Here is a 42146-nt window from a genome sequence, read left to right on the forward strand (position 1 = left end):
GCGGACGAACTTGTCGCGCGCGTCGTCGCTGGCGTAGACCTCGGCGAGCGCCCGCAGCTGCGAGTTCGAGCCGAAGATCAGGTCGACGGGGGTCGCCGTCCACTTCACCTCGTCGGTGGCCAGGTCGCGGATCTCGTAGACGTTCTCCTCGGACTCCGAGGCCTTCCACCTCGCGCCGGGCGCGAGCAGGTTGGCGAAGAAGTCGTTGGTGAGCACGCCGGGGCGGTCGGTGAGCACGCCGTGCTGCGCCGCGCCGACGTTGGCACCGAGGGAGCGCAGGCCGCCGACGAGGGCGGTCATCTCGGGGGCGGTGAGGTCGAGCATGTAGGCGCGGTCGACCAGCAGCACCTCGGGCTGGAGCTTCTCACCCTCGCGCAGGTAGTTGCGGAAGCCGTCGGCCCGCGGCTCGAGCACCGCGAAGGACTCGACGTCGGTCTGCTCCTGGGTGGCGTCGGTGCGGCCGGCGTGGAAGGGCACGCGGACGTCGACCCCTGCATCCTTCGCAGCCTTCTCGACCGCGGCGGAGCCGCCCAGCACGATCAGGTCGGCCAGCGAGATCTTCGCGTCGCCCGCCTCGTTGAACTCGGCGCGCAGACCCTCGAGCTTCTCGAGGACGGTCGCGAGCTGCTCGGGCTGGTTGACCGCCCAGCTGCGCTGCGGCTCGAGCCGGATGCGCGCGCCGTTCGCACCGCCACGCTTGTCGGTGGAGCGGAAGGTCGCGGCCGACGCCCACGCCGTGGAGACCAGCTCGGACACGGTCAGGCCCGACTCGAGGATCCTCGCCTTCAGCGCGGCGACGTCGCCGTCACCGACGAGCTCGTGATCGACGGCCGGCACCGGGTCCTGCCAGATCTGGGTCTCGGCGACGTACGGGCCGAGGTAGCGGCTGGCCGGCCCGAGGTCACGGTGCAGCAGCTTGTACCAGGCCTTGGCGAAGGCCCGCGCGAACTCCTCGGGGTTCTCGTGGAACCGCCGCGAGATCTTCTCGTACTCCGGGTCGAACCGGAGCGCGAGGTCGGAGGTCAGCATCCGCGGCTCGCGACGCGGGTCGCCGTCGTGCGCACCCGGCACCATGTCGGACCCGGCGCCGTTCTTGGGACGCCACTGGTGCGCGCCGGCCGGGGACTTCATCAGCTCCCAGTCGTAGGCGAACAGGATGTGGAAGAACTCGTTGTCCCAGCGCGTGGGGTGGTAGGTCCAGGTGATCTCGATGCCGGAGGTGATCGTGTCGCCGGCCCGGCCGCTGCCGAACGCGCTGTTCCAGCCCAGGCCCTGCTCCTCGAGGGGAGCGGCCTCCGGCTCCGGACCGACCAGGTCGGCGTCGCCGGCACCGTGGGTCTTGCCGAAGGTGTGGCCGCCGGCGATGAGGGCGACGGTCTCCTCGTCGTTCATCGCCATCCGGGCGAAGGTCTCACGGATGTCCCGGGCCGAGGCCAGCGGGTCGGGGTTGCCGTTGGGGCCCTCGGGGTTGACGTAGATCAGGCCCATCTGGACCGCGCCGAGCGGGTTCGCGAGGTCGCGCTCGCCGCTGTAGCGCTCGTCGCCCAGCCAGGTGTCCTCGGGACCCCAGTAGATCTCCTCGGGCTCCCAGACGTCCTCGCGGCCGAAGCCGAAGCCGAACGTCGTGAACCCCATGTCCTCGAGCGCGACGTTGCCGGCGAAGACCAGCAGGTCGGCCCAGGAGATCTTCTGGCCGTGCTTCTGCTTGACGGGCCACAGCAGGCGGCGGGCCTTGTCGAGGTTGGCGTTGTCGGGCCAGCTGTTCAGGGGCGCGAACCGCTGCGCGCCGTCGCCGGCGCCGCCGCGGCCGTCGTGGATCCGGTAGGTGCCGGCCGCGTGCCAGCTCATCCGGATGATCAGACCGCCGTAGTGACCGAAGTCTGCCGGCCACCAGTCCTGCGAGGTGGTGAGCACCTCGACGATGTCGCGACGCAGCTCGTCGAGGTCGAGCTTCTCGAACTCCTCGGCGTAGCTGAAGCCCTCGTCGAGCGGGTTGCCCTTCGAGGAGTGCGCGTGCAGCACCGAGATGTCGAGGCTGTTGGGCCACCAGTCCTTGTTGCTGTGGGGACGGCCGCCGGTCTTCGGCGTCGGCGAGTCGATGGCCGGGTTCTCGCTCTCGCTGCCGTGGGCGGCAGCCGAGTCGTGCATCACCGGGCACCCGCCCTCGGCCTTGCGGTCCACGCCCTGCGGGTCGCTCTGGTTGTCGGTCATGTTTCTCGCGCTTCCTTCCAACGGGGGTTCGTCACTTCGGGGTAGGTGCGGTGGAGCAGGCGGGGCACAGGCCCCAGTAGATGACCTCGGCCTCGTCGATCCGGAAGCCGGAGTCGTCGGAGGCGGTCAGGCACGGCGCGTGGCCGACGGCGCAGTCGACGTCGGCGATGGCGCCGCAGGAGCGGCAGACCACGTGGTGGTGGTTGTCGTCGACCCGCGACTCGTAGCGGGCCACCGAACCGGAGGGCTGGATGCGGCGTACCAGTCCTGCCGCGGTGAGCGTGTGCAGCGAGTCGTAGACGGCCTGGTGGGAGACATCGGGCAGCCCGCGGCGCACGGCGCCGATGATCGACTCGGTGTCGGCGTGCGGGTGAGCGTGCACCGCGTCGAGGACCGCGAGCCGCGGCCGGGTGACCCGCAGCCCCGCGCCCCGCAGCAGTTGCTCGGCGTCGGTGGTCATGGGTGCAGTCTTGCGCCGTTTCTTGAACGAGTCAAGAATTGTCGGGACGTGTCGGGAGTCGTGCGTGTTCGCTGGACGCGGCGGCCCGCCACACGCCTCCGAGCGTCTCGTTCCGGCATCGAACGGATTACGGTTCGATAACGCGGGTACCCAAGAGTCCTTCCACGAAAGACGCGGCACGCCGACGTGTTCATCGTCCAGCACGCGAGACCGCTGACGGAGAAGGAGCACGCTTGCGGACCGCCGAGACGGCGCCGAGTCGCCCAGCGGACACGGCGCACGACGCGCGAGACGCCCGCCACGGGCGTCCGGCCGTGCTCCGCTGGCTCGGCCGGCTCGCCGCACTGCTCGCCCTCATCCTCGCCTTCGGTCTGCTCGGACTCCTGGCGGGGCTCTGGCACGTGACACACGGTCGACGATCGGCCCATCCGACCTGCCGGGGCTGCCGACGACGGCGGCGCGTCGCGCTGGCCGGCACCTCCGCGCTGGCCGGACTGGTCCTCCTGGGGGCGGGAATGGCCACCGACCAGCTCATGAACGGCCCCGGGCTGCCGTCGTGCGGACCGGAGCTGCCGACCCACACCACGGCCCGACTGGACGGGTCCGGCACGGCGGAGGCCGGCGGCGTCTGGCTCACGGCACGACAGGTCCTCACGGCGCCCGTCTCCGGCCTGGCCCGCCATTACGTCGACGACCGCGGCGGCGGGCTCTGCAAGGGGGACTCGATGACCCTGGCGTTCATGCCGTCGGCGGCCTCGGAGAGCAGCTTCGCCGTGGGCAGCGTCGTCCTCACCCGCGACAAGTCCGAGATGAGGGAGAAGGGTCAGTGGAAGGCGCTGGCCAGCCACGAGTCGCGCCACGTCACCCAGTGGGCGGTGCTCGACCTGATCGGAGGACCGTTGGCGATGCCCGTCCTGTACTCCCTGGACGAGGCGCTCTATCCCGACTCCCGCAACCACTTCGAACGCGCGGCCAGCCTCGTCGACGGCGGCTACCCGCATCCCGAGGACTTCGGGCCGCGCCCCCAGTGGGCCAAGGTCGGCGTGATCGGCATGCTCCTCGTCGCCCTCGGCTGGCGGCGCCTCCGCTGGAGCTCCCGCGTGCTCGCCGGCGGCGCCACGGCGGCAGCGGCGTCTCAACCCGGCCGCTGCCCGCTCCACAGCCGCGGCTGGTTCCGGCTCGACGCTCTCGACGGCACTCGGCCCCACTCCTGAGTGCACCCAGCAGCGACGCCCGACGGATCCTCAGCGCACGCCGAGCACGTCGCGCGCGACGATCTGCTTCATGATCTCGGTCGTGCCGCCGTAGATGGTGGTCACCCGGGTGTCCAGGTAGGCGCGGGCGATCGGGTACTCGACCATGTAGCCGTAGCCGCCGAAGAGCTGGACGCAGCGGTCGACCACGTCCTTGTGCATCTCGGTCGCCCACCACTTCGCCTGCGCGGCGTCGACGGCGGTCAGCTCGCCGCGATCGAGGCGCAGCACCGCCTGGTCGACGTACGCCTGCGCGACGTCGAGCGCCGTCGCCATCTCGGCGATGGCGAACTGGGTGTTCTGGAAGCCCGCGATCGGCCGACCGAACGCGGTCCGCTCGCGCACGTGGTCGATCGTCCACGAGAGCGCGGCGCGCGCCCCGGCGCAGGCGGTCACCGCGATGCCGATCCGCTCGAGCGGGAGATGCACCATCAGCTGGCGGAAGCCGTCGCCGACCTCGCCGAGCACGTGCTCGTCGGTGAGCCGGACCTCGTCGAAGAAGAGCTCGGCGGTGTCCTGCGCCTTGAGCCCCACCTTGTCGAGGTTGCGCCCGCGCTCGAACCCCGCCATCCCGCGCTCGACGACGAAGAGGCTGAAGGCACGGCTGCCGGCCTCCGGCGAGGGGTCGGTGCGGGCGACCACGACGACCACGTCGCTGTTGATGCCGTTGGTGATGAAGGTCTTGGCGCCGTTGAGCACCCAGCCGTCGCCGTCGCGGCGTGCGGAGGTGCGGATGCCCTGGAGGTCCGACCCGGTGCCGGGCTCGGTCATGGCGATCGCGCCGATCAGCTCCCCCGAGGTCAGCCCGGGCACCCAGCGCTCCCGCTGGGCCGGCGTCGCCATGTCGACCACGTAGGGAAGCGCGATGTCGGCGTGCACCGTCAGGCCCGAGGAGTACGACGTCGCGCCGACGCGCGCGCACTCCTCGATGACCACGCAGCGGAAGGCGTAGTCGCCCTCGAGGGCCAGCCCGAGCAGCCCCAGCTCGCCGGCGGCCAGCCACGGCGCGCGCGGGATGATGCCGGCGGAGTCCCACTCCTCGCCGTACGGCACGACCGCTCGGGCGAGCAGCTCGCGGACGCTGGCCCGGAGGTCTTCGTGGTCGTCGCCGAAGAGGGATCGGCGCGCCCAGAGGTCCCTGGCCACCGCTCAGACCCGCTCGATGATCGTGGCGTTTGCGAGCCCGCCGGCCTCGCACATGGTCTGCAGTCCGTAGCGTCCGTCGGTCGCCTCCAGGTGGTTGACCAGCGTGGCGAGCAGCCGGGTGCCGGACGCGCCCAGGGGATGGCCGAGGGCGATGGCACCGCCGCGCGGGTTGAGCCGGTCGGGGTCGGCTCCGACCTCGGCCTGCCAGGCGAGGGGCACGCTCGCGAACGCCTCGTTGACCTCGTAGGCGTCGACGTCGCCGATGCCCAGGCCGGCCTTGGAGAGCGCCTTGTGGGTCGCGGGGATCGGCGCGGTCAGCATCAGCGCGGGGTCGTCACCGGCGACGGCGAAGGAGACGAAGCGGGCCCGCGGGCGCAGCCCGAGCCGCTCGGCGACGTCCTCGCCCATCACCAGCGCGGCGGCGGCGCCGTCGGTGAGCGGCGAGGAGTTGCCCGGCGTGATCCGCCAGTCCATCCCGGGGTGGCGCGCGCGCATCTCGTCGCTGGCGAACGCCGGTCGCAGGCCGGCGAGGGCCTCCGGTGTCGTGGTGGCGCGGATGGTCTCGTCCGCGTCGACGTCGCCCACGGCGACGAGCTCGTCCGCGAACCCGCCCGACGCCGCCGTCTCGGCGGCCAGTCGGTGGGAGCGGGCCGCGAACGCGTCGAGGTCGGCCCGGCCCATCCCCCACTTCTCGGCGACCAGGTCGGCGCAGACGCCCTGGTGCAGCAGGCCCTCGGGGAAGCGGCGCGCGATCCCGGGCCCGTAGGGGTCCTCGCCCCGGACGGCGGAGAACATCGGGACGCGGCTCATCGACTCGACGCCCGCGGCGACCACCACGTCGTACGCGCCGGCGATCACGCCCTGGGCCGCGAAGTGCACGGCCTGCTGGCTGGAGCCGCACTGCCGGTCGACCGTGGTCGCCGGGACGCTGTCGGGCCAGCCCGCGGCCAGGACGCCCTGGCGGCCGATGTTGAGCGCCTGCTGGCCGGCCTGGCCGACGCAGCCGACGATCACGTCGTCGACGAGCGCGGGGTCGAGGCGCTGCCGCTCGACCAGGGCGGCGAGCGTGGTCGCGAGCAGGTCGACCGGGTGGACGTCGGCCAGGGCCCCGCCCAGCTTGCCCTTGCCGGACGGGGTCCGGACCACGTCGACGACGACGGCACTGCGCATGGATGCCTCCTCAGGAACGTATGGCGCACTCTAGTTAGCGTTCGCTAAACTGTCCACGTGACGGTCTCCCCCCTCCTCGACCAGTTCCGCCTCGACGACCGGGTCGTCGTGATCACCGGTGCCAGCTCCGGGCTCGGCGCCGGCTTCGCGCACGCGCTGGCCTCCGTCGGCGCCACGCTCGTGCTGGGCGCCCGGCGCGCGGGCCGGCTCGAGGAGGTCGCCGAGAAGCTGCGGGTCGCCGGCAGCACGGTCCACACGCGGGCGACCGACGTCACCGAGCCGGCGGACTGCGATGCGCTCGCGACGCTGGCCCTCGCCGAGCACGGCCGCATCGACGTGCTGGTCAACAACGCCGGCGTCGGCGCCTCCACCCCGGCCTCGCGCGAGGCGACCGAGTCGTTCCGGTCGGTCGTCGACGTGAACCTCATCGGGTCCTACTCGATGGCGCGCGCCTGCGCGCCGCACATGCCGCGCGGCTCGTCGATCGTCAACGTGGCCAGCGTGCACGGCCTGGTCGCCTCGCGCTTCCCGCAGGCGCCGTACGCCGCCAGCAAGGCGGGCGTCATCGGGCTCACCCGCGACCTTGCCCAGCAGTGGTCGGCACGCAAGGGCATCCGCGTGAATGCACTCTGCCCCGGCTACTTCGCCAGCGAGATGACCGCCGAGGGCGAGGACGCCCTGCGCACGATGGTGGCCGAGCACAGCCTGCTCGGCCGCTTCGGCGAGCAGCGCGAGCTCGACTCGGCCGTGCTCTTCCTCGCCAGCCCGGCGTCGTCGTACGTGACCGGCACGACGCTGGTCGTCGACGGCGGGATGACCGCGATCTGAGTCGCGGTTCCGGCCCGGGGTCAGCCTGCCTGGACGGCGACGCCGGCGGCCTGCAGCCGCTCCCACTGCGCCGCGTCGACCCCGGCCAGCCGCGTCAGCACGTCGCGGGTGTGGCTGCCGAGCTCCGGGCCCGGGACCGGAGCGGCCGGGTGGGTCCGGGAGAACTTCGGCACGATGCCCGCGGCGGGCAGCGCCGCGCCGAACCGGTTGACCAGGGTGACGACCATGTCACGCGCGGCGTACTGCGGGTCGGCGAGCATGTCCGGCGCGGTGTAGATCCGGCCGGCCGGGACACCGCTCTCCTCCATCGACTTCAGCAGCACGTCGGCGGTCATCGTGCGGGTCCAGTCGGCGACCAGCCCGTCGATCTCGGCCATGTGCTCGCCGCGGGCGTGGTGGTCCGCGAAGCGCGGGTCGTCGGCCAGCTCCGGGGCTCCCATCGCGGCGCACAGCCGGCGGAAGACGGTGTCGGCGTTCGCGGCGATCAGCACCTCGGCGCCGTCGGCGGTCGGGTAGACGTTGGACGGCGAGACCCCGGGCAGCACCGAGCCGGTGCGGCCCCGGGTGACGCCGGCGACCGCGTGGTCGGCCATCGTCGACTCCATCAGCGCGGCCACGGCCTCGTAGATGGCGACGTCGACCTCCTGGCCGCGGCCGCTGGCGTGCCGCTCGTGGACCGCCGCGAGCGTGCCGATCACCGCGAACATCGCCGCGAGGGAGTCGCCCAGGCTGATGCCGGACCGGGTCGGCGGCAGCTCGGGGTTGCCGGTGGTGTGCCGGATCCCGCCCATCGCCTCCCCGATGCTCCCGAAGCCGGCCTCGCTGGCCCGCGGGCCGGTCTGCCCGAACCCGGAGACATGGACCATGATCAGCCGCGGGTTGAGCGCCGAGAGGGCCTCGTAGTCCAGGTCCCAGCCGGTCAGCGTTCCCGGCCGGAAGTTCTCGAGCACCACGTCGACCTCGGTGATCAGGCGGCGGACCAGCTCGCGGCCCTCCTGCTGGCGCAGGTCGAGCGCGACCGACCGCTTGTTGCGCGCGATCGAGGGCCACCAGAGGCTCTCGCCGTCGACGTTGATCCCCCAGCGCCGCATCGGGTCGCCGGTCGTGGTCGTCTCGATCTTGACCACGTCCGCGCCGTAGTCACCGAGGAGCTGGCCGGCGAAGGGGCCGGCGATGAAGCTGCCCAGCTCGAGCACGCGGAGACCGGCGAGCGGGCCGGCGGGGGTCGCAGTCATGCCCGAATTGTATACATTTTCGCTCGACGCGTCGACAGTCGCCCGGGGAGCCGGACGCGATGTCCCTAGGATGCACACAATCGAGGGACGACGGGACCGACACCGGACGGAGGCGACCAGAGCCGTGGCGACCCGCAGAGCCACCACGCAGTCGGCGTACCAGCAGATCCGGCGCGCCATCGTCGAGGGGCGCTACCGCCCCGGCCAGCGGCTGGTCGAGCAGCGCATCGGCGAGGAGTTCGACCTCTCCCGCACCCCGGTGCGCGAGGCCCTGCGCCAGCTCGAGGCCGAGGGCCTGGTGCACAGCGAGCCGAACCGCGGCGCCGTGGTCCGCGAGGTCTCCCTGGACGAGATCTCCGACCTCTACGACCTGCGCGCCCGCCTGGAGGGGTACGCCGCCGAGCTGGCCGCCCAGCGGATCGGGCCGGCGGAGCTCGAGCGCCTCGACGCCGGCATCGCCGCCTTCGAGCATGCCCTCGGCGCCGACTGGGACGACGAGCTCGACCAGGTCCGCGCGATCGACGACGCCAACCGCGAGGTCCACGGCGCCGTGCTCGCCGGTGCGCGGCACGACCGACTGGGCCGCCTGCTGGAGCGCACCGTCGACGTCCCGCTCGTCTTCCAGGCGTTCCGCCAGTTCGACCGCGCGCAGACCGAGCGCTCCCACCTCTTCCACCAGCTCATCCGCGACGCGATCCTCGCCGGCGACGGGCAACGGGCGTCGGCGCTGATGTTCGAGCACGTCATGCTCGGCCGCGACGTGCTGCTCGCCCACCTCGAGGCGAGCGAGGCCCAGGTGGACGAGCTCTTCTCGACCTAGTCGGCGAGCGAGCCCGGGAACGCGCCGGCGCGGGCCAGCTGGCCCGGGGTGGGGGCGCCGAGCACGCCGTCGAGCCAGCGCGCGGTGCCGATGACCCGCCCCAGGTCGACCCCGGAGTCGATGCCGCTGCGGTCGAGCAGGTAGACCAGGTCCTCGGTCGCGAGGTTGCCGGTCGCGTCCGGGGCGAACGGGCAGCCGCCGATGCCACCGGTCGAGGCGTCGAGCACCGTGATCCCGGCGTCGAGCGCGGCGACGGCGTTCGCGTAGCCGGTGTTGCGGGTGTTGTGGAGGTGGCAGCGCAGCCGGGCGCCGGGCGCCACGGCCGCGACCCCGGCGGCGAGCCGGCTCACCTGGGGCGGGACGCCGACGCCGATGGTGTCGGCGAGCGCGATCTCGTCGACCCCCAGGTCGTGCACCCGCCGCGCGAGGTCGACCACGGTGGTCTCCGGCACCTCCCCCTCGAAGGGACAGCCGAACGACGCCGCGATCGTCACCGACAGGCCCAGCCCGGCGGCCCGGGCGTCGCCGGCGAGGTCGGCGACGCCCTGCAGGGAGTCGGCGATCGACATGCCCTGGTTGCGCTGGCTGAAGGTCTCCGAGGCGACGACGACGCAGTTGACCTCGTCGACGCCCGCCGCCACCGCGCGGTCGAACCCGCGCCGGTTGAGCACCAGCCCGATGTAGGAGACGTCGGGCCGACGGGGCACCCCGGCCATCACGGCCTCGGCGTCCGCCATCTGCGGCACCCGCCGCGGGTGCACGAAGCTGGTCGCCTCGATCCGGCGCAGGCCCGCGTCGATGCTGCGCGAGATCAGCTCGAGCTTGTCCTCGGTGGACACGAGCACCTTCTCGTTCTGCAGTCCGTCTCGGGGACCGACCTCGATGATCTCCATGGCACGATCGTACGCACATTGCATACAATCTGCCGCGTGTCGTCCACCACCGCTGCCGCCGACGAGCTCGCCCCACGCCTGCGCGACCTGCTGGCCGCCGCCCTCGACGACCCGTCGCTGCGGATCGACCACCTGCGCCGGCTCCCGGCCGGAGCGTCCCGGCACACCTGGTCGTTCTCCGCCGGCGGCGACCGGACGGACTCGCGTGAGCTGATCCTGCGGATGGACGCTCCAGGCAGCATGTCCGACGCGATGGACCGAGAGACCGCGCTCATGGTCGCCGCCGGGGCCGTCGGGGTCCCCTCCCCCGCGGTGGTCGCGGCCAGCGCCGGGGCGACCGACCTCGGCGCGGCGTACGTCGTGATGAGCCGGGTCGAGGGCGAGTCGATCCCGCGGCGGATCCTGCGCGACGCGGCGTACGCCGCGGCCCGGCCCGTGCTCGCCGCGCAGTGCGGCCGGGCGCTGGCGCGGATCCACACCATCGACCCGGCTGCCGTGCCGGGGCTCCAGGTCAGCGACGAGCTGGCGGCATGGCGCGCGGTGCTCGACGAGCACGACCAGCCGCACCCAGCGTTCGAGCTGGCGATCCGGTGGCTGGAGGAGCACCGTCCGGCGCCGGCGGAGCCGCGCGTCGTGCACGGCGACTTCCGCAACGGCAACCTCATCGTCGGCCCCGAGGGGATCCGGGCGGTGCTCGACTGGGAGCTCGCGCACCTCGGCGACCCGCTGGAGGACCTCGGCTGGCTGTGCGTGCGCGCCTGGCGGTTCGGCGAGGAGCCCGTGGTCGGCGGGTTCGGCTCGGTCGACGAGCTGGTCGCCGCCTACGAGGCCGAGAGCGGCACCACCGTCGACCGCGACGCCCTGCACTGGTGGCACGTCCTGGGCACCCTGAAGTGGGGCATCATCTGCATCCACCAGACCGAGCGGCACCGGTCCGGTGCCACCCGGTCGGTCGAGCTGGCGACCATCGGCCGCCGGGTCGCCGAGAACGAGTGGGACCTGCTCCAGCTGCTCCCGTGACCCTCAGCGGAGCCCGAACTCCCAGCCGCCGCCACGCCCGTACTCGCCGAGGATCCGCTTGCCGACGCTCTGGATGTGCACCTCGTCGGCGCCGTCGTAAAGCCGGGCGAAGCGGGCGGAGCGGTACATGTGGCTGAGCGGGGTGTCCTCGGTGACGCCCGCGGCCCCGTAGACCTGGACCGCCCGGTCGATCACGTTGTGCAGCATCTGCGCGCCGTAGACCTTGACCGCACCGATCTCGACCCGCGCCTGGTCGCCGCGGTCGATCTGCTCGGCTGCCGCGAGGGTCAGCAGCCGGCTGGCCTGGATCTCGGTGTAGGAGTCGAAGACGTGCTTCTGCATCAGCTGCTTCTCGGCCAGCGGCTCCCCGAACGCGACCCGCTCGTTGAGCCGCGCGCACATCAGGTCGAAGGCCCGCTGGGCCTGGCCGAGCCACCGCATGGCGTGGAAGATCCGGCCCGGGCCGAGCCGCTCCTGGGCGATGACGAAGCCCTGGCCGCGCTCGCCGAGGAGGTTCTGCGCGGGCACCCGGACGTCGTCGTACTCGACGTCGTAGTGGCCGCCGTGGCCGCCGGCCGGCAGGCCGAGCAGCGGGGTCTCGCGGACGATCCGGTAGCCCGGGGTGTCGGTCGGCACCACGATCATGCTGAACGACGCGTGGGGCGCCGCCCCGGTCTCGGTGCGGCACATGACGGTGGTGTACGCCGCGCCGGCCGCGCCGGTCGTGAACCACTTGTGGCCGTTGATCACCCACTCGTCGCCCTCGAGCCGCGCGGTCGTCTGCAGGCCGGTCGGGTCGGAGCCGGCGACGCCGGGCTCGGTCATCGCGAAGCTCGGCGAGATCTCCCCCGCGACCAGCGGCTTCAGGTACGCCTCGCGCCAGTGCGGACTGGCGTGCTTGTCGAGCATGATCGAGTCCTGGAGCGTCCAGGTGCCCAGCGCCAGCTGGCCGAACTCGCTGCGGCCCTGGACCTCGTTGACGTAGACGTAGTCGAGGAACGGCAGCCCGCCGCCGCCGAGCTCGGCGGGGTGGCCGAGGGCCCACAGCCCCTGGTCCTTGGCCGCCTGCTGCAGCTCCGCGAGCAGGGCGGCGGACACCGGACCGCCGGCGCGCAGCACCTCCTCCGCGGGCTCGACCCGCTCGGTCATGAAGCGGTGGACCTCGTCGCGCAGCGGCCTGATGTGGTCGGGGACCCGGAACGTCACGACTGCTCCTCGGGGTTGCGGGGGAGGTAGCGGGGGTTGGCGACGCGCAGCTTCGCACCGACGCTCTCGGCCACGGCCGCCTTGACCTCGGCGTAGCGGTGATCCTCGGCGCCGGCGCGGATGGCCTGCGCGAGGGCGGCGTCGTCCTCGTAGCCGAGCTCGGCCAGGCGGGCCCGGTGGGCGGCGACGTCGGCGGCGCCGAGCTGCAGCTCGCGCTGCACCATGCGCAGCGCGTTCACCGACACCCGGGTGTGGAAGCGCGTGCCACCCTCGACGGCGTCGAGCACCTGGCCCTCCAGGAACTCGCACACCGCGTCGAGCAGCTCGACGGCGGTCGGCACGTCGTACAGCTCGGCGGTGCTCATCGCTCGCCCGTGCTGATCGCGGCGCCGAGGTCGAGCGAGACGCGCTTGCCGCCGGGGCCGTCGACCTCGACGATCGGCTCCGCGCGATCGTCGAACTCCAGGCGCAGGGCTCGGCAGATCACCGCGTGCATGTCGTAGAGCGCGGTGACGTAGGTCAGCTCGAGGATCTCCTCGTCGCCGAGGTGCTCGTGGAGGAACTCGAAGACGGCGTCGTCGACCCGGCCGCCGTCGCCCACGAGGGCGTCGGTGTAGGCGAGCACCGCCCGCTCGAGCGGGGTGAAGTGGTCCGAGACGCCCCACGAGGAGACCGCCGCGATCTTCTCCTCGCTCAGCTCCAGGGCGCGCAGCGCCTTGCAGTGCTGGGAGTAGACGAACTGGCTCCCCCGCAGCCAGCCGGCCCGGGTCTGGCCGAGCTCGCGCAGCACCGGGTCGAGCCGGCGCTCGGGGCTGCGGTAGAGGCCGAAGCCCTTGACGGCGTGCTCGAAGACGTCGGGCACCAGGGCGAAGACGGTCCACCAGTCGCCGGGCGTGCCGGTCGCCGTGCCGGGCTCGACCACCGGGTCGCGGTCGGGGCCGAAGAGCCGGTCGTACATGTGCCGGACCGTGTCGTTGCGGACCTCGCTGCGGGGCACCTGGCGGAGACGGGGCATGGCGGTTCCTTTCGTCGGATGAGCTAAAGGCGCGCCTCGCGGGCACGCACGAGAGCGGTGAGGGTGGCGTTGACGGGCGCGGTGCGGCCGACCTTGGCCGCCTCGCGGGGCACGGCCCCGTTGATGACGTCGATCTCGCTGACCCGGCCGGCCTCGACGTCGAGCAGCGCCGACGGCTTGGCGGCCGGCATCTGGGCGCCGAAGGCGCGCACGTGCTCGACCGGGTCCGGCACGTCGATGCCGACGCCCAGCGCACGGGCGGCCTTCCACGCCTCGGTCGCGGCGGCGCGGCTGACCGGGCCCATGTGCTCGTGGTCCATCACCTCGCCGACCGTCAGGCCGGTCAGCGCGCACGGCGCGCTGTAGGCCACGTTGCAGATCAGCTTCTCCCACTGCATCGCGGCGATGTCCTCGACGGCCGCGGCGTCGAAGCCACCGGCCCGCCAGGCCGCCGCCACGCACTCGACCGCGGTCGGGTCGAGACCGGCGTACGCCCCGAAGCGCAGCGCCCTCATCGCGTTGTGGTGGGCGAGCCCGGGGCCGCGCAGCGAGGCGCCGAAGCCGCTCGCGATGCCGACGGCCAGCCGGTCGGCGCCCAGCGCGTCCGCGACGCCCTCGGCGGAGCCGAGGCCGTTCTGGATGGTCAGCACGGTCGTCGCGGGCCCGACCAGCGGCGTGGCCTGCGCGGCCGCGGACGCCGCGTCCGCGGCCTTCACCGCGAGCACGACGAGGTCGACGGGGTCGGCCGGCGGTGCGGTGTGCGCGCGGACGGTCGCCCGGTGCTCGCCGTCCGGGCCGACCAGCCGCAGCCCGTCGGCGTTGATCGCCGCCACGTGGTCCGCCCACGCGTCGACGACCTGGACGTCGTAGCCACCGGCCGCCGCCAGGCGGGCGGCGTACACCGAGCCCATCGCCCCGCAGCCGACCACCGCGATCCGCATCACGCCACCAGCCGGGCGATCTCGTCGGCGAGCCCGGGCTTGGCCTCCAGGCCGAAACCCGGGTCCTCGGCCGGGTGGATGAGCCCGCCCTCGAGCCTGCAGCCGGGGCTGTAGCCGCCGAACGGCTCGAAGACGCCCGGGTAGGCCTCGCAGCCGCCGAGCCCGAGGCCGGTCACGATGTGCAGGTTGACCAGGTGCCCGCCGTGCGGGAAGGCGGCGGTGCGGTCGACGCCGTGCCGTGCGAGCAGGTCGATCATCCGGGCGTACTCCGTGAGCCCGTAGCCGAGGCCCGCGTCCATCTGGAAGATGTCGCGGTCGGGCCGGACGCCGCCGAAGAGCAGCAGGTTGCGCACGTCCTGGGTGGAGAAGAGGTTCTCCCCCGTGGCGATCGGACCCGAGTAGGCCTCGGCCAGGCGCCGGTTGAGGTCGTAGTCGAGCGGGTCGCCGGCCTCCTCGTACCAGCGCAGCCCGAGGCCCTCCATCGCGTCGGCGTACGCCAGGGCCGTCACCGCGTCGAAGCGGCCGTTGGCGTCGACGGCGACGGCGTGGCCACCGCCGAGCTCGTCGATCGACGCCTCGAGCCGCGCGAGGTCCTCGGCGAGCGAGACGCCGCCGATCTTGATCTTGACCGCCGCGTAGCCGCTGTCGCGGTAGCCGGCGAGCTCGGCGCGCAGCTCGGCGACGCCCTTGCCGGGCGCGTAGTAGCCGCCCGCGGCGTAGACCGGGACGCCGGCGTACGACGTCTCGCGGCCGTGCGCGCGGGCGATCGTGACGTGCGCCGGCTCACCGTGGAGCTTCGCCAGCAGGTCCCAGCAGGCCAGCTCGACCGCGCTCGCGGCCGCCGCGCGGTCGCCGTGGCCGCCCGGCTTCTCGCCCTGCATCATCGCGGCCAGCACCGCGGCGGGGTCGAGGACGCCGTCGGTGCCGAGCAGCGTGTCGGGGTCCGCGGCGAGCAGGCGCGGGATCATCCGGTCGCGCAGGATGCCGCCCTGGGCGTGCCGGCCGATGGAGTTGAAGGCGACGCCGGCCACGGGGCCGCCGTCGCGGACCACGTCGCTGACCACCGCGACGAGCGAGACGGTGTGACCGGCGAAGCTGACCACGGCGTTGGCGATGTCGCCGCGCAGGGGCACGGCGACCTCCCGGATCTCGGCGATGCGCATGACGTCCTTCCGCGGTCGCTGACTTAGCGATCGCTAAGGGTAGACCATGTCCTCCGCGAGTGCGACGTACTGGGCCGCGAGCACGTCCGGGTCGGGTCGCCCGCCGTCGGCGTACCAGTCCGGGATCGAGATCGTCATGGTGACGATCGCCCGGGCCGTGACCCGGTCCGGCACCAGTCCGGGCTGCGTCGCGCCGCCGCGGCACTCGACGACGACGTCCTCGAAGATCTGCCGCATCCGGCGCCGCGCCTCGAGCATCTCCGTCGCGGCCGCGCCCTCGAGCGCGCGCGCCTCGTTGGTGGCGAGGTAGGCCCACGGCATCCGGTGGACGTGGAAGAGCACCAGGCTCTCGACGAGGTTCGCGAGCCGCTCCCGCGGGCCGTCGGCATCGGCCCGCGCGGCCTCGCCGCGCGCGATCATCTCGCCCATCGCCCGTCGCATCAGGTTGACCAGCAGGTCGTGCTTGCTCGGCACGTGGTGGTAGACGCCGGCGACCGTCATCCCGCAGCGCTCGGCGATCATCCGCACGGTCGAGCCGTGGTAGCCGCGCTCGACGAAGAGCTCGAGCCCGGCCCGCGAGACCGGGTCGACCGGCAGCGCGTCGTACTCGCGCCAGTGCCCGAACGCCGGCACGACGGGCGCCGGCGCCTCCTGCTCCACGGGCACCTCCAGGGCCGCGGAGAGGGCGGCGAGGCGGGCGGGGCCCGGCCGGCTCTTCCCGTGCTCGAACTCGCTCAGCGACGACGGGCTCATGCCCACCTGCTGGGCCAGCTCGCGCAGGCCGAGGCCACGGGCGACCCGGGCGGCGCGCATCCGGGTGCCGAGGGCTGCGCCGTGCGCGCGTCGTCCAGTCACGGCGCACACCGTAACGCCGTCGGCGCGCGACCGGCGCGCTTCGCTGTTCGGCGCAAACTTAGCGGGCGTTCGCTATTGACCGAACGAACACGCGTGACTACCGTCACGTCCAGGCAACGACGCTTTGGGAGGTACTAGCAATGGCGAACACCGAGTTCGAGCTCCGCGGACTGTGCCACCTCGCCCTGGTGTGCGAGGACATGGAGCGCACGGTCGACTTCTACACGAACGTCCTGGGCATGGAGCTCAAGAAGACGATCGCGATGCCCGGCGGCGGGCAGCACTTCTTCTTCGACATGGGCAACGACGGCTACCTGGCGTTCTTCTGGTTCCCGAACGCGCCGAAGAAGGCGCCCGGGGTCGCCTCCGCCGAGTCGCTGCCCGGTCTCGGCGACATCGCGACCGCGCACGGCTCGATGAACCACGTCGCCTTCACCATCCCGCTGGAGAAGTTCGACGAGTACAAGGCCCGCCTCGACGCCAAGGGCGTGCAGACCGGCCCGGTGCTCAACCACGACGACAGCGAGCGCGGCGTCGCCGCCGAGATGCACGACGGCGTCTTCGTCCGCTCGATGTACTTCTTCGACCCCGACGGGGTGCTGCTGGAGTTCGCCGCCTGGACCCGCGAGCTCAACGAGGACGACGTCAACCTCGCGCCCGTCAACGCGCAGGGCGTGCCCGCGGTCGGAGCCGGCGCATGAGCGACGTACTGGACTTCGCCGCCGAGTTCTTCGCCGCCGTCGCGAGCGGTGACATCGACGCGGTCGGCGCCTGCTACCGCGACGACGTCACCGTCTGGCACAACTACGACGACGTCGACCAGACGAAGGCCGAGAACCTCGCCACCCTGGGCAGCATCCCCGACCGCTACGACACCTTCGGGTACGTCGACGACCGCACCGTGGCGCTCGAGGACGGCTTCCTCCGCCAGCACGTCATCGTGGCCACCCGCGACGGCAAGACCGCCCGCGTCCCCGCGATCCTCCGCGTCTACGTCGAGGGCCGCACGATCCACCGGATCGAGGAGTACTTCGACCGCGGACAGCTGCTCTCCCAACTCTCCTGACCCAGCTCTCCTGACCCAGCTCTCCTGACCCGGCTCTCCTGACCCGGCAACGCCAGGCCCCGTCGACCGTCCCTCGGCCGGCGGGGCCTGGTGCATGTGCGGCCGAAACAGCGCTAGGTCCGCTGACACCGTTTCGTGCAGCAAGACCCAGGTGATCAGTAAGGCGCGCGACGCGCCCCGTCTACAGGTCATGGCCAAGTTCCTGTGAGGTCAGGCGATGGCGGTGACCGCGAACTCCACCCCGACCAGCAGGCCCGCGACCTCGGTGGTGACGACTTCGAGTGTGTTGAAGCATGACGACACGACGGCGACGATGAGGGCGTCGTCCGCGAATAGCTATTCGGCCTGCCGAGACGCTGTGAGGCGGAATCTCTTGGCCTGGATCTGGCGTCCTGGCATTCACGATGAACAGCGCACAAAGCCTCGCGCTGCGGTATCACCTGCGCATGTTTCGTCGAACTCTCGTTGGCTCACCGAGTTGGGTTTCAGGAGGTTTGCGCGACTGGCTATTACGCGGGCTGACTGGATTGGAGCGATGCGGCGTCGCCTCTCAGCACTTCGCATTGATGCTTCGGACGAAGCGCAGTTCGGTCTGACTTACTGGTGCCGTGGCCGTCCCGTGATCTCGCGTCCAAAGCACGTACGCGCCATCATGGTCAGAAATCACCAACGCTGGCCCTGTGAATGCGGAAGTTGAATCTCCCGTGCGGAAACAGGCGTAGGAATTGTTCATGCCCACCATAAATCCCCAGTCGGTCGTTCGCCCTCTCGATTGTTCGCGAGCCATAGACTCACCGAAATAGAACGATCCTGTTGCGCACACGACGATCAGTGTCACAACTATCGTCAGGATCGGCACCTCGACGATGCTTCGATGTTGTTCTAGGTACGCGCGACCCTTTGGTGTCCGCGACATCAGAACTATCGCCAAGGCGAATTCGATGAAGAGTATGGATCGCCAGCCCGGTGTCTCGACCCCGTCACCTCGCGGCAACGCCGCCTGTAGGCAGGCGACATAGATCAACCCGACGAACAGCGACAGGCCCATCAAAATGCGAAGCCTTCTGGACGAATGGTCGTGTCCGCCAAAGGCAGCGGCTACCGTCGTTGTGATGATGCTGGCGGTCCGCCAATACAATGCGGCGATAAGCCAAACTGCAAATACCGCCGCAAGGCACGCCAGCAAGATCCATGATTCGGGAAGAAGTAGGCTTGCGACCCAACACAGTGGAATGTAGGAGAGAAATGCGCATGTCGACAGCTTCCGGGCAAACGGTTGTGCGTTCTCGACCTTATCCATGCCAGCCTTTACGTTTGCCACGATCCAAGCAAACATTGCGCCCATCAGGCAGGTCGACGCCGTAAGCGCGACGAAATAGGTGGCATCTCCGGACGTGAATTCATTGCCAGCGAGACCAGCACCTATGATCGCCAGAACTACGAACAACGCCATATCTCTCGCGCAGATCAGCGCGGCCTTTCTTGATCGCGCGAGCGGTTCGGCGACGATAATCAAAAGCAACACCGCCCACAAAATTAGAACGACGCCGACAGTTGCACCGCTCAGCAAACCCTTGATATCGATCCCAACGTCCGCGAGGCTGACGTCAAATTGGTTTGCGTAACCGATCCGCCCACTGACGAGCGGGATCAACACGAGAAGTGTGGCAGCAGATGTCGCCGTGGCGAAGTGAGCACCGACAAAGTTCCAGCAGTTCTTGATTACATCGGACTCGGTTTCGGTGGAGCCGTGTACCGCCGGATCGTCGGGCGGACTTACACGAAGCATGTCCAGACTCTAGCCATCGAGATCACTCTGATTGCCGACTCGCGACAACTCGCGGTCGGCTCAGGGGCCGGGCGGCAGACGACTCATACGCTTGGGCTCCGCCGCGTCCTGTAGCGTCATATTCGGCTCCTCCGTGCGGTCCAGTACTGGCCCGGCTGGCGTACATGCCAAGCATTGGCAGGTCAGTGCCTCCGGGAGGCGGTCAAATGAGGTGTCTTGCCGCTAGTGGCGTGGATGTTGGAGTACCTGGACGATTTGGCCTTCGCGAGGATCTGGTCGGCGGCCCTGGTCCACACTAACGGACGGGAGCGGTCGTCTCAGCCGTCGATGAACGCGTGGATCTTGGCGTTGAGGCTACGCACCGACTTGAACACGCCGCGGATGGCTTGTCGCTCGACGATGCCGAGCCAGACCTTCACGAGGTTCATCCACGAGGCGTGAGCCAGCGTGAAGTGCACGACGAATCGTGAGTGCTCGGCCAGCCAGGCGCGGACGTCTGCCTGCTTGTGGGCGGTGTAGTTGCCCATCACCAGGTGCACTCGACCGGGCGAACGACGTCGTCGACGTCGCGCGACAGCGCCGCTCGACCTGCTTCAAGAACGCCAGGAGCTCCTGGTGACGGTGCCGCTTCTTCGAACGCCGCTTTGACCTGCCCGGCCGCCGTGTCGAGCGCCGCGAACGAAGTCGATGTCCCGTAGCGGTAGTAGTCGTGCGAGCGCCTCTCGATCCGTCCCTCCTGCATAGGCGCGATCAGCACCGTCCGCTCGAGCGCTTGGATCTGCGGCTTCTCGTCCACGCACAGCACGATCGCGTTCTCCGGCGGCGCCACGTACAGCCCTCAGATGTCGGTAACCTTCCCGACCAGCGGGGTCTGTGGAGAACCGGAACGACTCCGCATTCCACGGCTTGATCCCCTAGGCACGCCGGGCCCAAGCAATGGTGGTGTTCGAGACTTTCAGCCGCTGGCCCAACAGCCGCGCCGACCAGTGGGTCACGCCGAGCTTCTTTGGGGGCTTCCACGTCTCGGCCAGGATCGCGCGATGATCGAGCTCACGCGGGCGTCCGGGCTCCGGCGGGTGCGCCAGCCCGGCGATCTCACGCTCTCCGTAGGCGACCGCGCCAGTTCAGCACGGTCGCCAAGTTGCGTCGGTCAGTTCCGCGATCCGCGTGTTCGCCTCACCCTCCGCGGCCAGCAACACGATCCTGGCCCGCTTCGCAGCCGCGGTCGCGGGCCTCGGCGACCTGCCTTGAGCAGGACCGAGTGCTTCGTGACCGACTGCGGGGTGAGGCGGGGCAGCTTCTCGTCGGGGTAGAGGGTGCGGATCGCGGGCTCGTCGAGCATCGTGAGCAGCGCCTTGCCGGACGAGGTGCAGTGGGCGGGCATCGTCTTGCCGAGCCGCGAGCCCACGCGGACGGCGCGGGGGCTCTCGACGGCGTCGACGAAGGAGACCGTGTCGCCGTCGAGCCGGCCCAGGTGCACGGTCTCGCCCAGACCGGAGGAGAGCCGCTCCAGGTAGGGGTGCATGCGGTCCTCAACGCGCAGGGCGTGCCCGCGGTCGGAGCCCGCGCATGAGCGACGTACTGGACTTCGCCGCCGAGTTCTTCGCCGCCGTCGCGAGCGGTGACATCGACGCGGTCGGCGCCTGCTACCGCGACGACGTCACCGTCTGGCACAACTACGACGACGTCGACCAGACGAAGGCCGAGAACCTCGCCACCCTGGGCAGCATCCCCGACCGCTACGACACCTTCGGGTACGTCGACGACCGCACCGTGGCGCTCGAGGACGGCTTCCTCCGCCAGCACGTCATCGTGGCCACCCGCGACGGCAAGACCGCCCGCGTCCCCGCGATCCTCCGCGTCTACGTCGAGGGCCGCACGATCCACCGGATCGAGGAGTACTTCGACCGCGGACAGCTGCTCTCCCAACTCTCCTGACCCGGCGTCGGCTCGGTGGTTGAGGCAGGCGCCCCAGCGACCTCGGTGGTTGAGGAAAGCGCCCTGGAGACTCCGTCCATGGAGCCGATGGACCAGGCGTGGCAGTGCACCATCTGCCTGGACGAGTCCGGATTCTTCGGCGCGCGATGAGGGGAGCCGCCGTAGGGTTGCTGGCATGCCTGATGCGCAGGACCACCCCATCGCCTACACCGCGCTCCAGCCGGGCACGTCGGTGCAGACGAGCGACGGGCAACAGTTCGCCACGGTGCAGGCGGTGCTGGTCGACGAGAAGGTCTCCGTCTTCGACGGCATCGTCATCCAGACCGCGCAGGGGACCCGGTTCGTCGACGCCGATCAGATCGGCTCGATCTACACCACCTACGTGCGCACGACACTCACCGCCGAGCAGGCGGCCGACCTTCCTCGACCGGATGGGTCGCAGCTGGTCGAGATCAAGCCGGCGCGGTCGATGGCCGACCGGTTGAGCCGCATGCTCGGTCGGCGCAAGCGATAGCACGTGCACGCTGGGCGCCGGGCGCGACGTCGATTGGCTACCGTTCGTCGCGATGGACGAGCGCGATGACATGGACGACCTGGACGACCTGGAGGTGGCGTTTCGCGTCGCGGATCGTGCGGCCGAGCTGGCGTTGTCGTTCTTCCGTGCCGGTGTGACGACCGCGTCGAAGGCGGACGGGTCCCCGGTCACCGAGGCCGATCGCGCCGTCGAGCGGCTGGTTCGCGCACAGCTCGGCGAGCTGCGCCCCGACGATGCGCTCCTCGGCGAGGAGTACGGACAGGTCGACGGCTCCGAGCGAGTGTGGATCGTCGACCCGATCGACGGGACCACCTTCTTCAGCCGTCGTGACCCGAACTGGCGGGTCCACCTCGCCCTCGCCGTCGACGGCGTCGTCGAGCTGGCAGTCGTCACCTCGCCCGCTCTGGGTCTCCGATGGTGGGCCACTCGCGGTGGTGGCGCCGTCGAGACGGCATGGCCGCCAGGCAGCGGCCACGCACGCCGCCTGGCGGTCAGCACGACCTCGTCGCTGGCCGACGCGGCGCTCGACGCCCTGAGCACGATTCCGCCCGAGCCCTCGCCGGCGCGCTTTCGTCCGCCCTGCACGCCGCTGCCCCTGGTCGAGCTCGTCCGCGGTGCGGTCGACGGTGTCCTGGCCGAGGGGTTCGCCGCGTGGGACCACGCTCCATGGATCCTGCTGGTCCAAGAAGCGGGCGGCCGCTTCACCGATCCCACAGGCGGCGCCGCGTACGACCGCGGCGGCGGGCTCTACTCGAACGCCGTCCTGCACGAGGCGCTGGTCGCGGCCGTGCGCCGCCGGTGACCGACCGCGATCTCGTGGGTCTCGTACGACGATCGGCTGCCGGTTGGGTCGCCCGTGCGAAACCATTGGTGGACCGACTTGCTCCGCTGATGTACTGACGTGCCACCGTGAGTCTGCCGCATGTAACGGAGGTAGTAGGTGTGAGCGGTTATGACACGCTTGCCGAGGTGTACGAGTGGCTCATCTCGGACGCGAAGCTGTCTCCGGCGGAGTTCGCTGCGTCGTTCGCTGACGTCCTCAGCCTCCTGCCGCCGAACGCTCACGTCCTCGACTGTTCGTGCGGAACCGGACAGTTGGCGGTGGGCCTCGCCGGTCTTGGCATGCAGGTCGTCGCAACGGATGCCAGTGAAGCGATGGTTCGTCGGACTGCGGAGTTGTCCGAGGAGTTCGGGGCATCTGTCCGGACAGTGCGGGCGGATTGGCAAGAGTTGCCCGACCACTTCGATGACGACACCTTCGACATGGTGTTCTGCGTTGGCAACTCGCTGCACCATGCCGTGGGCGCGAGCGGCAGGTTTGCTGCCCTGGAGTCGATGTCACGGCTTCTGCGCCGTGGCGGGCGCCTGGTACTCGCCTCCCGCACCTGGGAACTCGTGCGGGCCAGAGGTTCCCGGCTGGACATCAGTGACCGACTCGTCCGCCGGAACGGTCGCGATGCCGTCGTGGTCTACCGCTGGGAGATTGCGCCGCACTGGGAGGAGGAGCACCACATCGAGATCGCGGTTGCGCAGGTTGATGCGGCCGGGTCGGTTCTCGTCCGTTCGGAACTGCTGTCCTGCTGGCCCTACCGATACGACGAACTCGAAGTCGAGCTGCACCGGGTCGGGCTCCGGACGGAGATGAGCACGTTCAACCCTGAGGCCGAGAACTACACGGTGGTGGCGAGCAGGGGATAGGCAACGGGCTCACAGTCCCTGGGCGGACCGCGCGGTTGCAACGCGCGTTGCTCGGCCCGTGCCCGCCGATCATGGGCGGGGCATGATCCGCCGCGCTGGGTGGTTGGGTCACCATGACTTCGCAAGACGGTGGGCACCCTGGCGGGCGGTTGCATCCGTTGCTGCGGCGCCGGTTCAGCCCTCTGGCCTTCGATCCAGATGCCGCCATCGACGGCGGTGAGGTCGACCTCCTGCTCGAGGCGGCCCGGTGGTCGCCATCGGCTGGGAACGCCCAGCCGTGGGCGTTCGTCACCGCGGTGCGTGGAGGCCGTGAGCACTCCCTGATTGCGCCTCGTCTCGCGGCGAGCTCCGCGAGCTGGGCACGCTCTGCCAGCCTCCTGGTGGTGAACATCGCCCACCGCTACGTCACCGACACGGACGTGGAGTTCTCCGAGTTCGCTGACTACGACCTCGGCCAGGCCGTGGCTCACATGACGTTCCAGGCCGAAGCTCTCGGCTTCGCCTGTCGCCAGTTCCGTGCCTTCGACCTCGACCGTCTCGCCGACGACCTCGACGTGTCGCCGGGATGGCACATCCGGTCCATGACCGCCGTCGGACGAGCCGTGGGTACGGCGCCGGCCCGGGATCGGCGGCCGCTGGCGGAGCTGCGTCACCCCGCCAACGGCGAACTCTGAAACCGTGGATGGTGGGCGCCGCGGAGACCACGGGCGCCGCGAGGCTGCGACAGCGCTCTGGTTCGGGCGCGGGTCACAGCGGACGCGTCTGTTTACCCACAGCTCAGCGACGGATGCTCGACCAGCGGCTCCATGCATCCGGCTCGCGGCAGAAGGAAGCACCGCTGACGCCACGCTCAGGAACGTCCAGGCATTCGACTCGCTACTCAGTCAACGGATGCCGTCATGCGAATTGAGACGAGCAAGCCGGGGATCTCGGCTCCTAGCTTGGCCGCGTAGCGTGCCGGTGGGTCAGACGGGAACCATCCTGCGTACTCCTCGTTCATGCCGGCGAAGTCGCCTGGGTTGGTGAGCAGTACGCCTACCTCGACGACGTCATCGAGCGTGCCGCCGGCCGCTCGCAGAATGGCTTCGCAGTTCGTCAACGCTTGCCGGGTCTGAGCCTGGATGCTGTCGCCAGCCAGGTGACCTGTGCTCGGGTCGATACCGGTGGTTCCTGAGATGAACACCTGCGAGCCGGCTCTGACTCCCTGGCTGAAGAGCGGCGAGCTCGGTGCGTTCGGCGTCGTGATGATCTGGCGCGTCATCTCGGACCTCCTGGTTGATCGTCCCATTGTCCGAAGGAGGGGGGAAGGCACCGCCGATCAAAGCACGTGCGCCCGGCAGGCGGAATGACGCAGCGATCTCCCGCTTCGCGCTCGTTTCGTTCGCCACGACGCGTCCGGCAGATGGTGCGCCGGCATTCTTGGTTGTGAGCGTCCGCAATACGCGTCAGGCGGGCCGCCCGTCGTTGTGACCCCTGGGACTGGTGTGTTCCGGTCGCGAGGGTGCGCCTGGCGGGCTAGCCTTCGCCAAGGTGCGCTCGCTACGCGGCGGGTGACAAACCGAAGCACGTGACCGGGGGTAGGAGCAGTGAGCGAGGAGTCCTGGCACGAGGCGCGGTTGATCCCGACATCGGGCATCAATGGCGCCGAGGAGCAGGAGCGGCGCGCGACGTCAGCATTGCTGGCGGTGCTGGGCGCGGTGAAGGAGTTCGGCCGCAGCTTCGTGAAGCCCTTTGGGGCGCCGGCGGGCAACATGGAGTGTTACATCGAGGTGCCGTTCATCCTCGGTGATCGTCGCCTCTACCCGGACGGTCTCATTCGGGTTTCTCGCGGTAGCCGGTCATGGACCGCGCTTGTCGAGGTGAAGACGGGGCCGAACCATCTCGCCACCGAGCAGCTCGAGTCCTACCTCGACATCGCTCGTGAGCAGGGGTTCGACGCCGTCATCACGATCTCGAACCAGATACCCGCGGTCGCTGGCCAGCATCCGACGAAGGTCGACAAGCGCAAGCTCCGCAAAGTCGAGTTGCATCACGTGTCGTGGTCGAAGGTCTTGGCGGACGCGGTGATGCAGAAGGAGTTCCGCGGTGTCGCGGACCCGGACCAGGCATGGATCCTCGGGGAACTCATCCGCTATCTCGAGCACCGTAAGTCCGGTGCGTTGGAGTTCGATGACATGGGGGAGGCATGGACAGGTATCCGCGACGCAATCGCCGCGGGCACGCTCCGTCCCGCCGACAAGGGCATCGGCGAGGTTGTCGCCCGCTTCGATGCGCTGCTGAGGTTCGCGAGTCTTCAGCTTGGTCGCCAGCTGGGCACGGAGGTCATCCCGGTCCTCACGCGCAAGGAGCTCGCTGATCCGACGAGCAGGGTCCAGGCGATGACCACGTCATTGTGCCAAACCGGTGTCCTCTCGGGCGCAATCCGTATCCCTGACACTGTCGGCAACCTCGTCATCACGGCTGACCTAAGGGCGTCGAAGGTGACGTGTCATGTGGACATCGACGCACCTCGGGCAGGACGGCCGACAACGCGGGTGAACTGGCTTGTACGGCAACTTAAGTCCGCGCCCGACTCCGCACGCGTGGAGTCGTTCGTGGCACATGGCCGGGGGTCGGCGATGGCTGAGTTACTCGGCACCGTCAGGGAGAACCCGTCGTCGTTGGTGGAGGAATTCGGCAAGGAAATTCGCACCTTCCGGGTGGCGTCGTCGGCAACTATGGGAACGAAGCGCGGCCGCGGCCGCGGCTCGTTCATTGACTCCGTCCTCGGTACGGTCGACGCCTTCTATGCAGGCGTGCTCGGATCCCTGCGAGCATGGTCGGCGGCGCCGCCACGGCTGCGACCAACGGACACGGGCTCGAAGGGCATCGACGACGAGCTTTCCTCCTCCCTTTCCTCGACCGACTACTCCTCTCAGGACGACCCGGTCCAGGAGGAACCGAATGCCTCACCTGCTGAGGTCGACAGAGCCGTTGAGTCGGAACCAAGCGAGGCCACGGCCGAGCCCGAAGATGCCGCGACCGCGTCGACCGAGAGATCGGCAAGCGAAACTGCGGGTCTGGCGCCCCTCGAAGGGGTCCATGGTGCGCAGCCTGACAATGACAACGTGGCGAACTGAGCTCACTCGTGATCTCACCCATAGGTCCTCCTCCGGCTCTTGAGGCGTACGCCAAGCTCGCGGACCCTGACTGTCATTCCACGATGACGTCGAGCCGGACAGCCTCGCCGGCGGCCCGACACGAGACGCGCGAATGCGGCGGTATGACTCTGGTCGCCGAAACCTCAGGATTCGCCGTAGCCGGCAGCGATTCCGGCGTTCCAGAGCGCCACGTCGAGAATCCGCAGTGGAGTGACGTCATCCAGTATCGACCCGTGCTCCGCGCGGAGCTCGCTCCACCAATGGTCGAGCGCATCGCGCACGCGCGGATGTGACATCAAGTAGCCGAACACCTGAAGGTCGATGTCGTGAGATCCGATGCTTGTGCGGTTGAGGTTCCGGTCTCCGGCGAGGAACTTGCAAACGACGTTGTCGCGGACCGGAAGCAGGTTCGGGCGCTTCCGCGCAGCTAGCTTCGATGCGAAGACCCACCGAGTCGAGGAGGGCTTTGGTGTCGAACGCACTTCGCGATAGAAGTCGGAGACAGCGTTCAACATCGGCCGAGGATCGACCTCTCCGCTGCCCAGTTCCTGGATCGAGAGGTCTGTGTCGATCTGCTGCAGGGAGCGTAAGACGAGCTCGCGCTTGCTCGTGGGCTCGAGCAGTTGTCTGATCTGGCGCGGATCCAAGCTCATGCTCAGAGTCGTGACCGCGAGAAGATCAGCCGGTGTGATGTCGTTCGCCGCGTTCTGGGACGGTCCGATCGTGTTGAAGAGCGCACCGGCGTACTTCCCATCGGGATCGAAGTACTTACCCAGCTGCCTCCCCACCTTGTCCGGGTTGCCGGTGCCGGCGCCGAGCGCAACTAGAGTTTGTGCTGTTGCGAACTCGAGGACAGGCAGTTCCGCCGGTGCCCAGGTGGAGGGCAGCTCGTAGGTGCGACCGTCGGCATAGATCCCTTGTGACATGGGGGCAGGCTAGTGCTGCGCACCGACGGTCAGGTTATGTTCGCGAGACATTGCCGACCGCGGCGCGACGAGTCCGACCCAACGAAATGCACCACACGCCACCAGCGGGGTAGCCAGTGACGAGATGGTCGTTCAGCGTGACCGGTTGCGACCATTGCGTCACTGGCTATCCCGACCGCGGCAGTCCGCGCGGCGCGCGTCCATCTGGGCCGCAATGCCCCATCACCGACGTCGCAAGCGCCGTCAGAGGAAGTAGGAGCGCACCTCGGTGGCGACCGCCATGAGGCCGGCCGCGATCTCGGCCTGGGTCTCGTCGGTCATCCGGCCTTGGGGGGAGGCGACGTTGAGGGCGTAGCGGGCGCCGCCGTACTCCCCCAGCGGGACGGAGACGGAGGCGACACCGTCCTCGCTCTCCTCCAGGCTGGTGGCGTAGCCCCGGTCGCGGGCCTCGGCGACCTGCTTGAGCAGGACCGAGCGCTTCGTGACCGACTGCGGGGTGAGGCGGGGCAGCTTCTCGTCGGGGTAGAGGGTGCGGATCGCGGTCTCGTCGAGCATCGTGAGCAGCGCCTTGCCCGACGAGGTGCAGTGGGCGGGCATCGTCTTGCCGAGCCGCGAGCCGACGCGGACGGCGCGGGGGCTCTCGACGGCGTCGACGAAGGAGACGGTGTCGCCGTCGAGCCGGCCCAGGTGCACGGTCTCGCCCAGACCGGAGGAGAGCCGCTCCAGGTAGGGGTGCATGCGGGCGCGGACGTCGACCTGGCGCAGCACCGAGAAGGCGATCGTCGTCAGCGACGGCCCGGGCTCGTAGGCGCGGGAGCCCTCGGGCTGGCGGACGAAGCCGCGGTAAAGAAGCATCGCCATCAGGCGGTGGGCCGTGGACGTCGCGACGCCGAGGTACTCGCTGACGTCGGTGAGCCGGACGTTGCGCCGCTCGCCGAGGAGCAGCAGGATCCGCAGCGCGTTGTCGACCGACTCGATCGGGTACTGCGGTCGCTGCGCGTCGTCTCCCTTGGTCGCCCTTGTGGTCACCGGGGCACTCTACCGGCGCCCAGGGCGCCGAGCAGGTGGTCGACGGCGACGTGCGCGTGCACCCGCACGCTGCCGAGCAGCGAGGCGTCGTCGGCGTAGAACGCCGGGTGGTGGTTGGGGGCGAGGCCGCGACCGCCCTCGACCGGTGCGATCCGGCCACCCTCCATCCGGGTGTCCTGCACGCCGTAGGTGAGGTAGAGGCCGCCGTACGCGTTGACCAGCTCGGCCATGTCGTCGGAGCCCATCACGGGCTCGACGGGTACGACGTTCGCCGCCCCGACCACCCGCTCGAGGGTGGGGCGGGCGGCGTCGAGCCAGGCCTGCTCGTTGCGGACCGCGGGGATCTCGAAGTGGTACTGCAGCTCCGCGGTGCACCCGTACGCCGCCGCCGAGTGCTCGACCAGCCGCTCGAGGCCGGCCTTCAGCGCCGGCATGTCCTCCTGGCGGCTGCTGCGCATCGTCCCACTCAGGGTCAGGCTCTCGCCGATGATGTTGAAGCGCCCGACGTCCTCGACGTGCCCGAAGGACACCGCGACCGGGCTGGCGGCCGGCACCTGCCGGTAGAGCTGGCCGGCGCCGAGGATGACCTGCGCCGCCGCGGGCATCGGGTCCACGCCGAGCCACGGCGAGGAGCCGTGGGCCTGGACGCCGCGGAGGGTGATGTCGACGGCGCACGCCGCCGCGAACTGGTTGCCGACGTGGTAGCCGACCACGCCCTTGGGCAGGAAGACGACGTGCATCGCGAAGACCATCGTCGGCTCGACTCCGGCGAGCGCGCCCGCGTCGAGCATCGCCTTCGCGCCGGCGATCTCGCCGAGCGGCGGCCCCTCCTCGGCGGGCTGGAAGAAGAACACCACCGTGCCCGGCAGCCGGTCGCGCAGGCCCGCGAGCACGCGGGCGGTCGTCAGCACGACCGCGACGTGGCAGTCGTGCCCGCAGGCGTGCGACACGGGCCCGATCCCGTCGGCCGAGCGCACCGGCAGGGCGTCCATGTCCGCGCGGAGCGCGATCACCCGCTCCCCCGGCAGCCCGCCGCGGAGCACCCCGACCACCCCGTGGCCGGAGACGCCGGTGCGGACCTCGTCGAGGCCGAGCTCCCGCAGCTGCGCGGCGACGTACGCCGCCGTCTGCTCCTCGCGGTTGCTCAGCTCCGGGTGGGCGTGCAGCCAGGCCCGGCTGGCGATCAGCCACTCCTCGTGCTCGGCGCACGCCTCGTCGATCGCGGCGTGGAGCCCGGTCACGGGGCGTGCCCGAACCGGTCGCGCAGCGCCCCCTTGGTCACCTTGCCCGAGGCGTTGCGAGGCAGCTCGGTGACGACCTCGAGGACCGTCGGGAGCTTGTAGCGCGCGAGCTGGTCCGAGGCCCAGGTGCGAACCTCCTCGAGGTCGAGCGCGGCCCCTGCGCGCGGGACGACCACCGCGACCGGCGTCTCGCCCCAGCGCTCGTGCGGACGGCCGATCACCGAGACCTCCGCGACGCCGGGGTGTCCGGCCAGGACGTTCTCGACCTCCGCGCAGTAGATGTTCTCCCCGCCCGAGATGATCATGTCCTTCGCGCGGTCGACGACGTGGACGAACCCCTCGTCGTCGACGCGCACCAGGTCGCCGGAGTGGAACCAGCCGCCGGCGAACGCCTCGGCCGTCGCCTCGGGGTTGTTCCAGTAGCCGAGCATCGTGCCGGGCCCGCGGTAGACGATCTCGCCGACCTCGCCGGGCTCGACGTCGGTCAGGTCCGGCCGGACCACCCGCGCCTGCACCCCGGGGACCGGCCTGCCGACGGACCCGAGCTTGCGGCGCGCGTCGCGCCCCTCGAGGACGCAGGTCACCGGGGACATCTCGGTCTGCCCGAAGAGCGCGACGTTGTCGGCCCCGACGAGCACCTCCCCCATCTGCCGGAGCAGGGTGTCGGTGGCGGGAGCGGCGCCCCAGCCGGCCACGCGCAGCGCTGACAGGTCGCGCGGCGCACGCAGTTGCTCGTCGACCACGGCCTGCCACTGCGTCGGTACGAGGAAGACCGAGGTGACCCGCTCGCGCTCCATGACCGCGAGCACCCCCGCCGCGTCGAACGCGCCGGTCGGGACGATCACCTGGGTCGCGCCGACCATCAGGGCCGGGGCGACGCTCCCGATCGCGCCGATGTGGAAGAGCGGCGAGGCACACATGCTGACCTCGCCGTCGAGCCGGAAGCCGAACGCCATCAGCAGTGTCGCGCTCTGCGCGGCCAGGTTGCGATGCGTCAGCACCGCGCCCTTCGGCCGGCCGGTCGTGCCGGAGGTGTACATGATCAGCGCCGGCTGCTCCTCGGCCACGTCGACCAACGGGGCCGGCTCGCCCGGCTCGACGAGCAGGGCGTCGTACGCCGCGCCGTCGACGACCGTGACGGCGTGGCTGGTCTGCGCGACGGCCTCGCGTCCGGTGGCGGCCGTGCCGTCGTCGACGAACACGAGCCGGGCGCCGCTGTCCTCGAGGACGTAGGCGACCTCGCCGGGACTCAGCCGGAAGTTGAGCGGCACGGCGATCGCGCCGAGCCGGTTGACGGCGACGAGCTGCTCGACGTACTCCGACCGGTTGCCCATGAGGATGGCCACCCGGTCGCCGGCGGCGACGCCGCGCCGGGCGAGCGCGCCGGAGAGCGCGACCACGCGGTCCTGGAGCTCCGCCCAGCTGGTGCGACGGCCCTCGCACACGAGCGCGGCGTGGTCGGCTCGCTCGACGGCGTGCCGGGCCACCTGGTTGACCCAGTGCTGGCGCCGGGCCAGCGCGACCTCGTCGAGCGCATCGCTCACGCGGACGCTCCCGGGAACCGCGCGTTCACCCACGCGGCGATCTCGTCGGCCACCTTGTCCCTGGCCCCTTCGGGCTGGACGAAGTAGTGGTCGCCCGGCAGGTCGATCCGTGTCTTGTCGGTGCTCGCGATCGCCGCCTCGATCCGGTCCGCGTCGCTCGGGAAGACGCCGGAGTCGGCGTCGGGGTTGATCACCAGCGCGGGGACGGTGACCTTGGCCAGGTGCGGCTCGGCGCGGGTCTGCGACTCCTCGAGACTCCACATGTTGAGCCAGTTGCGCAGCGTGGTCTGGCCGGCGATGCCGTGGCCGCCCTTGTTCGCGGCCTCGGTCGGGCCGCGGTAGCACCGGCCCGCGGGGCGGTCCGACGGCTCCAGCGTCGGGTCGACCATGCGCGGGTCCGCCCAGGTGCGCAGCACGCTGAAGGTCTGGTCGGCGTACCCGAGCGCGGTGATCCGCTCGAGCTCCGCACGCGCCCATCGGGTGATCCGGTGGTTGCGCTCGACCTGCGCCGCTTGGTAGCGGGCCACGAACTCCGGCGAGTACGGCGGGCCGTTCCGCGGGTTGAAGAGGTCGAGGTCCGGGTCGGTGGCGGTGATGTCGGACTCGTCGGTCACCGAGGCGTCCAGCCAGTCGGTCAGCACGTCCGGGCGGCCGAGGTGCGCCGCGAGCGAGACGTAGGCGTCGCCGGGGATCAGGTCCTCGACACCGGGTGCCGGCGCCATGTCGCGCGCGGGGCGGACACAGGGCTCGATCGCCTGGGAGTGGTACGCCGCCATCAGCGAGCCGCCGCCGGAGTTGCCGAGCAGCACCACCGTCTCGACGCCCGCCACCGCCTTGAGCCACCGGACGCCGACGCCGATGTCGACCAGCGCCTGGTCGAGGTTGAACTGCCACTCGTAGCCGCGGTAGCGCGTGTTCCAGCCCAGGAACCCGATGCCGCGCTCGGCCATCAGGTCCGCGAGGTAGTGCTCGGAGAAGTCGATCTGGTAGTGGGTGGCGATCATCGCCACCTTGGGGCGCTCACCCGGAGGCGTGTAGTAGACGCCCTGGCAGGGATAGCCACCCGCACCGGCGCGGGCCGCCCCCGGCGAGACGCTGCTGACGAACTGCTTGTCGACTGTGGTCATGAGCTGAGTGCCACCTCGTCCATCTGGTTGAGTCGGGCGTACTTCTTGAGGTACGCGAAGTGATGCGCGATCCGGTCGACGCACATCTGGTCGATCAGGCGCCCCTCCGCGTCGAAGGCGTCGTGGGCGAAGTTCACCAGGATCTCCGGGCTGGGGACCACGAGAGCGCGGTTGTAGACGAAGACCTGGCGCAGGCCGCTCTGCGCCCGCGCGGTCGCGAGCTTGCTGGGCGTCGCGCCCATCAGCGAGACCGGCTTGTCCATCATCGCGCAGGCGAAGAGCGGGAAGGTGATCCAGTCGAGCAGGTTCTTGAGCACGCCGGGCACCATCCCGTTGTACTCCGGGGTCGCGATCATGACCGCGTCCGCCGCCGCGACCTCGGCCCGCAGCTGCTGGACGACCGCGGGCTCGTGGCCGATCAGGTCCTCGTTGAAGAACGGGACCTGCGGCAGCAGGTCGCTGACGTGGACCTCGACGTCGTCCGGAGCGAGCGCGGCCGCGTTCCGCAGCAGCTTCTCGTTCCAGGAGTCCGCGCGCAGGCTCCCTGCGATCGCCCAGACCTTGAGCTTGTCCTCACTCACAGTGCCCCTCCCAGGTAGGCGTTGACGACGAGGGCGTCGCGAGCGACCTCGGCGGGCGTGCCCAGGGCGATGCGCTGGCCGAAGTCCAGCGCACACACGCGGTCCGAGATCCCCATGACCATGGTCATGTCGTGCTCGACCAGCAGGATGGCGACGCCGACCTCGCGGTTGACCGTCCTGATCGCCTCGCCCATCTCCGACGTCTCGTCGTGGTTCATGCCGGCCACCGGCTCGTCGAGCAGGATCAGGCGCGGCTCCATCGCGAGCGCGCGGGCCAGCTCGATGCGCTTCTGCGTGCCGTGCGGCAGCGAGCCGACGGGGGCGCTCAGCAGGTGGTCGATCCGCAGCATCTCGGCGTACCGCTGCACCGCCACGACGGCCTCGCGCTCCTCGCGGGCCGACCGGCCGATCCGGACCATGCACGACAGCGGGCCGGCCTTCATGAAGCCGTCGCGGGCGAGCAGCAGGTTCTCCTGGACCGTCATCGCCGGGAAGACCTCGACGTTCTGGAAGGTCCGGGCGATGCCCTTGCGGGCGACGCGGTGCGGCTTCAGGCCGATCAGCTCGTCGCCGCCGAAGCGCACCGACCCCGCCTGCGGCCTGTAGACGCCCGAGATGCAGTTGAAGAGCGAGGACTTGCCGGCGCCGTTCGGGCCGATGACGGCGAAGACCTCTCCCTCGCGCACCGAGAAGGTGACGCCGTCGAGCGCCTTGACGCCCGAGAAGCTCAGGGAGATGCCGTCGACCTCGAGGAGGTCGGTCGCGTGCTCAGCCATGCTGGCCAGCTCCTTCCACCGGCGCGACGCCCAGGTAGAGCGACACGATGTCGTCGTCGGCGCGCAGCTCCGCCGCCGACCCCTCCCGGACGACCCGGCCACCTTCCAGGATGTAGCCGTGCTGGGCGATCGACAGCGCCATCGCGGCGTTCTGCTCGACCAGCAGGATCGAGGTGCCCTCGCGGTTGATGTCGAGGATGACGTCGCGCACCGTCTCGACGATCTTCGGCGCCAGGCCCAGGCTCGGCTCGTCGAGCAGCAGCACCGACGGCTGCGACATCATCGCCCGGCCGATCGCGAGCATCTGCTGCTCGCCGCCCGAGAGGTAGCCGGCCTGCCGGTCCATCAGGTCCTGCAGCCGCGGGAAGTGGTGGAGCACCCGCTCGCGGACCTCCCGGGCCTCGGCCTTCCGGTAGCGGCGGACGTAGCCGCCGGCGGCGAGGTTCTCCGCCACGGTGAGCTCGGGGAAGACCTGCCGGCCCTCGAGCGCCTGGGCGAGGCCCACCCGCACCCGACCCGAGGGCCGTAGCCGCGTCACGTCGGTGCCGAGCACCTCGACGCGGCCGGAGGTCAGCGAGCCCCCGTGCACCGGCAGCAGCCCGGAGACCGCCCGCATCAGCGTGGACTTGCCCGCGCCGTTGGGACCGAGCAGCGCGACGATCTCGCCCCTGGGCACCTCGAGGGTGAGTCCGTCGAGGGCGGTCGCGGCGGCGCCGTACCGGACGCTGAGGTCGTGGACGGCGAGGGCGCAGTCGCTCATCGTGCTCCCTCCCGCCGCTGCTGGATCCAGCGGAACGGCTTGCGACACAGCTGGTTCAGCCCCCTCGGCTCGAAGATGAGGATGACGACGATGAGCAGGCCGTAGACGAACTGCGAGAGCAGCGGCGCGGTCACGCCGCCGTCCACCTTGGCGTCCTGCGAGATGCCCGGGAGGTACGCCGAGAGCCAGTTCACGACCTCGGGCACGGCCCGGAAGAAGAACGCGCCGAGCACGGCGCCGGTGATGGTCCCGAGGCCGCCGATGACCACCATCGCGATGAAGTCGATGGAGAGCATCAGCGACCACTGCCCGGGGGTGAAGTAGCCCATGTACGCCGTGAGCAGCGCCCCCGAGACCCCGGCGAAGGCCGAGGAGATCGCGAACGCGACGGTCTTCGTCTGGGTGACCGGGATGCCGACGACGCCGGCGGCGAGGTCGCGGTCGCGCACCGCCAGCATGGAGCGGCCGAGCCGCGAGCGGCGGATGTTCCAGGTCAGGACCATGACGACCAGCAGCACGGCGAAGGCGAAGTACCACCAGGCCTGGAAGAGCGTCATCACCTGGGTGCCGCCCGACCAGTAGCCGTCGAGGAGGTCCTGTCCGTTGATCTCGACGGGCGCGGCCAGCCGGCCGCCCGCGCCGCCGCTGACCGTCGTCCAGGTCTCCCAGACGTAGGCGCCGATGAAGACCAGCGCGATCGTACCGACGGCGAGGTAGAGACCGCGGATGCGCACGGCGATGGGCGCGAACAGGGCGCCGGCCAGACCCGCGACCAGGGCCGCGGCGGGCAGCCAGACCCAGAAGGGCTGCTCCTGCTCGACCCCGAGCCACGCCGAGGAGTAGGCACCGATCGCCATGAAGGCGGAGTGTCCGAGCGAGATCTGCCCGGTGAAGCCCATGATCACCTGGATGCCCAGCGCACCGACGGCGGCGATGATGGCGAAGATGCCCACCCCCATCCAGAGGTCGGAGATGCCGAGCCACGGCACGAGGACCATGCCGAGGAGCCAGGCGACGAGGCCGATGGTGCCTGCGCGGACCCGGCGGCGTCGCGCGGGCGCGACCTCCGGCTGGGGCGCGCTCCCGGTCGGGGGCGCAGAGACGGTCGTGGTCATCGCTCAGACCCTTTCGATGCCGCGGCTGCCGAACAGCCCGTAGGGACGGACGACCAGGACGAGGAGCATCAGCACGTAGGGCAGCACCTCGTGCAGCTTGCCGCCGCCGTAGTCGGCCAGGTAGCCGGCGCCGAGCACCTGGATCAGCCCGACGATCAGGCCGCCGACGACGGCTCCGATCAGGGAGTCCATGCCGCCGATGACGACCGCGGGGATGGCGGCGAGGGCGACCAGCGCGATCGAGGGCGAGACCACCCGCGGGAAGGATGCGAGGAAGATGCTGGCGACCACCGCGAGCACCGCCGCGATGGCCCACGACAGCGCGAACATCCGGCCGATGTCGATGCCCTGCGCCAGCGCCGCCTCCTGGTGGCTCGCGGTCGCGCGCAGGGCCAGGCCGTATGGCGTGCGCCGGAAGAAGACGAGCAGCGCGGCGAGCACGATCACGGAGGCGACGATGGTCGCGATGCCGCTCAGCGGGAGCACGACGCCGCCCACCTCGACGGTGCCGGAGCCCACCGGGCCGGCCGAGCCCTTCGTGCCGACGCCCCAGACCATGAGGATCAGGGCGTGCACCATGATCGAGACGCCCAGCGTGGCCAGCACCACCGTCGTCAGCCCCTTGTCGAGGAGCCGGCGCAGCAGCGTCGCCTCCACGAGGAGGGCGAGCGCCACGGTGACGACGATCGAACCGAGGAACGCCAGCCAGTAGGGCAGGTGCGGCATCAGCGCCAGGACGACGTACGCGCCCACGGCGACGAACTCGCCGTGGGCGAAGTTGAAGGTGTTAGAGCCCTTGGTCATGATCACGAAGCCCAGGGCGATGAGCGCATAGACCATGCCGAGCGCGATGCCCTGGAACCCGAGCTGCAAGAAGAGTGTCATCCGGATGCTCCCGTCGGTGGCCGGCGATCGATGCCGGGCGCGCGGCGACCCCCGCCGCGCGCCCGGCGGTCGATCAGTAGCCGTTCGCCTCGCCCCACGCCTTGGCGGCGTCGCTGGCGTAGAAGTCGCCCATCGGGACCAGCTCGCCCTTCGGGCCGATGCTGTTCATCCGCGACGAGTAGCTGACGATGCTGTCGCCGTCGCCGAGGTTCACCTCGGGCGTGATGCCCTTGTAGTCGACCGTCAGGTCCTTGAGCGCCTCGGTGATGCCGTCCCGGGTGAGGTCGCCGTCCTCGCAGGCCTTCGTCAGCGCGGCGACGGTGGCCTCGCCGAAGAGCCAGCCACCCACCTGGAACTCGCTGGGCGCGGCGTCCGGCGCGTACTCGGCGAGCGCGTCCTTGAGCTCGGTGATGCCGGGGACGTCGTCGGTCAGCGTGCCGTAGCCGCCGGAGACGTAGAACTTGTCGAGCAGGCCGTCCAGCGGCTCGGCCAGGGAGGCGAACCACGCACCCGACGAGGAGATCCAGGTCGGCTGGTAGCCGAGCTGGGCGGCGGTGCCGACGACGCCGGCGGTCTGCGACGGCGCGGTGCCCAGGAGCACGACGTCGGCTCCGGACTCCTCGAGCTCGGAGACCTGGGCGGTGAAGTCCTTGTCGGTGAGGGCGAACGTCGGCTCGGCGACGACCTCGACGCCGGGGATCGCCTCGGCGGCCGCCTCGACCGCGCTGGCGTAGGCCTTGCCGTAGTCGTCGGTGCCGGTCACCGAGGCGACCTTCAGCGGCTTGTCCTCGGAGGCGCCGGCCTCCTCGGCCGCCCAGCTGACACCGTTCGCGAGCTCGACCTCGAAGACCGGGAGCGGCACGTAGACGTTCGGCTCGAGCATCGTGGTGGTGTTGAGCGAGATCGCCATGGCGGGCATCTCGTCGCGCTCGAGGTTCGTCTTGATCGCGTCGATGCTGAGCGAGCCGAGGACCTCGCCGATCATCGCGACGTCGCCGGCCATGCCGCGGTAGGCCTGGACGGTCTGCTGCGCGTCGTACTTGGTGTCGCCCTTGACCGCGACGATCTTGCGACCGCAGACGCCACCGTCGGCGTTGACCTGGTCGAACTTGACCTCCATGCCGAGCGAGCCGGAGGTCGCGGCCTCGGCGATCGGGCCGGAGTAGTCGGTGAGGAGTCCGACCTTGATCTCCTTGTCGGTCACGCCCGGGCCCATCTCGACGCCGTCCTCGCCGTCCGCGGAGGCCTTCGAGCCGCTGCCTCCGCAGGCGCTGAGGGCGAGCAGCGCGCCGACCGCCAGAACGGGGATCGTCTTCCGAATCATGCTTCCAGTCCCTTCGCATGTGACGTGACTCACCAGCGGGTCACCGGGGAATTGAACAACCGCTAAGGAGCCGGTGTCAAGGGCTTCTTAGCGCCCGCTAAGTAGCCGAAATGTCTTCGTTACCACGCTCAACGGGATATTGGTTTACGCAGAGCAGAAGAATATTCTGCCGAACAGCCTGGATCGGGAGGACGTGCTGACGCGGCCCGCCGTGCGTGCACCGGGATCGTCAGAACCGCTCGACGTCGAGCGCGCCGTCGGCGAACCGACGGCGCATGGCGCGCTTGTCGAACTTGCCGACGCTCGTCAACGGGAGCTCCGGGAGCACCGCCCAGCGCTCGGGCACCCACCACTTCGGCAGCGTCTCGAGCAGCGCCGCGCGCAGGTCCTCGGCCGTCGTGGTCGCGCCCTCGCGCAGCACGACCAGGGCGCACGGGCGCTCGTCCCACCGGTCGTCGGGCACGCCGATCACCGCGGCCTGCGCGACGTCGGGATGACGCGCGATCTCGAGCTCGAGCTGGACCGAGGAGATCCACTCGCCTCCGGACTTGATGACGTCCTTGGCGCGGTCGGTGAGGTTGACGTAGCCGAGCGGGTCGAGGGTGCCGACGTCGCCGGTGCGTAGCCAGCCGTCGCGGAACTTGTCGGGCGCGTCGGCCCGGAAGTAGGAGGCCGCGATCCACGGGCCGCGCAGCTCGAGCTCGCCCACGGTCTCCCCGTCCTCGGGCAGCTGCTGGCCGGTGTCGGGCTGCACCAGCCTGATGTCGACCCCGGCGATCACCCGACCCTGCATCCCGGCGCGCCGGACCGGGTCGGGGTTCTCCTCCGGTCGCGGCGGCCGGTTGACCGTCACCAGCGGCGAGGTCTCCGTCATCCCCCAGCCCTGGAGCGCCTCGACGCCGTAGCGTCGCAGCCCCGCCGAGAGCGTCTCCGGGATCGGCGCGCCGCCCAGCACGACCCGGTCGAGCGACTCCAGGTCGCGGGCCGGGTCGGCGTCGAGGTGGGCGAGGATCTCGTTCCACACCGTCGGCACGCCGTTGGAGTACGTCGGCCGGTGCGTGCGGACCGCCTCCACGACCGTGGCCGGGTCGACCCAGCGGTTGCTGAGCAGCAGGTCGGCGCCGGCCCAGACGTTCGCGAAGGGGTAGCCCCACGCGTTCGCGTGGAACATCGGCACGATCACGTAGCAGCAGTCGCGGGCGCTGATCGCGATCGCGTTCGCGGTGCACGCCGAGAGCGCGTGCAGCCAGATCGACCGGTGGCTGTAGGCGACGCCCTTCGGGTCCCCCGTCGTGCCGGTCGTGTAGCACAGGGTCGCCGCGGAGCGCTCGTCGAGCGCGGGCCAGGCGAAGTCCGTCGCACGACCGGCGACCAGGTCGTCGTATCGGACGACGGTGCCCGACAGGGCACTCGCGTCCCCCTCCCCGACGACCACCACGGTGCGCACCGTCGGCAGCCGGTCTGCCACCTCCGCCAGCTGCGGCAGGAACGAGCCGTCGATCAGCAGCACGTCGTCGGCGGCGTGGTTGACGGTGTAGGTGATCTGGTCGGGCGAGAGCCGCGGGTTGATCGTGTGCAGGAGCCCGCCGAGCGCCGGCACCGCGAAGTAGGCGTCGAGGTGCTCCTGGGTGTTCCAGAGCCAGCTGCCCACGACGGAGCCGGGCCCGACGCCGAGCTCGGCGAGCCCGTGGGCCAGTGCCGCCGCCCGCCCCTCCAGGTCGCCGAACAGCACCGGCTTCTCGGCGCCGACCGTCGTGACCGAGCGCCCCGAGTGCCATCGCGCGCCGTGGCGCAGGATGGAGGTGACGGTCAGCTCGCCGTCACCGATGTTGCTCGGGATGCTCGTGGTCATGCTCAATCCTTTCGCGGTGCGACGCCCAGCAGGGCCAGGCTCAGACCGACGTACCGGGTGGCGACGTCGGCAGGGGTGAGGGGTCCGGAGTCGACGTACCAGCGCGGGATCGCCTGGAGCATGCCGAGGAGTGCGCGCGTGGCCTCGGCGGGGTCGTCGACGACGAAGACGCCCTGCTCGATCCCGCGGTCGATCACGGCGCGGGTGAGCAGCTCGTTGCGCTTGCGCCCTTCGGTGTACGGCGCGCGCGCCTCGGGGCTGAGGTAGCGGTACTCGGAGTCGAGCGCGGCGAGCCGGGCCCGGACCGTGAGGTGCAGGGTGACCGACTCGACGAGGTTGGCCATCTGCGCCACCGCGTCGTCGCCGCCGTCCGCGACCGCCGCCTCGTTGCGGTCGAGGAGGTCGCCGATCGCGGCCTCGAGCACCGCGACGAGGATCGCCTCCTTGTTGGCGTGGTGGTAGTAGAGGGCGGGCACCGTCACGCCGACGCGCGCGGCGATGTCGCGCACGGTGGTCCCGTGGAAGCCGTGCTCGTAGAACGCCTCGCTGGAGTGCCGCAGGATGTCGGTGAGCTCGACCGGGCGGCAGTCGCGCCAGTCGACGGTCTCGGTCTCCGTGGTCGTCATATGAGCGAGCGTACGCTAAGCGAGCCGCGCGAGCTCGTGTCGCCAGGCGGTGGCCAGGTTGAGCGCGGCACCCAGGTCGGGGAGCGACGCGAGGTCCTCGGCCGGCACCGGCCGCAGCTCTCCACCCGCGGCCACGACGTCCAGCGAGAGCCTCGCGAGCGTGGCGACGGCCTGCGCGCGCAGCACCGCCTCCGCGACCGACGCCCCGGTCGAGGTGAGGCCGTGGCCGCGCATCACGACGACCGGGCTGGGACCGAGCGCGTCGGCGACCGCGTCACCGAGCCCGGCGTCGGCGATCAGCGCCGAGCGCGGGAACACCGGCACCCCGCCCGCGGCCAGCACCGCGCCGGGGATGTCGTAGGCACCGACGATCGGCAGGATCGGCAGGCCGGCGAGGTCGGCGACGACCACGTCGCGGGGGTGGGCGTGCACGACCACGTCGACGTCCGGGCGGTGCCGGAGCACCGCCGCGTGCAGCGCGAGCTCGTACGGCGTCGTGTGCACGTCCAGCTCGCCGGGCGCGCCCGGGCCGCCGTCGAGGTCGACGAGGCGTACGTCGTCCGGCGTGGTGTGCGCCAAGCCGCGCTCGTCGCCGCCCCGGCAGCGCACCAGCAGCCGGGTCGCGTCGACGCGCACGCTGATGTGGCCGAGGAAACCGGGCGCGAGGTCGCGCGCGGCGAGCACCCGGCAGCCCTCGGCCACCTCCGCCCGCAGTTCGTCCAGGCGCACGGGGTGCTCATGTGGGGTGCTCATGACGCTTCTCCACGCGCGAGCGCGCTGCGCAGCCTGAGCGACTCGCGCGGCCAGTTGACGGTGACGCCGCCGGTCACCCGGCCGTCCGCGTCACGCCAGGTCGCCGCGAGCCGGAACGGCTCGGCCTCCTCGACCACGTCGGGGACCCGCGCGACGTCACGGCTGCCGACGAGCTGGATCCTCCAGTCGTACTGGTCGCTCCAGACGTAGGCGACCGGCGCGTGCGTGGCCACGTCGTCGGGGCGGGCGATCGTGCGGGCGACGCAGACCGCCTGCTCGACGGCGTTGGTCCAGTGCTCGACCCGGACGCCCGCCCACCGCGCGACGTCGCCGACGGCGTGGATGCCGACGGTCCCGACGGCCGCACCGACCTCGTCGCAGACCACTCCGTCGTCGACCAGCAGCCCGGAGCCGGCCAGCCAGCCGACGTTGACCTCGGACCCGATGCCGACGACCACCACGTCGGCCTCGACGAGGGCGCCGTCGTCCAGGGTGGCCCGGAAGCCCTCCCCCGCCGGCTCGAGGGAGCGCACCGTCGTGCCGAAGCGGGTCTCGACGCCGTGGCGACGGTGCAGGTCCGAGAGCCGCTCGCCCAGGTCGCGGCCCACCGCGCGGCCCAGGGGGACCGGCTCGGGGTCCACCAGGGTCACGTCGACGCCGTGCGCGCGGGCCAGCGCGGTCACCTCGGCGCCGATGAACCCGGCCCCGATGACCAGCAGCCGCGCGGCGCCGGCGATCGCGGACCGCATCGCCCGCGCGTCCGCCAGCGAGCGCAGCACGTGCACACCCGCGACGTCGTACGGCGCCCGGCGCGGCGTCAGGCCGGTGGCGATGACGAGGTGCGCGAACGGCAGCACCGCCCCGTCGTCGAGGGTGACCCGGCGACGGTCGGCGTCGAGTGAGACGACCCGGCAGCCGAGCAGCAGCTCGATCCCGAGGTCGTCGGCCTCCTCGAGGGTGATCAGCGGGACGCAGGCGTCGCCGTCGACGCTGCCCTTGGAGAGCGGCGGCTTGTCGTAGGGCACCTCGGCCTCGGCCTCGACGACCCGCACCGGCCCGGCGTACCCCTGCTCGCGCAGCGCGCGGGCGGTCCGGATGCCGGCGACGGAGCCGCCGACGATGACCACGTTCATGCGGGGTCCCTGCGGCGTTGTTCGACGGAGGAGCGGAGCGGGGGAGGAGAAGAACGCCGTGGGGTGTTCATGCGGGGTCCCTGCGGCGTTGT

The 42146-nt window shown here is 70.9% G+C and carries 44 protein-coding genes and 1 pseudogene (1 of these 45 cut by a window edge); 13 read left to right on the plus strand and 32 right to left on the minus strand.

The features are described from left to right. Together katG and PZ894_RS00925 are read right to left on the minus strand one after the other, a co-directional pair. Positions 1–2211, minus strand: partial view of a catalase/peroxidase HPI gene (gene katG, locus PZ894_RS00920; RefSeq protein WP_275741534.1) — the 5' portion only. It extends 57 nt beyond the left edge of the window; 2211 of the gene's 2268 nt are visible here — the first part of the coding sequence; its start codon is at positions 2209–2211; its stop codon lies beyond the left edge, outside the window. A 31-nt stretch (positions 2212–2242) separates the two neighbouring features. Continuing rightward, positions 2243–2671 carry a Fur family transcriptional regulator gene (locus PZ894_RS00925; RefSeq protein ID WP_275741535.1) on the minus strand — a complete coding sequence of 143 codons (429 nt, stop codon included), beginning with the start codon at positions 2669–2671 and terminating at the stop codon, positions 2243–2245. 233 nt (positions 2672–2904) lie between these two features. On the opposite strand from PZ894_RS00925, the gene PZ894_RS00930 reads away from it, so the two are divergent. Next, entirely contained in the window at positions 2905–3885 is a 981-nt protein-coding gene (locus PZ894_RS00930; RefSeq protein ID WP_275741537.1) for a hypothetical protein, read from the plus strand. Positions 3886–3915: 30 nt separating this feature from the next. Here PZ894_RS00930 and PZ894_RS00935 read toward each other — a convergent pair whose 3' ends face one another. Together PZ894_RS00935 and PZ894_RS00940 are read right to left on the minus strand one after the other, a co-directional pair. Continuing rightward, the gene (locus PZ894_RS00935) at positions 3916–5070 is read right to left on the minus strand and encodes an acyl-CoA dehydrogenase family protein (RefSeq protein ID WP_275741539.1); all 1155 of its coding nucleotides are present in this window, start codon (positions 5068–5070) and stop codon (positions 3916–3918) included. Between the two features lie 3 nt (positions 5071–5073). Further along, positions 5074–6240: a thiolase family protein gene (locus PZ894_RS00940; RefSeq protein WP_275741541.1), complete on the minus strand. Its 1167-nt coding sequence runs from the start codon at positions 6238–6240 to the stop codon at positions 5074–5076. A gap of 57 nt (positions 6241–6297) precedes the next feature. Here PZ894_RS00940 and PZ894_RS00945 point away from each other — a divergent pair, with 57 nt between their 5' ends. Further along, positions 6298–7068 (plus strand): SDR family oxidoreductase, encoded by a 771-nt coding sequence (locus PZ894_RS00945; RefSeq protein WP_275741543.1) that lies wholly within the window; start codon positions 6298–6300, stop codon positions 7066–7068. Between the two features lie 20 nt (positions 7069–7088). Here PZ894_RS00945 and PZ894_RS00950 read toward each other — a convergent pair whose 3' ends face one another. Then, a complete protein-coding gene (locus PZ894_RS00950) occupies positions 7089–8303 on the minus strand; it encodes a CaiB/BaiF CoA-transferase family protein (protein ID WP_275741545.1) in 1215 nt (404 codons plus the stop codon). A gap of 124 nt (positions 8304–8427) precedes the next feature. Between PZ894_RS00950 and PZ894_RS00955 the strand changes: the two genes are divergently transcribed. Further along, positions 8428–9123, plus strand: coding sequence for a GntR family transcriptional regulator (locus PZ894_RS00955; protein WP_275741547.1), 696 nt, complete (start codon positions 8428–8430; stop codon positions 9121–9123). Here PZ894_RS00955 and PZ894_RS00960 read toward each other — a convergent pair. Beyond that, positions 9120–10016 carry a hydroxymethylglutaryl-CoA lyase gene (locus tag PZ894_RS00960; protein ID WP_275741548.1) on the minus strand — a complete coding sequence of 299 codons (897 nt, stop codon included), beginning with the start codon at positions 10014–10016 and terminating at the stop codon, positions 9120–9122. The genes PZ894_RS00955 and PZ894_RS00960 overlap by 4 nt on opposite strands. Before the next feature lie 36 nt (positions 10017–10052). Between PZ894_RS00960 and PZ894_RS00965 the strand changes: the two genes are divergently transcribed. Beyond that, positions 10053–11036 (plus strand): phosphotransferase family protein, encoded by a 984-nt coding sequence (locus PZ894_RS00965; protein ID WP_275741550.1) that lies wholly within the window; start codon positions 10053–10055, stop codon positions 11034–11036. A 3-nt stretch (positions 11037–11039) separates the two neighbouring features. Here the strand turns inward: PZ894_RS00965 and PZ894_RS00970 are convergent, their stop codons facing one another. Genes PZ894_RS00970 through PZ894_RS00995 form a run of 6 tightly spaced genes read right to left on the minus strand, consistent with a single transcriptional unit; the run spans position 11040 to position 16216 of the window. After that, the gene (locus PZ894_RS00970; RefSeq protein ID WP_275741552.1) at positions 11040–12242 is read right to left on the minus strand and encodes an acyl-CoA dehydrogenase family protein; all 1203 of its coding nucleotides are present in this window, start codon (positions 12240–12242) and stop codon (positions 11040–11042) included. After that, positions 12239–12607, minus strand: coding sequence for a DUF6285 domain-containing protein (locus PZ894_RS00975; protein WP_275741554.1), 369 nt, complete (start codon positions 12605–12607; stop codon positions 12239–12241). Before PZ894_RS00975 ends, PZ894_RS00970 begins: the two co-directional genes overlap by 4 nt. Then, the gene (locus PZ894_RS00980) at positions 12604–13257 is read right to left on the minus strand and encodes a carboxymuconolactone decarboxylase family protein (RefSeq protein ID WP_275741556.1); all 654 of its coding nucleotides are present in this window, start codon (positions 13255–13257) and stop codon (positions 12604–12606) included. The genes PZ894_RS00975 and PZ894_RS00980 overlap by 4 nt, the downstream gene beginning before the upstream one ends. Positions 13258–13280: 23 nt before the next feature. Continuing rightward, positions 13281–14198, minus strand: coding sequence for a 2-dehydropantoate 2-reductase (locus tag PZ894_RS00985; RefSeq protein WP_275741610.1), 918 nt, complete (start codon positions 14196–14198; stop codon positions 13281–13283). Beyond that, positions 14198–15361 (minus strand): enolase C-terminal domain-like protein, encoded by a 1164-nt coding sequence (locus tag PZ894_RS00990; protein WP_275741558.1) that lies wholly within the window; start codon positions 15359–15361, stop codon positions 14198–14200. The genes PZ894_RS00985 and PZ894_RS00990 overlap by 1 nt, the downstream gene beginning before the upstream one ends. A 33-nt stretch (positions 15362–15394) precedes the next feature. Continuing rightward, positions 15395–16216, minus strand: coding sequence for a TetR family transcriptional regulator (locus tag PZ894_RS00995; RefSeq protein ID WP_275741560.1), 822 nt, complete (start codon positions 16214–16216; stop codon positions 15395–15397). Between the two features lie 140 nt (positions 16217–16356). On the opposite strand from PZ894_RS00995, the gene PZ894_RS01000 reads away from it, so the two are divergent. Next, positions 16357–16917: a VOC family protein gene (locus tag PZ894_RS01000; RefSeq protein ID WP_275741562.1), complete on the plus strand. Its 561-nt coding sequence runs from the start codon at positions 16357–16359 to the stop codon at positions 16915–16917. Next, a complete protein-coding gene (locus PZ894_RS01005) occupies positions 16914–17282 on the plus strand; it encodes a DUF4440 domain-containing protein (RefSeq protein WP_275741563.1) in 369 nt (122 codons plus the stop codon). Before PZ894_RS01000 ends, PZ894_RS01005 begins: the two co-directional genes overlap by 4 nt. A 550-nt stretch (positions 17283–17832) precedes the next feature. Here PZ894_RS01005 and PZ894_RS01010 read toward each other — a convergent pair. From PZ894_RS01010 to PZ894_RS01025, 4 genes are all read right to left on the minus strand, one after another. Then, the gene (locus PZ894_RS01010) at positions 17833–19071 is read right to left on the minus strand and encodes a hypothetical protein (RefSeq protein ID WP_275741565.1); all 1239 of its coding nucleotides are present in this window, start codon (positions 19069–19071) and stop codon (positions 17833–17835) included. A 317-nt stretch (positions 19072–19388) separates the two neighbouring features. After that, on the minus strand, positions 19389–19598 hold the full coding sequence (locus PZ894_RS01015) for a transposase (protein WP_275741612.1): 210 nt from the start codon (positions 19596–19598) through the stop codon (positions 19389–19391). Continuing rightward, the gene (locus PZ894_RS01020; RefSeq protein WP_275741567.1) at positions 19598–19900 is read right to left on the minus strand and encodes a hypothetical protein; all 303 of its coding nucleotides are present in this window, start codon (positions 19898–19900) and stop codon (positions 19598–19600) included. The genes PZ894_RS01015 and PZ894_RS01020 overlap by 1 nt, the downstream gene beginning before the upstream one ends. Positions 19901–20221: 321 nt before the next feature. Next, on the minus strand, positions 20222–20596 hold the full coding sequence (locus PZ894_RS01025) for an IclR family transcriptional regulator C-terminal domain-containing protein (protein WP_275741569.1): 375 nt from the start codon (positions 20594–20596) through the stop codon (positions 20222–20224). 44 nt (positions 20597–20640) lie between these two features. Here PZ894_RS01025 and PZ894_RS01030 point away from each other — a divergent pair, with 44 nt between their 5' ends. The 6 genes and pseudogenes from PZ894_RS01030 to PZ894_RS01055 all read left to right on the plus strand — a co-directional run bounded on the left by PZ894_RS01030 (position 20641) and on the right by PZ894_RS01055 (position 23916). Beyond that, positions 20641–21009 (plus strand): DUF4440 domain-containing protein, encoded by a 369-nt coding sequence (locus tag PZ894_RS01030; protein WP_275741563.1) that lies wholly within the window; start codon positions 20641–20643, stop codon positions 21007–21009. A 175-nt stretch (positions 21010–21184) separates the two neighbouring features. Further along, entirely contained in the window at positions 21185–21523 is a 339-nt protein-coding gene (locus PZ894_RS01035; protein WP_275741571.1) for a hypothetical protein, read from the plus strand. Between the two features lie 52 nt (positions 21524–21575). Further along, positions 21576–22346, plus strand: a complete 771-nt coding sequence (locus tag PZ894_RS01040; protein ID WP_275741573.1) for an inositol monophosphatase — start codon at positions 21576–21578, stop codon at positions 22344–22346. A gap of 140 nt (positions 22347–22486) precedes the next feature. Next, on the plus strand, positions 22487–23242 hold the full coding sequence (locus PZ894_RS01045) for a class I SAM-dependent methyltransferase (protein WP_275741575.1): 756 nt from the start codon (positions 22487–22489) through the stop codon (positions 23240–23242). A 113-nt stretch (positions 23243–23355) separates the two neighbouring features. Next, positions 23356–23571 (plus strand): annotated as a pseudogene (locus PZ894_RS01050) (nitroreductase family protein); the annotation flags it as partial. A gap of 54 nt (positions 23572–23625) precedes the next feature. Further along, on the plus strand, positions 23626–23916 hold the full coding sequence (locus PZ894_RS01055) for a hypothetical protein (protein WP_275741614.1): 291 nt from the start codon (positions 23626–23628) through the stop codon (positions 23914–23916). Between the two features lie 206 nt (positions 23917–24122). Here the strand turns inward: PZ894_RS01055 and PZ894_RS01060 are convergent, their stop codons facing one another. Then, entirely contained in the window at positions 24123–24503 is a 381-nt protein-coding gene (locus PZ894_RS01060; RefSeq protein ID WP_275741577.1) for a RidA family protein, read from the minus strand. A 325-nt stretch (positions 24504–24828) separates the two neighbouring features. Here PZ894_RS01060 and PZ894_RS01065 point away from each other — a divergent pair, with 325 nt between their 5' ends. Beyond that, a complete protein-coding gene (locus PZ894_RS01065; RefSeq protein WP_275741578.1) occupies positions 24829–26361 on the plus strand; it encodes a hypothetical protein in 1533 nt (510 codons plus the stop codon). 164 nt (positions 26362–26525) lie between these two features. Here the strand turns inward: PZ894_RS01065 and PZ894_RS01070 are convergent, their stop codons facing one another. From PZ894_RS01070 to PZ894_RS01140, 15 genes are all read right to left on the minus strand, one after another. Continuing rightward, positions 26526–27308, minus strand: coding sequence for a DUF6308 family protein (locus PZ894_RS01070; protein WP_275741580.1), 783 nt, complete (start codon positions 27306–27308; stop codon positions 26526–26528). A gap of 243 nt (positions 27309–27551) precedes the next feature. Then, positions 27552–28337: an IclR family transcriptional regulator gene (locus tag PZ894_RS01075; protein ID WP_275741582.1), complete on the minus strand. Its 786-nt coding sequence runs from the start codon at positions 28335–28337 to the stop codon at positions 27552–27554. Next, entirely contained in the window at positions 28334–29578 is a 1245-nt protein-coding gene (locus PZ894_RS01080) for an amidohydrolase (protein WP_275741583.1), read from the minus strand. The genes PZ894_RS01075 and PZ894_RS01080 overlap by 4 nt, the downstream gene beginning before the upstream one ends. Then, positions 29575–31122, minus strand: a complete 1548-nt coding sequence (locus tag PZ894_RS01085; RefSeq protein WP_275741584.1) for a long-chain-fatty-acid--CoA ligase — start codon at positions 31120–31122, stop codon at positions 29575–29577. The genes PZ894_RS01080 and PZ894_RS01085 overlap by 4 nt, the downstream gene beginning before the upstream one ends. Continuing rightward, positions 31119–32249 carry a hypothetical protein gene (locus PZ894_RS01090; RefSeq protein WP_275741586.1) on the minus strand — a complete coding sequence of 377 codons (1131 nt, stop codon included), beginning with the start codon at positions 32247–32249 and terminating at the stop codon, positions 31119–31121. The genes PZ894_RS01085 and PZ894_RS01090 overlap by 4 nt, the downstream gene beginning before the upstream one ends. Further along, the gene (locus PZ894_RS01095; protein ID WP_275741588.1) at positions 32246–32830 is read right to left on the minus strand and encodes an NAD(P)H-dependent oxidoreductase; all 585 of its coding nucleotides are present in this window, start codon (positions 32828–32830) and stop codon (positions 32246–32248) included. The genes PZ894_RS01090 and PZ894_RS01095 overlap by 4 nt, the downstream gene beginning before the upstream one ends. Beyond that, on the minus strand, positions 32827–33606 hold the full coding sequence (locus PZ894_RS01100; RefSeq protein ID WP_275741590.1) for an ABC transporter ATP-binding protein: 780 nt from the start codon (positions 33604–33606) through the stop codon (positions 32827–32829). The genes PZ894_RS01095 and PZ894_RS01100 overlap by 4 nt, the downstream gene beginning before the upstream one ends. Continuing rightward, positions 33599–34366, minus strand: a complete 768-nt coding sequence (locus PZ894_RS01105) for an ABC transporter ATP-binding protein (RefSeq protein ID WP_275741592.1) — start codon at positions 34364–34366, stop codon at positions 33599–33601. Before PZ894_RS01105 ends, PZ894_RS01100 begins: the two co-directional genes overlap by 8 nt. Further along, positions 34363–35481 carry a branched-chain amino acid ABC transporter permease gene (locus PZ894_RS01110; RefSeq protein ID WP_275741594.1) on the minus strand — a complete coding sequence of 373 codons (1119 nt, stop codon included), beginning with the start codon at positions 35479–35481 and terminating at the stop codon, positions 34363–34365. Before PZ894_RS01110 ends, PZ894_RS01105 begins: the two co-directional genes overlap by 4 nt. Before the next feature lie 3 nt (positions 35482–35484). Continuing rightward, positions 35485–36366, minus strand: coding sequence for a branched-chain amino acid ABC transporter permease (locus tag PZ894_RS01115; RefSeq protein WP_275741596.1), 882 nt, complete (start codon positions 36364–36366; stop codon positions 35485–35487). Positions 36367–36439: 73 nt separating this feature from the next. Further along, positions 36440–37690, minus strand: coding sequence for an ABC transporter substrate-binding protein (locus PZ894_RS01120; RefSeq protein WP_275741598.1), 1251 nt, complete (start codon positions 37688–37690; stop codon positions 36440–36442). Between the two features lie 229 nt (positions 37691–37919). After that, a complete protein-coding gene (locus tag PZ894_RS01125) occupies positions 37920–39542 on the minus strand; it encodes a long-chain fatty acid--CoA ligase (RefSeq protein WP_275741601.1) in 1623 nt (540 codons plus the stop codon). A 2-nt stretch (positions 39543–39544) separates the two neighbouring features. Then, positions 39545–40168 carry a TetR/AcrR family transcriptional regulator gene (locus PZ894_RS01130; protein WP_275741602.1) on the minus strand — a complete coding sequence of 208 codons (624 nt, stop codon included), beginning with the start codon at positions 40166–40168 and terminating at the stop codon, positions 39545–39547. A 15-nt stretch (positions 40169–40183) separates the two neighbouring features. Continuing rightward, a complete protein-coding gene (locus tag PZ894_RS01135) occupies positions 40184–40921 on the minus strand; it encodes a class II aldolase/adducin family protein (RefSeq protein ID WP_275741604.1) in 738 nt (245 codons plus the stop codon). After that, entirely contained in the window at positions 40918–42054 is a 1137-nt protein-coding gene (locus PZ894_RS01140; RefSeq protein WP_275741606.1) for an FAD-dependent oxidoreductase, read from the minus strand. The genes PZ894_RS01135 and PZ894_RS01140 overlap by 4 nt, the downstream gene beginning before the upstream one ends. Positions 42055–42146: the final 92 nt, after the last annotated feature.

Origin of the sequence: Nocardioides sp. YIM 152315 (genome assembly GCF_029210375.1) — a bacterium.
Classification (GTDB): domain Bacteria; phylum Actinomycetota; class Actinomycetes; order Propionibacteriales; family Nocardioidaceae; genus Nocardioides.

What these genes read in the sequence shown, in the direction of transcription:
- PZ894_RS00925 (WP_275741535.1), bottom strand. Translation starts at nt 2,671, where the DNA reads ATGACCACCGACGCCGAGCAACTGCTGCGGGGCGCGGGGCTGCGGGTC.
- PZ894_RS00940 (WP_275741541.1), bottom strand. Translation starts at nt 6,240, where the DNA reads ATGCGCAGTGCCGTCGTCGTCGACGTGGTCCGGACCCCGTCCGGCAAG.
- PZ894_RS00950 (WP_275741545.1), bottom strand. Translation starts at nt 8,303, where the DNA reads ATGACTGCGACCCCCGCCGGCCCGCTCGCCGGTCTCCGCGTGCTCGAG.
- PZ894_RS00960 (WP_275741548.1), bottom strand. Translation starts at nt 10,016, where the DNA reads ATGGAGATCATCGAGGTCGGTCCCCGAGACGGACTGCAGAACGAGAAG.
- PZ894_RS00975 (WP_275741554.1), bottom strand. Translation starts at nt 12,607, where the DNA reads ATGAGCACCGCCGAGCTGTACGACGTGCCGACCGCCGTCGAGCTGCTC.
- PZ894_RS00980 (WP_275741556.1), bottom strand. Translation starts at nt 13,257, where the DNA reads ATGCCCCGTCTCCGCCAGGTGCCCCGCAGCGAGGTCCGCAACGACACG.
- PZ894_RS00985 (WP_275741610.1), bottom strand. Translation starts at nt 14,198, where the DNA reads ATGCGGATCGCGGTGGTCGGCTGCGGGGCGATGGGCTCGGTGTACGCC.
- PZ894_RS00990 (WP_275741558.1), bottom strand. Translation starts at nt 15,361, where the DNA reads ATGCGCATCGCCGAGATCCGGGAGGTCGCCGTGCCCCTGCGCGGCGAC.
- PZ894_RS01000 (WP_275741562.1), top strand. Translation starts at nt 16,357, where the DNA reads ATGGCGAACACCGAGTTCGAGCTCCGCGGACTGTGCCACCTCGCCCTG.
- PZ894_RS01005 (WP_275741563.1), top strand. Translation starts at nt 16,914, where the DNA reads ATGAGCGACGTACTGGACTTCGCCGCCGAGTTCTTCGCCGCCGTCGCG.
- PZ894_RS01010 (WP_275741565.1), bottom strand. Translation starts at nt 19,071, where the DNA reads ATGCTTCGTGTAAGTCCGCCCGACGATCCGGCGGTACACGGCTCCACC.
- PZ894_RS01015 (WP_275741612.1), bottom strand. Translation starts at nt 19,598, where the DNA reads ATGGGCAACTACACCGCCCACAAGCAGGCAGACGTCCGCGCCTGGCTG.
- PZ894_RS01025 (WP_275741569.1), bottom strand. Translation starts at nt 20,596, where the DNA reads ATGCACCCCTACCTGGAGCGGCTCTCCTCCGGTCTGGGCGAGACCGTG.
- PZ894_RS01030 (WP_275741563.1), top strand. Translation starts at nt 20,641, where the DNA reads ATGAGCGACGTACTGGACTTCGCCGCCGAGTTCTTCGCCGCCGTCGCG.
- PZ894_RS01035 (WP_275741571.1), top strand. Translation starts at nt 21,185, where the DNA reads ATGCCTGATGCGCAGGACCACCCCATCGCCTACACCGCGCTCCAGCCG.
- PZ894_RS01040 (WP_275741573.1), top strand. Translation starts at nt 21,576, where the DNA reads ATGGACGAGCGCGATGACATGGACGACCTGGACGACCTGGAGGTGGCG.
- PZ894_RS01060 (WP_275741577.1), bottom strand. Translation starts at nt 24,503, where the DNA reads ATGACGCGCCAGATCATCACGACGCCGAACGCACCGAGCTCGCCGCTC.
- PZ894_RS01070 (WP_275741580.1), bottom strand. Translation starts at nt 27,308, where the DNA reads ATGTCACAAGGGATCTATGCCGACGGTCGCACCTACGAGCTGCCCTCC.
- PZ894_RS01090 (WP_275741586.1), bottom strand. Translation starts at nt 32,249, where the DNA reads ATGACCACAGTCGACAAGCAGTTCGTCAGCAGCGTCTCGCCGGGGGCG.
- PZ894_RS01100 (WP_275741590.1), bottom strand. Translation starts at nt 33,606, where the DNA reads ATGGCTGAGCACGCGACCGACCTCCTCGAGGTCGACGGCATCTCCCTG.
- PZ894_RS01105 (WP_275741592.1), bottom strand. Translation starts at nt 34,366, where the DNA reads ATGAGCGACTGCGCCCTCGCCGTCCACGACCTCAGCGTCCGGTACGGC.
- PZ894_RS01110 (WP_275741594.1), bottom strand. Translation starts at nt 35,481, where the DNA reads ATGACCACGACCGTCTCTGCGCCCCCGACCGGGAGCGCGCCCCAGCCG.
- PZ894_RS01115 (WP_275741596.1), bottom strand. Translation starts at nt 36,366, where the DNA reads ATGACACTCTTCTTGCAGCTCGGGTTCCAGGGCATCGCGCTCGGCATG.
- PZ894_RS01120 (WP_275741598.1), bottom strand. Translation starts at nt 37,690, where the DNA reads ATGATTCGGAAGACGATCCCCGTTCTGGCGGTCGGCGCGCTGCTCGCC.
- PZ894_RS01125 (WP_275741601.1), bottom strand. Translation starts at nt 39,542, where the DNA reads ATGACCACGAGCATCCCGAGCAACATCGGTGACGGCGAGCTGACCGTC.
- PZ894_RS01130 (WP_275741602.1), bottom strand. Translation starts at nt 40,168, where the DNA reads ATGACGACCACGGAGACCGAGACCGTCGACTGGCGCGACTGCCGCCCG.
- PZ894_RS01135 (WP_275741604.1), bottom strand. Translation starts at nt 40,921, where the DNA reads ATGAGCACCCCACATGAGCACCCCGTGCGCCTGGACGAACTGCGGGCG.
- PZ894_RS01140 (WP_275741606.1), bottom strand. Translation starts at nt 42,054, where the DNA reads ATGAACGTGGTCATCGTCGGCGGCTCCGTCGCCGGCATCCGGACCGCC.